This is a genomic window from Thermosyntropha sp. (genome assembly GCF_017656155.1).
Lineage (GTDB): Bacteria > Bacillota > Syntrophomonadia > Syntrophomonadales > Syntrophomonadaceae > Thermosyntropha.
The window spans coordinates 1-57,671 of record NZ_JACDOH010000004.1 but is presented as its reverse complement, the minus strand read 5'-3'; the positions used below and the strand labels follow the sequence as shown (position 1 = coordinate 57,671).

The following is a 57,671-nucleotide window of genomic DNA, read 5'->3' as shown; positions in this document are numbered from 1 at the left end:
AGCCCAATCTGCTCCGTTGGTGAGATCGGTTGCGGGATCTTGATCGGCATGAGGACATTCAGACCAGGCAACTATATCGCCCCGCTTTTTTATAGTATAAACATGGTTCTTGCGCCCCTGCATAATATTCATCACAATTGAAATATTTCCGTCTAAATCTACCCTTTCTATATCTTCCGTATCGGAATTAAAGATAATAATGTTGCCTTTTCTATCTGTTCCAAGTAAAGTAGCCTCAGGGCGGTCAAAGGCTTTAGCCGTAAGTTCACCCTGTTTTGCAATGATATCAGCATTATTGCCTGTAGGAATCTCGTCATTGATTTTGTAATTCTTCTTCGTTACTAATTCAATACTTTTCGGTTGGATTTCAGCATTATTGCTGACAGAAGAATTGCTGGATATGGATTCCTGATTTTTATTTTGGATACAAGAAGTTAAGGTTAACATAGTTAATGTCAAAACAACTAACAAAAGTATTCTTTTTTTCATTTAATTTACATCTCCTTCATTTATTTGCCATACAACCCAGTTGTATATTAAATCCTCTGGCTTTGTACGACGACAAGGCCAGAGGTAACCAGCTTAAATCTCAAAACCTAAAAAATCAGGCCCCTATCATTACACAAGACAGCTATACAATAAAAAGTAACTTCCATGTGCCTATCGCCCAAATTATGTTTTTGATTATTTGAATCATAGTAATAACAAATTCTTTTTGAAGGATCATAGCTATTAAACCCTTCTCCTGCAACATAATGATAAATGTGATTATTTTTCATAGTTTCATATCCTTGTAAGTGATATTTGCTACCTTTTATTTGATGAACATCATATATGACTCCATAACCACCTAGGAGCGTAGATATTGCGCTATTAGTAAATTTAACCGGCCAATCGGGTGCAGTGTAACCCGGTCCCATGAGCAAAACATATCTGAACCGATTGCCGTTCCTGCCATTATATTGATTAAGCGCTGGTGCAACATTGCCTAAAAGTGTGCCGTTTGTAGTAGTTTTCATCTTATTTGCCAATTCTGACTGGGTAACACTTATTCCCCTCCCGCGTAAAACAGCATAACCTGATGCTGGAGCACACCAATAATCTTTTTCTTGAACTTTACCTGGTAACCATAGATTCATTGCTTGATAATCACCAGGATTTGTTTTAATTGATACATTGCTATTAGAAGTCTTGTCTATAATATTAGTAGAGATAAAATTACTAACAGAGGTTCCCGCAAAGTATTTATCAATAAATTTTTGAACAATTTCAAGATCGTTTTTTGTTATTGATTTCGGACTAATAAGAGATTTGTCTCTTATTTTCATTACTTTTTGTGCCATATCCGATTTTTCTTTGGCTGCTTTTTTTTCATCAGATGATATATTTCCGATACCACTGTTTGTTGCATTATAATCCTGAATTATAGGCGCTACGATACTATGTTTGGGATCCTCTAAATTATCGATATTATCAGCAAACACTATTCCGGGTAAAATTATTAAACACATAAGAGTACTTAAAGCAGTGTAGATTATTCTTTTAAATTCCTATTCATTTTTATTCCTCCTATTTCAATATTTTGATTACTATCTGCTTTTATTTCTTGATAACGCAGTTTTTTATTTTACAAAAGACAACCATTTTCCATGAATAGCCTAATATGCTTATTCATGGAACAATATAACATTTTATCAGCCGAGCAGATTTTATATTCACCTGAATACGAAGGGACATTATATCTGCTCTTCAAAATAATATATGCGTTTAGCCCGGGGGATACCACACTCCTTTCACATCAGTTTGACACAAATTCTGATTCTTCTTTTGCCAACACCTCCATCTATCTTTTTTCCTGCAGCTGATCTGATATTTGAATACGGGTATGCCGGGATACTGTATTAGTCAGCTTTCGATGCTGGTTAAGTTTTTTGCTTTTCTTTACTCAAATTCATCAGAGGTCATATTTGAGTATTTATTTTATTACACCTTGGCTCGGGACAAATCCTATTATTTGCTGGTTTTTGCCCGCTTTAGCCTAGTGGGGACAGCTGATCGGCTTAACTGCTGTATCTATAAATTGCTATTGATACCATAATACGCCAAGAAAATAATAAGTCAATATTAATGGAATAAATGGAAGGGTTTTGAACTTAAACGGTATTTTTTAGGGTGCAGCCTTTAAAAAGAGAGTTTGCGTAAATTTAACCTGGTGGACAGGGAAAGTGAATTTTGTGTCAGCTGAGGGGAAGGGAGGATAGAAATTGGCATTTTTACTGTATGAGCGGGGTTTTGCTTTTTGTCGGCTGAGATATCAGGAATGATTAAGGATAATTCTGCCGATCTTCAAGCGAGAAATGAAACGCTTAAATTTTGGGGAATTATAAGGAATGCCCCATAAAAGTGCTGAGGAGAGAATGTGTATAAACCGAGCTGACTGGGGTAAGCAGAAGGATAATAGTTAAAATTGTATTGTAAAAGGAATGTGGATTATGCAGAACCTTTTGTGGTCTTTCCAAGAAGGTTTAGAAAAAGGCAAGAAAAACTGTTCACGCGGTGTGTTCCCATGGTTTTTTTGCCTCTTTTAAGGCAACCCCTAATCTCTACATTTCCGTTAGGGTTCTTATAGGCTCTTATTATTATTTTATTGCTGTAATCGCCAATTTCTTATAACCATTTTTCGTGAAATTAGTAAACATTACCTAATATTAGGGGATAGCCATATTATAATAGGTATTGTCTTTATGATACTTACGATTTTAAACCTTCAAAAAATTTTTCTACTATAAAAATTCCCCAGGCATATATGAATACTAAAACTCCTGAAATCTGCATGGGATGCAATTCATTTTGCCAAATCATCTCGCTGATAATAGGGCTGATCCAAAGAATCAATCCTATTATTAAAAGATCTCGTATACGCAAATATTGTTTTGAAGATGATGATAAATATAAATAATAAGCTAGTGCTATTACTCCAATAATTATTTTAATGAGTTCAAAACTGATCATTATATATCACCTTTTAATATGATATTTGTAAGTACTCAAAATCGAGTAGTGTAAAATATATTGTGCTTTTAAAGGTCAGTAACCAGTTGAGATCTACAAATTAATGGTGTCTGTATTATTTATATAAATATATGTTTTTTATCATGGGGAATAGTAACACAAATAATATTAATATGAATATTAAATTATTTGTAATTTGAGGATAAACATCTTTTAAAAAATGCCTTGCCCCCAAAAATCCTATGATAACCAAAGCTAAGAAGAATAAACCTGCTGTAATAACTTTACGTGGTCCTATGGAATAATAAGGTTGCATCCCCAAAAATATCAATGGACTATTCATAATTTTTTGGGTATATGCTATTTCTCCTATAACAATGCCAAAAACAAAGATGAGAATGAATAAACAGCCTAAGATTTTATTTCTCATTGTTAGCCCCCCACAAATACCACTGCATTTTGGTCCGCTTAATCTGCAAAAAACAAGATATCACCTCTAGGAATCAAACATCTATAGTTCTTGGGCGGCAAACTTCCTTAACTCATCATAATTGTATAGTCCCCTGACCAGATCGGAGAAAAAGCATTTAAGTGATAAAATGAAAACATAAAAACAGGGAGGAATTCCTGATAACATTCGCACCTGAACATAAAAAATAAGCAAACAGGTTCATTAAATCCATCATCTAAAAATCAAAAAAAGGAAACAAGAAGTCCGGCCTTCTCCATCCACGTATCGCAAAAACATATCTGGAAAATTCGGCATCTTCAAAGGAAATAAAAATAAATCTGAAGTCTATGCTGCTCCCATTACAGACAGCTTCTTATAATACTCCTAACTTAATCATTAATTGGTAATGGAATAGAACATTTCCCTTGTTTATAGGCTTCATATAATACATCTATTTCCTCCTGGTGCTTAATATAAAATTCTGAATTTGTTTCTAAGAGCAAGACTCCGTTTTCATCGTAAATTTTAACCGGTATTTGGCTCTGATCCTGTTCTATAAATTCAGAGTTAAGACGTTCATTTTCATATTGTTTAAATTTTTCTTTTTTTTCTTTAGATATAGGAGTACCTTTATAATTGTAATCTCCACCAGCCACGAAAGCAGCACAAATAAATAGCATCAACATGCAGAATATGATAATATTACTAACTTTTTTTGATAACTTCACGTTTATACCTCCCTGAACATATGAGGTTAAGTTTCTTTTTAAGGTTTTTGGTTCTCGATGCTCAATTTCAGCAGGAGTTACACTTAAGTATTTATACGCCTTGGTTCGGGACAAATCCTATTATTTGCTGATTTTTGCCCGCTTTAGCCTAGTGGGGACAGCTGATCGGCTTAACTGCTGTATCTATAAATTGCTATTGATACCATAATACGCCAAGAAAATAATAAGTCAATATTAATGGAATAAATGGCAGGATTTTGAACTTAAACGGTATTTTTTAGGGTGCAGCTTGTAAAAAAAGAGTTTGCGTAAATTTAACCTGGTGGACAGGGAAAGTGAGATTTGTGTCAGCTGAGGGGAAGGGAAGATAAGATAAGAATGCTGACATGACTGTTCCCAAAAGACAGGGGGAGAGAGGGCCTCTACCTCGGCTTGTCTCTTGGAAACATATGGATTGACAATTGCGGTCGATGGTAGTAGAATTGTGAAGGATGAATTTTTTGAATTATTATAATAAATAAAAGTAATAATTAGTCGCCTGTGACAGGCTAAAATTAGGTGCACTATTTCGAAAAAATGATGAGAGGAGAGAAAGAATGAAAAAAGGTAAGAGGTTGGGTTTTGTGTTATGTTTGATTTTGATGTTTGCTCTGCTTGTAAGCGGATGTGGGCAGCAAGGAGGGAAGGATGCGGCCTCCCGGGCGGAGCAGGTACCTGTTATTAACATGGGATACATATTCACTACCCATCATGCTCCTTTTATTGTGGCCATGGCCAAAGGGGAGGATTTTAAAGAGATGGGAACTTATCTTAAGGAAGTGGTTCCCAAAGAAAAATATGAGCTTATAGAGGATGGAAAGAAAGTAGCAGATGTAAATGTAGTAGTTACCAAGAGTGGGTCGGAGACTGCCACCTTGTTTGCTCAGGGTAATCTGGATATAGCTCTGAGTTCAGTTACTGCTTTTATGACAGGGATAGATAAGGGAACTGAGGTTAAGGTTATAAGTCCTCTTCAAGCTGAAGGGATAGCAGTGGTGTTTCCTCAAAAGAGTAACATAAAGGACTGGGATGCTTTTGCTGGTTATTTAGCTGAGTCCCCAAATCCCGTAAAAATAGGTTATCATTCCCCAACTAGTGCACCTAAAATTGTATTTGAGGCTGCTCTTAAAAGTCAGGGCTTGAAGGTTACAGAAGATCCTAATGACAGTACGGCTGATGTTTTGTTGGTGGATTTGAAAGGGACTTCTAATTTTATTCCGGCTATGAACAGCAAACAGGTTGATGGGGTAGTGGCTCCTGCACCTTTCCCCAATGTCGCAGAAGTTCAAGGGGTGGGCAAAATTGCATTCCAGATTGCAGATATGCCTCCTGAAGGACGCTGGGTTAATGTTCCCTGCTGTGTAATGGGGGCTCGGGATGAGGTAATGGCTGATAATCCTGCCGTAGTAAAGGCTATGGTTAAACTTATGAGTAATGTTTCCAAATGGTGTAATGATAATGCGAAAGAAGCGGCTGATATTACTGCCGAGTGGATAGGAGTCCCGCCGGAAGCGGCTGAAAATTCTGTGATTGTTTACAGTACAGATCCTAATGCTGATTGGATGCGGGGAATTGAAACTTTCTTAGATAGCCTGAATCAAATGGGAAAATTGAACGGTGAACTGAAGGATAAAAAATTGGAAGAAGTTAAAGATATATTGTTTGATTTCAGTTTTCTCAGATAAACAGGAATAAAATTTAAGTTTTTTTGAGGTTCCTGCCAACTGCTTTATGCTGATGGCATGGAGCCTTTGTTTTGTGTTCAACAAAAGGATTGGGGTTAATAGTGCCCGCATTCTTTTGCAAAAAGAGCTTTTGCGGATTTGGCAGACGAATCGCAAAACTATAGTTTTTGTAACCCACAGTGTTGATGAAGCTATATATTTGGCAGATAAAATTGTGGTAATGAGTACACGGCCGGCACGTATAAAAAAGGTAATTGAAGTGGATATGCCGCGTCCCCGCAGCCGTGCCCATCCGCTTTACGGTGAGCTTTCCACCTGCATACTTGACATGCTGGAAGAAGAAGTGTTAAGACAGAGTTAGACAATTTGTTCTGGAGGTTTTGTGATGAAGAGTGAACCCGTATTATCATGTACTGAATGTAAAGGGAATAATTGTTACCGGCGTGACGGTAAATATCCAGATTTCTGTCTTACTGTAAATCTGTCGGAAGAAGAGATAAAAAAGGTAAGGCAGATCTATGCAGATGAAGAGAACCGGAGAATAATGCAGACAGCTGCTTTTATTGAAGGGAAATATTATGGGCAACTTACCCGGGTTGAAGAAACTATTAAATTTGCTAGGAAAATGGGAATGAATAAAATAGGTATAGCCGCATGCATAGGTTTAATCAATGAAGCAAGGATTTTTGCACGCATTGTAAGGGCTAAAGGACTTAATCCCTACTGTGTAGTTTGTAAAGTAGGAAGTGTTGATAAATGTGATTTTGGTTTACAAGAGGAGATGAAATTAAAGCCATATCAATTTGAGGCTGCCTGTAATCCGATTTTACAAGCAGAAGCCCTGAACCGTGAAAATACTGAATTAAATGTAGTTATAGGTCTTTGTGTAGGGCATGATATTTTATTTAATAAATATTCTAAAGCTCCTGTAACCACTCTTATAACTAAGGATAGAGTGCTCGCCCATAATCCGACAGCAGCTCTTTACACGGTAAATTCTTATTATAAGAAATTACTTGAGGAAGATAAATGAAATATTGAACAAGGATCCTTATATAGATGTCCTTAAGAGTTTTTACAGAGGGAATTTTGTAGAACTGTGCACTTTCCAGAAGAAGTTTATTCAGACAGATTTGAATAAGAGAAATTGTTTTTTTATTGTTTAATTTCTGCCAGAATTTATAGGTGTTTGTGATCAGAAAATAAAAAAAAGTCAGGTATGATACTTGAATTATCAGAAACTTCTTGCATATAATAAGTTTGTTATAGGAGGTGTTGATATAATGAAAGCATTGTTAGTTTATGCTCATCCCAATCCTTTAAGTTTTAATGCTGCTATTGCTGCCACAGTAAAAGAAGAGCTTGAGAAAAAAGGTATTGAAGTAAAGGTAAAAGACCTTTATGCTATGAATTTTAATCCGGTGCTTTCTAAAGCCGATCTTGAAGGTACACATACCGGTAATGTTCCAGCTGATATTAAAGCTGAACAGGAAGATGTAAGAAATGCTGATATTATAGTTATGGTAGCCCCTATTTGGTGGTATTCGGTTCCTGCGATTATGAAAGGTTATATGGATCGGGTGTTTAGCATAGGCTTTGCTTATGAATATACTGAGTCTGGTCCTAGAGGTTTGTTGAATGGGAAAAAAGGGCTTATTATTACTACTGCAGGAGCTGATGAAAAAACTGCCAAAGAAACCGGATTGGATAAAGTCGTAGATATGGGAATAGCTCAGGCTCTCTTTGGTTTTTGCGGTTTTTCTGAATATAAGAGCAAGATTTTTTATGCGGTTCCTATGGTAAGTGATGAGGAACGTAGAAATATGCTCAGTGAGGTCAGAAATCTTATTCAAAATTTTGCTTGAGTTTGAAGATAAAAAGATTAAAAATGCCCTTCTTGAGCTGGTTGCTTGAGAAGGGCATTTTTTATGGATAAAACAATTATATAAAGTAACCTTTTGTTTACTGATTGCTTATTATAAATTGTCAGAGAATATTAAGTTTAGACTGACAGGGGGTTCCTTTGTATGCGGCTTTCAGATTTGAAAGTAGGGCAGAAGGGTATTATCGATCTTGTTGATCTGGATGGTTCTATTAAAAGAAGGCTTTTAGATTTAGGTTTTGTGCCGGGGACTGAGATTAAGAGTGTGCGTAAAAGTCCGGCAGGTAGTCCCATAGTTTTCGAATTAAGGGATACATTAATTGCCCTGCGCAAGAAGGAGGCTTATCAGATATTTGTTGAAACTAAATAAAATATAAAGTATGGTGGAGGTTTAAGGATGAATTTTGAAGAGTTAGTTAAGGTGAGAAAAAAGTTTAATGTTGAAATATCTTCACCTGATGAGGTGGTGGTGGCCTTAGCCGGTAACCCTAATACAGGGAAGAGCACCATATTCAATAATTTGACTGGAATGAAGCAGCATACTGGTAATTGGCCAGGTAAAACAGTAGTTCAGGCTCAGGGTGAGTTTATTTTTGAAGGCCGCAGATATAAACTTATAGATTTACCGGGGACTTATTCTCTTTTTGCTAATTCTTCCGATGAACAGGTAGCGCGGGACTTTATTTGTTTTGGTTGTCCTGATGTGACGGTGGTGGTAACAGATGGAACCTGTTTAGAGAGGAATCTCAATTTAGTTTTACAGATATTAGAAATAACGGATAAGGTTATTGTTTGTGTAAATCTCATCGATGAAGCAAAGAGAAAATCACTGTATGTTGATACCAGAAGGTTATCCTGTGAGCTGGGAGTTCCGGTGTTAGCAACGGCAGCCAGGGCTAAAAAAGGGCTTGATGAACTTAAAATCCTGATAAAGGATATGGTGGAGGGTAGAATTAAAACTTTTCCCTGTTTAGTCAGATATGATACTGAAATAGAATTATTAGTAGAAAAAATACAATCTCAGCTTATGCAGCTTCCTGTAAGTAGATTTATAAATCCCCGTTGGGTTGCTTTGCGCATTATAGATGGAGATAAAGGTTTATGGGAAGGGATAAACCAATACTGGACTGAAGAAAGCAGTGTGATCTTATGAATGCAAATAATATTTTTGTTAAGACTGATTTATCAAATTTAAGCCAGGAATTGCAAAAAAATCATAAAGATTACAGCGAAACTATTCTTAAGAGTATTTACTGTCAGGCAGAAAGTATAGCTCAAAAGGTAGTAATAAAAGGAGATAATAAGGTTGATATTGATACTATTATAGATGATATAGTAACTTCCAGGTATTTGGGAATTCCTATTATGCTAGCATTGCTCGGGCTGGTATTTTTTATTACCATTATTGGGGCTAATTATCCCTCAGAATTGTTGGCAGCGGCTTTTTTTGCTATTGAAGAGAAGATTACGCAGCTTTTTGTTGCAGCAGGCTGGTCTGACTTTATACAAGGTTTTTTTGTATCAGGGGTTTACCATTCGGTGGCCTGGGTAGTTTCAGTTATGCTGCCTCCTATGGCTATATTCTTTCCTTTGTTTACTTTGCTTGAAGATGCCGGATATCTGCCGAGGGTAGCTTTTAATCTGGATAGTATTTTCCAGAAAGCAGGGACTTGTGGAAAACAGGCTCTTACCATGTGTATGGGGTTTGGATGCAATGCAGCAGGAGTAACTTCATGCCGTATTATTGATTCTCCCCGTGAACGCTTGATAGCTATATTAACGAATAATTTTGTGCCTTGCAATGGAAGATTTCCTCTAGTTATTGCATTATCTATGATTTTTTTTGGTGGAACAGCGGCTTATAAGGGGATTATAGCTGCAGGGATAGTTGCAGGCCTAGTTTTGATTGGTGTTTTAATGACTTTGTTTATATCTTACGTTTTATCAAAGACTTTGTTGAAGGGTATTCCATCGAATTTTGTTTTGGAACTTCCCCCTTATCGTCGGCCTCTTATAGGGCAGGTAATAGTAAGATCGATATTCGACAGAACAATATTTGTTTTAATGCGTGCTATAATTGTAGCTGCTCCGGCTGGAGGGATAATATGGATTATGGCTAATACTGTGGTAGGAGACTGCAGCCTTTTACAGTATATGACGAGTTTTTTAGAGCCGATTGGCAGGCTCATAGGGCTTGATGGGGTTATTTTAACTGCTTTTATTTTAGGGCTGCCGGCTAACGAAATAGTGCTGCCTTTGATGATAATGGGTTATCTTTCTACGGGAGTTATGATCGAGGTTGAAAGTTTAGAAAGTTTGCGCTCTATTTTGATAGAACAGTGTGGCTGGACCTGGATTACGGCGCTATGTGTTATGCTTTTTTCTCTTTTGCATTATCCTTGTGCAACTACATTACTTACGATTAAGCGGGAAACTAACAGCTTAAAATGGAGCTTTTTAGCATTTATAATTCCTCTTCTTGTTGCTGGGGCGGTGTGTTTTATAGGAGCCCAAACATTAAGATGGCTGGTTTAGCGCGGCTAAACCTCATATTATGTTTAACCGCGCTAAATTTTCCTGTGGGATGTAGCGGCTTACACAGATATTATCTTCCTCAAGATAGGCGATTTCTGGATAGTCTTTCGCAGTATGCCCGGATGGGGAACGGGAAAATTTGTCAGCAATGCGAATTTGCCCTGGTGCCATTTGGAGGGCAAAGATAATACTGTTTTTATCCCCATAAAAGCCGGCATGTACTATACCTTCTAACTTGCCAAGAACAATTATATCATGGGCAGCTATTATTTCGGCACTTTCATGCACATTGCCCCATACTATTACTGAACCTTCAGAACGAATTTTTTGCCCGCTCCGAACATTGCGGTATACTATGACATCATTGCCTGAAGATTTTTCAGGGGTAAATATTGTATTATTAAGTATCACGCCGTATTCAAGGCATAGCTTTTGTATTTCAGCTATTTGCTGATGGGAAAGATTTTCTAAACCTTCCCCGCGGAAAATGACTTTAGAACCGGCAAAGAGATTAGGATTAGCTGAAAATTTTTGACGTAGAAAATCTATGTATTCATTAAAGCTGCCTTTGCTGAAGGTGAATACCAGATTCCCATTTATTCCTTTTATGCTTATCATAGCCTGCCATTTACCTGCCTTTTAGCGGAATATTGATGTCGAGTGCCGACTGCCTTCCTTCATGAATGATGGTTACTTCAGGCGTGCCAGCAATTTCGACATGTTTGGCGATAACCTGGATGATCTCTTCTTTTAAGGTTTCCATGAGCTGATTTGAAGTTCCGGCTCTATCATGAGCCAAAACAATGCGCAGCCTTTCATTAGCCTGTGCCCGGCTTGAATTGTTTTCTCGGGAATAAATTTTTTTAAGGAATTCTATCATTGCTAGATCCCCCTTTTATTTTCCAGCGAAAAGAGTTTTTATTTTTGACCAGAATGACGGATTTTCCTCAAAATCCTGTATATCAACTTTTTCACCGGTGATGCGCCGGGCAATATTATTAAAAGCAGTGGCTGCCGCTGAACGTTCGTTTAAAATTATAGGTTCGCCTTTATTGGTTGAAATTACTACATTTTTGTCTTCCGGAACTACTCCTAAAAGGTCAATACATAGGTGTTCGAGTAAATCGTCAATGCTTAGCATATTGCCGGTTTTGACCATATCTATGCGGAGACGGTTAATTATAAGTTTTATATCCTTAAACTGGGCGGATTCGAGCATGCCGATTATCCGATCTGCATCTCGGACGGCGGATACTTCAGGATTAGTTACAACTATGGCTTTATCAGCAGCAGCAATAGCATTTCTGAATCCTTGTTCAATTCCCGCAGGGCAGTCTATAAAGATATAATCAAAATCTTTGCGCATTTCGTCACATATTTTTTTTACCTGTTCAGGGGTTATATCATCTTTATTACGGGTCTGGGCTGCAGGAAGCATATAAAGATGACCAAAACGTTTATCTTTTACCAAGGCCTGTTTTAAAGTGCATTCCCCTTCAATGACTTGAACGATGTCATATATTACACGATTCTCCAGTCCTAATATTAAGTCAAGTTTTTTAAGGCCAATATCAAGATCCATAACTGCTACTTTATGTCCCATACGGGCAAGTGCACAGCTTACATTGGCTACAGTGGTAGTTTTGCCTACTCCACCTTTACCTGAAGTGACTACTATAACCTGACTATTATTTTCATTGTTGTTCATATTAGATGGCCCTCCCTGAAGACATTGATAATAAATGAAATAAAGATTCTACATATATATTAATTTTAAATGATATTTTTCTCAGAATAAACTGCTATTTATGGAAAATGAATGAACCGGGACGAAGAAAATAAAAAATGTGCAGAAAACTACATGAGCCCTTTACGGGCTCATGTGGAGAGGGAATGTGATGGAATTTATATTTATACTTGGGGGGTGAAGGTATCTTTATTATTACATGTAAAATGATTTTTTGCAATACTCTAAAGATTATAAAAATTTATTTAGAGATATTTAATAAATTTATGACCATACGGGTTAAAGTTTTCCGCGGTTTAGAAGGGGATTTAGACTTTGAAAATATTCTGGGAAAATTTTCGTCAATTCCTTTAACTATTTCATCAACAGCTTTAGCAAATTCCTTATCTCTTTCCTGCATCATGTTTCCCTCCTTTCGATGTCATTAAATTATAATAATGTGAACGAAATATTTTTGCTAATAAATATTCTTGATAGTATGCATTATTTTAGATTAACAGGTTTTCATTTCCTTTTTCCAGGGTAAGAGCCATTTCTTCAAATGCTTTGCTGATGTTTCCTTTTGGATAAAGTTTAGCAAGCCGCCTGTACAGTCCAATAATACTCATGCGTGCTTTCATACAGGTTGCAAAAACATCTTCGACGTTTTTGGTGTTGAAATATTTGCTTGCATCAGGAGAAGGGTTGTTTGCAAAACTGTTTTCAATTTCCTGCATCCAGTTGAAAAAGTTTTCTAAGTTTCTGGTTATTAAAAGTTTAGTTTCCGCGATCTGTTCTTTTGAAATATCCAAGGGGATGATAGTTCCTCCCGATTGATAAAAACGGGTGATTTCACAGTTAAGCGCAAATTTAAAATCGGATGAAAAAGTTTTTATTTCTTTTTCTTCCTGGGCAGCAAAGAGATTTAAAATTTCACGTCCCTTTTCGCTTTTGCATTGTGAAGATAAAATAGTTAAAATATGCAGGAATAAGCTTGACATAGTGATTCCTAGTGTATATGCTTCGCTGGCTGTTGTTGGAACTTTGAATTTGATCTTTTCTGTCTCTTTTGTTATTTGGTTTTGAATAAAGAGGGCAGTAGCAGCCATAATTGTAACCTCCTTAAAAGTTTTGCCTTTTAAAAGACAATTAATCCTTCTAATGTGATTGTAATATCTTTCACAAATAAATACAAGCCTTTTTGTCCTTTTTTTCACAAAATCAAATTTTATGGACTTCACTGAAAATATTTATGATCCTGGATAAATAGTCGTAAAATTAAAACAAAACAAATAATTCTTTGCAATTATATATTTGACGCTTTTAATACAATGTGACATAATATTTAATAAAATAATATACGTGCTGGAGGGAATGTGGATGTTTTTACTTAACCCGAAAAAATACCATAGGCCTTTTAAAGATGAAAAAACAAACGATATTTTTCAAAAGACCATCGATTTTTTTGAAAACAAGGGGTTGGCTAGTATAAAGGAAGATGACCAGGATATAAGATGGTATGATGATTATATTAATATGCTGAAAGAAACTCAGGCTTATGCAACCCTTTTGACCCCTGCTGGATATGGCGATCCCGATGCCCGGTTTGATATGTACCGGATTGCCCAGTATAATGAACTGCTTGGTTTTTACGGTTTGTCTTATCAATATTGTTATCAGGTAAGTATATTGGGATTAGGCCCTATTTGGATGGGAGATAATGAGGAAGTTAAAAAGAAAACCGGACAGCTTCTTAAAGAAGGCGGTATTTTTGCTTTCGGGCTTTCAGAAAAGGAACACGGAGCAGATTTATATGCCAATGAGATGAAGCTTTATCCCAGAGGAGATGGAACTTATCTGGCAAGAGGGGACAAATACTACATAGGAAATGGAAATAAAGCTGCTTTAGTGTCAACTTTCGGTCGTTATGCTGATACCAATGATTTTGTATTTTTTGTAGTTGAAACAACTCATCCCAATTATGAATGTGTGAAAAAAATCAACACTTCAGGAAATCGCCCTGCTTATGTTGCTGCATATTCATTGCATGATTATCCTATAACTCGGAGTGAGATTTTATCCAGCGGGCAAAGGGCATGGGATTCAGCTCTCAATACCATCAATGTAGGGAAATTCCAGCTTGGCTTTTGTTCTGTCGGTATTTGCACCCATGCACTTTATGAAGCTATAAATCATGCCTATAACCGTTGGCTCTATGGACACCGGGTAACTGATTTCCCGCATATCAAGAAACTCTTTACCGAGTCTTTTGTACGCCTTGTGGCTATGCGTCTCTTTGCTATGCGGGCAATTGACTATTTCCGTTCTGCCAATGATAATGACCGGCGCTATCTCTTATACAACCCGATTCAGAAGATGAAAGTTACTACCGAAGGCATGAAGATTATTGATATGCTTTTGGATGCTATTGCAGCAAAAGGTTTTGAACAGGATACCTATTTTGAAATGGCTGTAAGAGATATTGGCATGATTCCGAGATTAGAAGGAACTACTCATGTTAATATGGGATTGGTAGTTCGGTTTATGGGAAATTACCTGTTCAATAATATAGACCTGCCGGAAATTCCGCTGAGAGATGATATAGCAAATGATGACTATATTTTGAATCAGAAGGCAGGAAGCCTTAAAGCAGTTAAGTTCCCGGATTATAAGCGGCCTTATGCCGGAATATCTACTCCGAATATCGAAGTATTTAAAGACCAGATTGAGCTTTTGCGCGCATTTCTGTCTGATACTCCTCCTGACAAAGAACAGGCAGATAACAAGGATTATATGCTGGCTTTGGGAGAAATATTCACCATGATTCCTTATGCACAGCTTATTCTTGAAAATGCCAAGATTTACAATATACCACAGGAAATCGTAGATGAAATTTTCAACTTTATTGTTAGGGATACTTCGCAGTATGCTTTACAGATGGTATCAAATCATCGCAACAGTGAAGCGCAAATAGCTAATCTCATGAAAATTATCAAACTGCCGGTAAACAGCGATAATACAGACAAGGTATGGAATGACCATGTTTTGTCATTAGTAGGAGCCTATGAAATGAATCCGTAAAAAAATTTGATAAAAGCGAGGGATTGTTCCCCCGCTTTATTTTTTGTGTCAGGTTAAAACAGAGTAGATTGAGTTATTATTTGATGGTTAAAATTGGTTTTTTCTTCAAAAAGTTCAGGGGTTGCCCTGATATTTACCGTTTTAGAATGCCATTCAGCAAGCCTTTTTAATGTCCTCAGACTTTCGGCATGGCCGGCTTTAGCTTTTTTAAGAGCCCTTCTTAAGGTTTGGTAAGAGTTTTCAATATCTTTTTCATTTACCGGAAAAGGAAAGCCGTCTTTGCCTCCATGGGCGAAGGAATAGCGCACGGGGTCTTCAAAACTAGGTTTTGCTCCATAAGCTACTTCAGCTACTAGGCACAGTGCTCTGAGGGTTCTGGGACCGACTCCTTTAATGGAAAGAAGCTTTTCAAAATCTTCAGGTCTGTTTTCATAGAGTGCCCTTAATGATTTGTCAAGGTATTTTGTATTAGGGATAGTGTGATGTGGAGGCATTTTTAAATGGGATATAAGGTTAAGTTCGTGCAATATTTTTTCAGGTTTTAACTCAGCTATTTGAATGCTTAAACTGCGCAAATCTGAGTTTTTATGTGAAACTAGGTTTAAAGTTTCTCCTTTTTTATCACAACATATAGCAGTATGAGGTTCTTCGGTAAAGCTATTTAAATTAAGACTCAACCAGTGATACCTGCGTGCCTGTTTTAGCCTTTCATTCATGCCCTGCTGAATTACTGCCCATTCTCCGCTTGCAGTGAACACAAAAAAATGATGATATATTTGATAGCCGTCCTGAACTGCGGCATTATCAACTTTGGCTGCCATTTTGCTGGCATAAATAAGAGAGGATGGAGAGGTTTGCAAAGGAATTTTATCGGCTATTTGTTCTATTTCTTTAGGGGTATTGAGGGCAGTTTTTCCTTTGCCGCCGGCAAAGAAAATACCGGTGTTTAAAGAGGATAAACCTTCCTTGATAGCTCCACAAACAGTAGTAGTAAGTCCAGAAGAATGCCAGTCGAAGCCTGCTACACATCCTAAGGATTGAAACCAGTAGGGGTCTGATAAACGGCGCAGAACCTCTGAGCTTCCGCTTTCTTCTAATATTACTTCAATTATAGCTGTACTAAGCTTTTTCATATGTTCAAAAAGCCAGGATGGGCATTTGCCGCTATGCAGGGGCAAATCAGCTGAACCTGTTTTCATCCGATAAATCCTCCAATGTTAGATATGATTTCATTATACTATAAAGAGGCTTTTAAGAACATATGTTTGTTGATTTTTTACTTAAAAAGGTCTTTCCAATAATCGCGGTCGCTGAATATGAATACACCAATGATTGCTGCCAAAATTCCTCCTCCTAATAGAAGAAGCAGTATGATAAGGGCAGTAGTTTCGGCATCGGTCATGATATCACCTCTATCAAACACTACTAAATATAATAACATGCTGGTTACGTAAAAAGGATATAAAGGGAAAATAAAAAACTTATCTGAAAATTTAATCAGTAACCGATTGAGTCTTTCCGTCTTAAGATAAGAGGGGAGGGGTAAAAAATGCGCATGGTTAATTCTGATATTAAGGGAATATATAGAACCACTTTGAGTGATAAGCCTTGGATACCTCCGGGGGTAGCACTTATTGCTGCGCAAAGGATGTGGCCGGTAACTAGAGGAGAGAAAACGGTGGTTGCTGTTATAGACACAGGAATTGATTATACTCATCCTGATTTAAAGTCGAATGTAGTCGGAGGTATGAGTTTTGTCCCTAGGGAAAAAGATTATATGGATGAAAATGGACATGGAACTCATGTAGCCGGGACTATTGCAGCTAATGGCAAAATTTTGGGTGTAGCCCCCGAAACTAAAATTTTGGCGATAAAGGTATTGAATAAGTATGGAGCAGGCAGTCTAAATGCTGTGGTTCAAGGTTTGACCTGGGCCCGTAAGTGGAAGGGCCAGAAAGGGGAAAAGGTAAATGTAATTAATATGAGTTTAGGCAGTATGTTGCCTTATGCCGCTTTGCACAAGGAGATAATAAAAGCAGTAAATGATGGGATTACCATAGTTTGTGCTGCAGGAAACGAAGGCGATAGTAAGCCTGATACGATAGAAATATCTTATCCGGCTTTTTATTCAGAAACTTTAGCGGTAGGTGCAGTAGATTTATATTCCGGCATAGCATCTTTCAGCAATTCGAATCCTCGTGTCGATATTGTGGCTCCGGGTATTGATACCTATTCTACTTATCCAAAGGGAAGATATGTAAAATTGTCAGGCACCTCTATGGCTGCACCTCATATTGCAGGGGCTGTGGCTCTGATTTATTCCAGGTATATGCTGCGTTTTGAACATTATCCTGTTCCTCAATATATCAAGGAACTTTTGCACTATCAGGCGATAGATTTAGGTGAGGCGGGTTTTGATTTTTCTTACGGTTATGGATTGTTCAGTTTCAATATTGATGGAGGAAAAGCTGTGAGGATAAAAATAGGAGAAAAAAAGTATTTTATTAATAAAAAACAGTATGAATTTGAAATGGCTCCTTTTATGAAAGGAGAAAAACCGGTGGCTTTGATAGAAGAAATAGCCCGTTTGCTTTCGGCAGAAACTGTTTTTATTTCTTCTGATAATTCTGGAGAAGGACATAAGGGAGAGGTCGAAATTTGGGTTTAAATAATTTTTTTAATAAAAAAATGTTGAGGGAAAAAAGGGAAAACCTTCCTGTATACAGAATATATATATTATTATAGAGCCAGTTTGTTAGGAGCGAGAGGGGGATGATAGGATGGGCAAAAGGTTACACATTTTTGCGGTTTCTGATTCGGTGGGTGAAACGGCTGAAAAGATTGCAGTGGCTTCGTCGCTTCAATTCCCTATGGAGAGGAGTATAACCAGGTTTTCCAGGGTAATTAAAGAAGAGCAGGTATTAAAAATAATCGAGGAGGCAGAAAAAGAAGATGCAATAATTGTGTTTACAATTGTTAAGCCGAGTTTGGCTAGGTATCTGGAAGAAAAAGCCCGTGAAAAAAATATATATGCGATAAATGTTATGGATCCTATACTGCAGGCAATCGAGGAAAAAACAGGAGTTCAGCCTATATATGTTACAGGACTCAGACATAAAATGGATGAACAATATTTTAACCGCATGCAGGCGATAGAGTTTGCAATAGAACATGATAATGGTCAAAATTTAGATACGATAAAAGAAGCTGATCTTATTATATTAGGCCTTCCACAGACTTCAAAAACTCCGCTTTCCATGCATTTAGCCAATTTAGGTATAAAGGTAGCTAACTATCCCATAACCCTGAACACAGAAATACCAGAGGAAATTATTGAACTTAAAGGTAAGGTTCCCATGGTAGGGCTTACTATTGATATGGAAAACTTAATTAAACTGCGTCGTGAAAGAATGAGAAGTTTTAAAATTCCTGAAGATATAGAAAGTCTGGATGAAATGGTAGCAGAAGAGCTTGATAACGCTTACCGAATTTATTCTAAGCTTAAATGCCTGGTAATTGATGTTACATCTGATGATATAGAAGAAATCGGAAATACTATAACCCATAAATTTAATCTGCCCTTGCGGGTGACCCACCATCGTTTTTAATGAAGGATGAGTGAGAATTTATGGATATAATAAACAGGATGGCTTATATTTATAATATTTATATTAGAAATAAAGACCATCCTGTTTTTTTAATAAATAAGTGCCTTTTTGAGGCTTTGGATAAAAAAATCTACTATTATTGGATCAAATTGTATTCCGGAACATCTTTTCAGTTCGCATATGGCTTCTTCAATAGATAGAGGCTTTTTATAAGAGCGATTGCCAGTCATAGCTTCGAAACTGTCTGCTACTGCCAGCATACGGGAGAAAACCGGTATCTCTTCTCCTTTTAAACCATCCGGGTAGCCATTCCCATCATATCTTTCATGATGATGTTTTATTATAAGAGCAATATCTTGGTAAGGGCCTAAACTGTTTATTAGTTCTGCGCTGTATCCAGGATGTTTTTTTATTATCTCCCATTCTTCAGGAGTTAAGAAAGTTTTTTTAGATATAATTTCTTTATCTATTAAAAGTTTTCCAGTATCGTGCAGTAGGCTGGCAAAATAAAGCTTTTCACGATCTTTTGGTGATAAAGATAATGTATTAGCCAATATTGAGCAATAAAAAGTGGTTTTAATTACATGTGAAAAGGTACAAATATCTATCATCTCAATTATTTTGAGTAGGGTTTTAGTAATAATTAAAAGTTCACTTTCCTGGGTTGTTTGTTTAAGAAAATTCCAGATATTTTCGATACTTGCCTGCATGTTGCTTCCTCCTTTCTCTACTACATTCTATTGATAACCCGCGAAAAATGTTTTCCTTAATATGGCAATTATGTAATAAAAAACTCAGGACTTTTTCAGTAATTTGACGATTTTTTTGGCAAGGGAAATAGAAAAAAAGGACGAATATGTTTGCTGGTGGAGAAAGGAGAGTATAAAAGTGGACATAAATTATGATTTTGAGATTAGTGTTTCTAAAATAATAGAAAGCTGGAAAAGAAGCGATGAATATAGAAAATGGCGTCTTCTGGAATTTTTAGGTGTGCCGGTTGTGATATATGATCGAAAGGGAAAAATTCTGGATGTTAATATAAGAGGGGCTTTATTGTTAGGATATAAACGAAATGAGTTATTAGGACAAAATTTTTTTGATATTGTTGTTGCAGAAGAAAGTCTGGAAGAAGAGGTTTGTCTTAAAACAGATGAAATTGTTTATTTAAAAAGTAAAAATGGAAGTTATCTTCCCTTTTTTATGGAATTGTTCAAACATGAGGATATTTGTATTTCTTTTTTGATTGAAGCAGAAGGTTATCCGGATGCTAAAAAAGCTTTGCTGATTTTAGAACAAAGATACAAAAGTATTTTGGAGCATGCATTAGAGGGTATTTGCATTATAGGAAAGGAAGGTTTTTTAGCAACCAATGAAGTTTTTTGTCAGATTTTTGGTTATGATAAGGATGAAGTGTTAAGACTAAGTCCTCTGGATTTTGTGAGAGAGGAAGAAAGAAAAAAGCTGGAGTATTATCTGGAGGTTTTATTTGATCATCAGCTTCTGGTAAGAGAAAAGATAAAACATCATTTTCTGCGTAAAGATAGGATGCCGATTTACTGTGAAGTAAGTTATTTTTCTACGATGTATGAAGGAGAGTTTGCAGTGCAGCTGCATATTCGCAATGTAGAAGAAATGGAGCATTATAAACAGATGATGTGCAGGTTTGAATCTGGATATATGTTTCTTCTGGAAAATTCTCCGGAACCGATAAATATAATTTATGAGAATAATATCATATTTGCTAACAGGAAGTTCTGCAGTATAACCGGATATACACTGGATGAATTAAAAAAATTAAAAAAATGGGAATGGATAGCACCGGAATACAGACGCAGTTTTGCGGTAGTAGCAGATAAGTGTAAGAATGTTGAACAGGAGATAATCAGTTTTACGGCTGATGTAGTTACGAAGAATGGGACAAGAATACCTGCTGTTTTAAAATTAGTGTCCCTTTTTTATAATGACAAACCGGCAGTTATGGTATCATTGAAGGATTTAGACATTGAAGAAAGTTCGGGAGAGAGTTATGAAGAAAAGAGACTTAAGAACGACCTGGTCAAAAGGATATTTAGAATAATTGCCGAAAGCAAATGTGCTGATGAAGCTTTTTTTGATATTATAAAATGCTTTGCTGAAGAAATTCCGGATTACAGCTTTGAAATTTATATATACAATGATGATATAGTTAATATTTATACAATTAGACAGAGAAAAAACTGGTTTTCGACTATACATGATAAAAAGGTTTGCGATATTATTGAGGGTTTAGAAGAAAGACAATTTGTTGAATATTACCTAAGTGGAAAGATTAACAGAGATGACCGGCATTTGTGGGAGGCTGGATATGATTATGCAGTAAAGATGCCCCTTAAAGGTGTAAACGGGAAAATAGGTTTGTTTAAATGGGCATATAAGAAAGATAAAATTAATGTAAACAACTGGATTATAGCCGAAATAGTATCAGAAATATCTATTGCCATAGAAACCTTGCTATACCGGGAAAAAATGGCGGAGATTATGCGAAGGGAAGCTGAAAAAGAGCAAAATGAACTTTTTCAGCGTTTTGCTATTATTGGTGATATAGCGCAGAGCATTGCCCATGAAGTGCGTAATCCTATGACTACTGTCCGCGGGTTGGCTCAGATGCTGGCAGTTGATGATCCGAAAAATAAAGATTTTTATAATATGATGATAGAAGAGGTAGATAAGGCTGATAATATAATACATGCTTTCCTGCGCCTGTCCCGTGATATCATAACAGAAAAAAAAGAGACTGATATAAATCACCTTTTGGATAAGGCTTTAATCGTAATGCGCAGGGAACTTATGATGCGGGGAGTAAATCTGGTGAGAAAAGGCAGTGGTGATGTATGTAAGGTTTATGTTGACATAGATCAAATAGAACAGGTTTTGATAAATATCCTGCGCAATGCCTTGGAGGCTTCTGATTCAGGAAGTACGATAACCGTAGAAACAGGGAGAGAACAAAACTTTATTTATATAATTTTTACCGATGAGGGACGTGGAATAGACGAAGATAATTTAAAAAGGGTAATAGAGCCTTTTTTTACTACCAAAGATGTTAATACAGGTCTTGGCCTGTCAATAAGCTATAAGATTATAAAAGAACACGGGGGAGAGATAATATTGGACAGCAAGCTAAATCAGGGAACCAGGGTAAAGATTTGTTTGCCCTGTGCAGGTTAATTTTTTAAGATGGTGTGCAACAAGGTTGATAGATTGTATTAGATATCAACCTTGTTTTTATTTTGGGAGATTTTGAGCAAGATGACTGGATAAAATGTCAAAAAAAATAAGACCAGAGAATGAAATTTTGCTAAAATTAAAATAGGGATGAAAGCTGTTATTGTGGATGGGGAGATTGATATATGAAAAGAAAAATTTCACTTAACGATTTAAATATAAATGAAAGTTTGGCTCAGGATATTTTTGATGAAAATGGCAGACTCTTATTGAAGAGTGGAACAGTATTAATTGCTGAATTGAAACAGGGGCTTTTAAATAAAGGCATAGAATTTGTCTATATCGAAACAGAAGGGAGAGCTTCTACCAGTACTTCTCCGGTTTCCAATGAAAATTTGGAAAAAATGAAAGAAAAAGCCAACAATTTTGCTGAATTTTCCAAATTATATAATACCCTTTTGTTTGAAGTTAGGAGAACGGCTTTAAGAGGAAAATATAATAAACCGATGCAGGGAAATTTAAAGGATGATATAATGCTGTTAACCCGTTATTTAATGAATGATGATAAAACAGCGTTGAACCATTATTTGCAGATTAAACGAAACAGAATAGAGTACACTTATGAAAATCATGCCCTGAATACAGCTATTTTAAATATTCTGCTCGGTATCTGGCTTAGGCTTAACAATCATCAAACATGGGAAGCAGGCTTAACCGGATGTTTACATGATATAGGAGAAACCAGGCTACCGGAAGGAATGCTTCAGAAAAAAGGCCCCCTTGATGCAGAAGAATGGGCGCTGGTAAAAACTCACCCTATTTTGGGTGCTAAAACCCTGCTTAAAACCGAGTGGATGCCTTCCCGGGTTATAATAGGAGTTTTGATGCATCATGAGCGTTTAGATGGAACAGGCTACCCCCAGGGAGTTTTAGGAAGTGATATACCCCTTTATGCCCGTATGACAGCGGTTTCCAGCATATTTAATGCTATGACTACTGATCGTCCTTATGCAGCAGCAGTAGATTTTTCTGTTGCTTTAAATGAATTGCGAAATCGTTCTTTCGGTCAGCTTGATGCCAAAATAACACGGGTTTTGTATGATAAAATCCATGAGGCTTTAAGCAGATAAAATATTTTGAAAGGGTAAAGTATAATATCTTCTTGAATTTATTCATTTTTTAATGTAGAATAATTCTTGCATTGATTTTAAATTAATATTTTTGTGTCGGGATGTGGCTCAGCTTGGTAGAGCGTCTGGTTCGGGACCAGAAGGTCGCAGGTTCAAATCCTGTCATCCCGACCATTTATTTTTATGTCCGGGCTGAGCTGGAAAGTCTTAATCAAGTTTTAGCATGGGCATCAGATGATTTTAAAGAAGGAACTAGAGCTTTTGCTGAAAAACATAGATCACAGTTTACAAGTAAGGTGCTGTGAAGAAAATAGTGTCGTGTATTGCTAAAACCACCTGTCCTCAAAATACTGGACAGGTGGTTTTAGCATTTGCGGGAAATATATCTACAGGACATTGTCTTCCAGAATATCGGTTACTTCTGGAAAGGGTTTTATGGTGCGCTCTAACACGCCCTGAACATAGCTTATGGCAATACCATAGTTAGTGATAGGTATGTTATGAGCTCTGGCTTTTTCTATTCGGTTCAGATAAGCGCGGCGGGTTATAGTACAGCCGCCGCACTGGATGATAAGTTTATAATCTTCAAGATTTTCCGGAAAATTAGGACCGGCAGCCGTATCGAAATGCAATTCTTTGCCTGTATAACGTGTAAGCCAGCGCGGTATTTTTACCCTGCCTATATCATCAGCCAGGGCGTGATGGGTACATGCCTCAGCAATGAGCACTTTATCTCCGTGGTCAAGTTTCTCGATTGCTTTAGCTCCTAAGACCATAGTGTCCAGATCCCCTTTAAAGCGGGAGAAGAGGATGGAGAAGGTGGTAAGGGGTATGCTGTCTGGAACATCTCCTGCTACTTTAAGCACCACCTGAGAATCGGTTATTACCAAGCGTGTCTGGTAATTTATTTTTTCCAGGGTGCTGGCCAATTCTCGCTCTTTTACTACTAGAGCGGCAGCATCATTGTCAATTATATCCCGTATGGTTTGCACCTGGGGCAGGATAAGTCGACCTTTGGGAGCTCCCAGATCTATGGGAACTACTAAAACCACCAGATCCCCACCTTTAATTATGTCCCCTATCAAAGCAGGTTCCTCTAGTTTACTCATATTTTTAAGCTGTCTTAGTTTTTCTTTCAGTGCATCTATACCTTCTTTTTTCAAGGCGGAGGTAAGTACGTATTCGATATTTTTGGCTTTAAGGGTTTTTTCTAATTCTGTGTGAAGGTTTAAGTCTTTTTTGTTGATAATTGCTATTACCGGTTTGCCTTTTTGGGTGAGAAGTTTCAGGATTTTTTCTTCATATTCTGTCCATTTTCCATCACCGATTATGATAAGGCCTACATCAGCATCATCTATAACCTGTTCAGTCTTTTTTATGCGCATTTGCCCCAGTTCTCCTGTATCATCTATCCCTGCCGTATCAATTACCAGACAGGGACCTAAAGGGCTTATTTCCACCGCTTTGTCTACCGGGTCAGTAGTAGTTCCGGCGATATCAGAGACTATAGCCAGGTCAAAGCCTACCAGTGCGTTTATAAGAGAAGATTTGCCTGCATTACGCCGGCCAAGAAAAGCTATGCAGGTGCGCATACCTTTAGTTGTTTGGTTAAGATCGTTCATATATCAACCTCTCCTAATCTAAGCAAATTGTAAGGATTTAATAATTCTTCCAGCTTTTCCGGAGGCATGAAATTAAGAATCTGGTTAGCCTGAACCAGGTCTAACTGGTTTTTTTGCATATAGTTCCATATTTCTTCGATTCTGGTGCATCCCAGATAAGGCAGCAGGACAGTAAGTAAAGCCTGACTGGAATACAGGTTTTGTCTGATTCTTTCCGGGTTGGCTTTTATGTCACGGATACAGTAATCTACCGCTCTTAAATCAGTTTTTTGCAGTAGTTCTAATGACTCTAGCATAGTATAAGTTATAAGCGGTAAGAACGGGTTTAGTTCTAAATGTCCCTGGGAAGTAGCGTAAGATATGGTAGTGTCGTTTCCCAAAACCTTTAGCCCGCTTTGCACCATAAGTTCGGGTATAACCGGATTTATTTTACCAGGCATAATTGAGGAGCCACGTATTAATGGTTTTAACGTGATTTCCCGACATAGGCTCGAAGATAAAAATCTAAGGTCATTGCCGATTTTAATGAGGTTTACTGCATGAGAACGCATGATTCCGCTTACTTCAGAGTATACGTCAGCATTGGAAGTTGCTTCTACCATATTTTCAGCCCTGGCGATACCAAGGCCGGTTATTTTTCTCAGCTGTTCACTTACTTTAAATATGTAGCGGCGGGGGGCAGTGATTCCGGTTCCTACTGCTGTTCCTCCCAGGTTGATAACTTTTATGCGCTCAAAGGATTTGAATATGCGCCACCTGTCACGGGCAATTGCTTCAGCAAAAGCGCTGAATTCCATACCAAGGGAGATGGGAACAGCATCCTGATATTGAGTACGTCCTGCTTTTACCAGGCTGACAAATTCTTTTTCTTTTTCTTGCAGTGAGCTTTGCAGTTTTTCTACTGCCGCTTCCAGTTCTTTTAATGCATAGATAATGGCCAGCCGAGAAGCAGTAGGGAATACATCATTGGTGGATTGGAATTTATTTACATCATCAATAGGATGAATAATGTCATAGCGGCCCTTTTCATAACCTAATATTTCTAAAGCTTTGTTAGCTAAAACTTCATTTATGTTAAAATTGGTCGCGGTTCCTGCTCCTCCCTGCAGGGGATCAACGATGATATATTGATCCAATTGGCCGGATTCCAATATTTGAGTAGCCTGCAGGAGGGCATCAGCCTTGTTTTCTTCCATATATCCTAAGTCTTTGATGGTTTGGAGGGCAGCCTGTTTTACCTGGGCTATGCTTTTGATGAAAACCCTCTGCCACCGGTAGCCGGAAACATCATAGATTTTGCTGGCGCGGACTGTAGCAAGACCGTAATAAGCATCCTCGGGAACTGATTCTTCACCGAGGTAATCTTTTTCTATACGCACCTTTTAACACCTCACTGTATTGGTGATTGCTGGTTTATTTAGGAATGTAGGTTAAGTTATGACGTTTATACCAGTGGGGCGGATCTCCCCATTTCCATAAAACTATTTCAAAGCCGGCTTTTTGTATCTGATTGAATAAATCATTAAATGGAGTATATTTTTTGCCTGTGTACAGACTGTAATCTTCACGTCTTTCTTCCGGAGTTAAAACAGGCATGACTATATTGGCGCCTGCTTTAAGTCCCATTTTTAAACCTTCCGGATGAATAGTCTGCAAGGCAGTAGAAGCTACTATATTAATATCAGGCATTAATATCCGGGCTAAGCTTATCATTTTAACAGTTGAAATGTAAGGGTCTATTTTTATCTTGCTTTCCTGAGCTAACGGGGTATCAGGATGGGGAATATAAGGCCCCATCCCCAACATGTCAATATCAAAGTCTAAAAAAAATTTAAGGTCACATGCCAAGTTTTCATAACTTTGATGTGGAAGCCCGATCATGACACCGGTTCCTACCTGGTATCCTATTTCTTTAAGGGCATAAAGACATTCGAGCCTTTTTTGAAAGCTTTGCTCCGGAGGATGCATCCGAGCAAAGAGATCGGGGTTTGAAGTTTCAATGCGCAGAAGGTAACGGTGGGCTCCGGCGTCATAAAGTTTTTTATACTGGGAAAAGGTCAATTCCCCGATACTTAAAGTAATTCCTAACCCAGGATCGTTATTTTGGGAGGTAGTTTTTTTTATTTCATATATCACATCGGCTAGAAAATCAACCTCTGATTCAGTTGGTATTTCTCCTGACTGCAGGGCAATGGAATGAAATCCGTTTTTATAAGCGGTATTGGCAAGAAGAAGTATTTCGTCTTTAGAAAGATGATAGCGGTTTACTTTTCGGTTGCTTCTGCGCAGACCGCAGTAAAAACAGTCTTTTGAGCAGATATTGGAAAACTCAATAAGACCTCTTGCATAAACAACATTGCCGATATTTTTTTCTCTAACTCTCCCAGCCTTGTTTATAAGGTAAATCAGGTCATTCGCGTCTTTGCTTTCTAAAAAATAAAGGATTTCTTTTTCAGACATATTTGGCATTCAAAAAAGCCTCCTTGAGCCCGTTTAAAAGCTCTTCTTTTTGCTCAGGGGTAAGGATTTCAGGATTATCAAGCAAAATTCCAACAGATTTTGTGAGTTGATGTTTTTCCATGGCAAGGCTTAAGCCGGTTTGATCGCCTCTTATAAAAGACCAGCGGTTGCCGTAAATTTTAGCCCACCTTATCAAAAGATCCGGATAAATTTGCTTTATGATTTCATGACATTTTTCTATAAGGTCTTCTTCATCTTTAACTTTTTCTTCTGGTATTAAATCAATCAGGTTTAACATCATTTGCACCTTCTTTACAGGAAAAGATCTCTTTCTCCGTTTTCAATTCGCTTAAGCATTTCCCGGACGGTATTCTTAAGAGATTCGCTTGGCAGGGCTTCCAGTTCTTTTTCTATTAATTTTTCACCGACCATTTTAGTTTCCTCACTTGCATAGTCTAATAGGTATTCTTTAAAGGTTAGAATAGCGTTGGGCATACACAGATGATGGACTTTCCCTTTTTTGGCAATATCCATAAAGTAATCGCCAGTTCGGCCGCAGCGGTAACCGGCGGTGCAGAAGGAGGTTATTCGCCCGTTTTCTGCCATTTCACGAATGACTTCATCTAAACCCCGGGTATCTCCTAATATAAACTGCTGCCGGTCATGATCGACGGTATCTGTGCTGTATGCGCCGATTCCTATGTTGGATCCGGCATCTATCTGGGTTACTCCTACCGGTATAACATCCCTTCGGACTTCGGCCCTTTCGCGAGCAGTTAAAATCATGCCGGTATAGGGGACAGAAAGCCTGATTACAGTTACTAATTTCTTAAAGGTTTTATCATCTACCAGGTATTTGCTTTGTCTGGTAAATGGAGTATTAGAAGCAGGTTCCAAACGGGGGAATGATATGGTATGAGGACCTACCCCCCCAAACCTTTTTTCTAAGTCTATGGTATGCATCAGAAGTCCCATAACTTCAAACTTGGGATCGTAAAGGCCGAAAAGTGCACCTATACCTACATCATCTACACCTGCATCCATAGCACGGTGCAGGGCATAAAGCCTCCATCCGTAATTGGCTTTTATGCCGCGGGGATGAAGTTTCCTGTAAGTTTCATGATGGTAGGTTTCCTGGAAAACCTGGAAGGTTCCTATACCTACATCACGCAGTATTTCTAAATCTTCTATGGACATAGGGGCTGCGTTAACATTGCAGCGGCGAATTTCGCCTCTGCCTTCTTTAGTGTTGTAAACCGTATTCAAGGTTTTGGCTATAAAATGAACATCGGATAATGGATGTTCGCCAAATACTACAATGAGGCGCTTATGGCCTTTGGAAATTAGAGCTTTTACTTCTGCTTCTACTTCTTCCATAGTAAGCTGTTTGCGAACTGTTTTCTCATTTTCCGTGCGGAAGCCGCAATATACACAGCTGTTTACACAGTAGTTGCTGACATAAAGGGGGGCAAAGAATACTATTCTTCGTCCATATACTTTTTCCTTTATTTTACCACCAGCTTCGAACATTTCTTCCCATAATTCTTCGTCTTCACAGTTGAGAAGGGCTGCAGTTTCTTCAGGTTCCAACCGATTTAGTTCCAGTGATTTAGATATTATTTCTCTTATTCTTGATTTGTCTGGATTTTTATTGGCCATAAGGGTTTCATATATAAAGTGGTCATCGATAAAATCGCGTCCATTTTCCAAATATTTTTCAATTTGTTCCGGTTTTATTACACTTTCAATCCACTTATCGATCTCATTTTTGGTAAGCATTATACAACCTCCTTTTTTTGCTTTAAAGGGGTTCTTAAAAGAAAATCCGCCTGCCCTGATAAGGAAGGCGGAAGCTTGAAAAGGCTTTTATCTATTTAAGCCCCCCTTTAACGCAGCTTTGACCTTGTTATCAGGGATGATAGATTTCGATTTTACAGTTTTATTTATTTTTGGTTAAAGCGGTTTTAACTGTAACATGAGGAATATTACCCAGCTTTCCTGTCATAGCTCCAATTTCATCAGTATTTCCGTCTACAATCAGCGATATAACCGACACCTCTTTTTCTTTATAAGGAACGCCCATACGGCCTATTATTATATGTGCATGTTCGCCTAGTATCCTGTTTACTTCTGCAGCAGAATTACGGTTTTCTATGACTATTCCTACCACTCCTAAGCGGGTTTTCTGCATTTTAAAAACCCCTTTCTTAAATGAAGGCCGTTTACTCTGAGAGGACAGAGTAAACGGCCGAAACTTTTCTGTCCCCCCTCTAAATCAGCTTAACGCCTTTTTATCAGGAAGAATGATATTGTTTAATGAGTTGGATAATTTTTAAAGATATTTTTTGTTTTTCGGATGATAATGAGTATGCAGGAGCTCATGCGATTTATGTCCTAACGGCTCATGCAGGAACTCATCATAAAGGATTTTTACTTCGGAATTTTCATGTGATTTTCTGATTTCACAGCTTTCGTCTTCAGCATAGATAGCATCTATGCGAACTTGGCGCTGAGCATTGGATTTAGTTATAGGCTGTCCACCGCCGCCGATACATCCACCGGGACAGGCCATTATTTCGATGAAGTGGTATGGAGATTTGCCTTCTCTTACCTGATCCATGAGTTTTCTTGCATTGCTTAAACCGTGAGCAACTGCAACTTTCACCACTGTGCCTTTAAGATCAACTTCAGCTTCTTTAATGCCTTCCATACCGCGAACAGCAGTAAAGTTTACATCTTTGAGCTCTTCTTTAGTTACTACTTCATATACAGTACGGAGGGCTGCTTCCATAACACCGCCGGTAGCCCCAAATATAACTCCGGCACCGGTGTATTTGCCCATCCAGGAATCAAAGGGAGCTCCTTCGAGCTTGGTAAAGTCTATACCGCTCATTCTAAAGAGGCGTCCGATTTCACGGGTGGTCAGAACCAAATCTACATCACGGTATCCGCTGTCCTGCATTTCCGGTCTAGTTGCTTCGTATTTCTTAGCAGTACAGGGCATTATTGAAACAGAATAGATTTTAGCCGGGTCAATACCCATTTTTTCTGCCCAGTAAGTCTTTACAAGGGCTCCAAACATCTGCTGAGGAGACTTACAGGTAGAAAGATGATCTAAAAGATCAGGGTAATAAGTTTCGCAGAAGTTAATCCATCCCGGGCTGCATGAGGTGAACATCGGCAGAACTCCGCCTTCGTTCAAGCGCTTTAACAGTTCGTTGCCTTCTTCAATTATGGTAAGGTCAGCTGTAAAGTTGGTGTGTAAAACATAATCAAAGCCTACTTGGCGTAATCCAGCAACAAATACATCCATCGGCATTTCACCCGGTTTCATGCCGACTTCTTCAGCAATAGCCAAACGAACTGCCGGAGCTATTTGGGTTACTACTATCTTATCAGGATCAGCTATGGCTGCTAACAGTTCGTCTAACTGTTCATTTTCAGTTATAGCTCCTACCGGGCAAGCATGGATACACTGACCGCACATTGCACATGGGCTGTCCATTAAGCTTTTGCCCATAGTAGGAACAACCATAGCTTCGTGACCACGGTCTTCTAAGCCTAAAGCGTATACCGACTGGGTTACGCTGCACGCTTCGATACAGCGGCGGCAAAGTATACATTTGTCCGGATCCCGGACTATTGCAGGAGTAGAAGTATCTTTAGCTAGACCGCGGACTTTATGTTCAAACGGAATATCACGGATGAAATATTCTTCAGCTAATGTCTGCAGTTCGCAATTTCCGTTCCTTGGACAGTTAAGACAATCTTGAGGATGATTGGAAAGTATGAGTTCTAATATAGTTCTTCTGGCTTCAATAACCTTGGGGGTTCTGGTTTTAACCACCATTCCTTCGGTAACCGGTGTTGAACAGGCTGCCTGCAGAAGTCTATTTCCTTCAACTTCACATACACATACCCTACAGTTTGCTTTCACAGACTGATCGGGATGATAACAAAGAGTAGGAATTTTAATACCGACTTCTTTAGCTGCCTGCAGGATGGTTGAGCCTTCAGGAACGGAGACTTTAATTCCGTCTATAGTAAGATTAACCATTCATTTCACTCCTTTTTGCTCTTCTTTCCTACACTAATTTAGCATTATAGTCGGCTTTAAAATGCTGAATAGTGGTAAGTACTGGTGCGGGGGCAGCCTGACCCAGCCCACACAGGCATGAATATGACATAACCCGACCAAGTCTGGAGAGAGTTTCAATGTCTTTAGCTGAGCCTTTGCCGCTGTTGAGCTTGCTCATTATTTCATGCATTCTGGCCGTGCCTTCCCGGCAGGGAGCACATTTACCGCAGGATTCGTGTTCAAAGAATTTGGCGATTCTGGTTACTACATCAACAATGTTGCGGGTTTCATCAAGTACAAAGACAGCGCCTGAACCTAAAGTAGCTCCAATAGCTGCCATATTGTCGAAGGCGACGGGAGTGTCTAAAAGTTCTTCAGGGATGAACGCTCCAGAAGTTCCGCCTATTTGAACAGCTTTGAACTTCTTGCCTCCCGGAATGCCTCCGCCGTATTTGTAAATGAGTTCGCGAATAGTGGTATTGGTAGGGACTTCGAAGAAAGTTTTGTTGTTTATGTCGCCGGTTAAAGTGAAGACTTTAGTTCCAGGATAAGAAGGCACCCCTATAGAAGCATACCAGTCAGCACCTTTTTCAACTATAACCGGAATATTGGCAAAGGTTTCGACATTGTTTACTATGGTGGGCTTGCCCCATAATCCTTCGGAAGGAGGATAAGGCGGTTTAAAGCGCGGTTCGCCTCTGTGTCCTTCAATAGATTCAATAAGGGCAGTTTCTTCACCGCATACATAAGCACCGGCTCCGCTTCTTACCTGGAGATCGAAGCCGTCAAGGAAACCTTTTTCTTTTGCCTGTTTGATGGCAGTATTTAGGACATCAACCAGATGCGGATATTCGCCGCGGCAATAAATATAACCTTTAGTAGCTCCGATAGCATAGGCGCAAATAGCCATGCCTTCAATTAAGGTGTGCGGGTCATTTTCCATTATAAGGCGGTCTTTATATGTCCCCGGTTCACCTTCATCAGCGTTGCATACTACATATTTTTGATCAGCCTGTGCCTGATAGGCGAAAGACCATTTTTGACCACAGTTAAATCCAGCTCCTCCACGTCCTCTCAGCTTGGATTTCTTTACTTCTTCAATTAATGCTTCTCTATCCATACTACGGGCTTTTTCCAAAGCTTTATACCCGCCCTGGGCTATATAATCTTCAATTTTAAGCGGGTCAATTTTGCCGTAGTTGCGCAGAACGATGCGCATTTCCTCGGCCATATTTTGCCCTCCTTTCAGGTATTGGAATCATATCGTATTTAATAAGAAACAGGTTTTATTTGTATTCTGCTAAGATTTTCGGTACTTTTGCCGGGCTGACATTGAGATAAGGTTTACCGTTGATGGTGATTACTGGAGTAGCTTGGCACTGTCCGACACACTCGGTGAATTCAAGGGCAAAAAGACCGTCAGGTGTGCTTTCTCCCATGCAGATGCCTAATTCCCTCTCCAGTGCTGCTACTACTTCGGCAGCTCCAGCAACGTGACAGGGTGCACTTTCACAAATACGAATGACATTTTTCCCCCTGGGCTTTACTGAGAACATGGAATAGAATGTTGCTACACCATAGGCTTCAGATACAGGAATGTTAAATACCTTGGCAGCTTCAAAGATGGCTTCTTCAGGCAGGTAGCTTAATTCTTTTTGAACGGCATGATATGCTTCGATTATGCCCCCCGGTACATCAGCATAGCTGGCTATGATTTCCTTGTAGCCCTTCATCTACTTTCCCCCCTCGTTGAATTTATTCAGATTTTAAAAAACAGCTGCTAACCTACGCTATGCATACAGTAATACAAAATACAAAATTTGTAAAACCTGTTGGTTAGCAACCACATGGATTATATTAAAATTATAAACCATAATCTTTTTATTTTAAATAAATATATTTGTTTTATATTATTTTTAAAATTCGATTTTTTCAAAGAAAAATAACTGAATTTTCAAAAAATAATCTTTTTCAGTATGAAATAAGACTGGCAGTTAAAACTAGTAGCACAATGGATAAATTAGCGAATATGAGGAGGAGAGAAGATGCCTTTTGACTTAGAAAATGCTTTTTATGCAGAAGAAGATATACCCGAAAAATTTAGATTGAAAAAGTTTGCTTTAAATCGGCAGTATTTATTAAATGGCGAAATTTTAACTTATGATAAAGGAACTGAGGTTTATTCACCGCTCAGAATAAAAGAAAGATCAAAGATAAAATTGGTAATGGTAGGCGAATATCCGGAACTTTCTAGAAAGGAGGCTTTAGATTCGCTTAAAGCTGCTTTAGATTCATATAAGGGGGGAACCGGAGAATGGGCGAAGATGCGGGTTGGAGACCGGATAAGCTGTGTTCAGGATTTTATAAGCAAAATAAAAAATATCCGTGAAGAATTTGCCCTTTTAGAGATGTGGGAGATAGCCAAGCCTTATCCTTCTTGTTTAGATGAATTCGATCGGACAGTTAGATATATAGAAGATACTATAACCAGTTTACAAAACCTCGATAAGAAGAGCAGTGGAATAATAAGTGTAGAAAACTTTGTAGCACAGGTGAGAAGAACACCTTTAGGTATTGTGCTTTGTATGGGCCCTTTCAATTATCCTCTTAATGAAACCTTTGCTATGCTTATTCCTGCTCTTATTATGGGCAACTCGGTGATTGTAAAGCCACCGCGTTATGGAGCACTTTGCTTAAGCCTTTTTATGCCTGCTTTTGCCTGTTCTTTTCCTAAAGGAACTATCAATTTTATAAATGGTGACGGAGAAGGGATTATAGGGCCTATAATAAAATCGGGAGAGGTAAATGCTTTAGGGTTTATTGGCTCAACTCAGGTTGCAAAATTATTGATAAACCAGCATCCACATGGCAACAGGCTTAGAACTATATTAGGATTGGAAGCAAAAAATCCTGCTTTTATTTTAAGTGATGCCGATCTTGAAAAAGCAAGCAAAGAATGTGTTAAAGGAGCTTTAGAGTTTAATGGACAGAGATGTACTGCTTTAAAACATATATGGGTTGATGAAAAAATAACGGAAAAGTTTTTACAGATTTTTTGTAATGAAGTTGATAGCTTGAAATGCGGTATGCCCTGGGAAGAAGGAGTAACTGTAACCCCCTTGCCGGAAAAGAATAAAGTAGAATGGCTAGGAGAGCTGGTAGAAGATGCAGTAACCAAAGGAGCTAGGATTATTAATAAAAATGGAGGTAAAAGTTCCGGCAATCTTTATTATCCTACTGTGCTTTATCCGGTTACCAGCGATATGAAGATATATCATGTTGAACAATTTGGCCCCGTAATACCTGTTTCCTCATTTGCGGATATAGATGAACTTAAGGATTATCTTTTTACATCTGATTATGGACAGCAGGCGAGTATATTCAGCACCAGCGCAGCAAAAGCTATACCGCTCTTAGATATTCTCGTACATCAGGTATCACGGGTAAATTTAAACAGCCAGTGCCGCCGCGGACCGGATGAATTTCCTTTTACCGGACGCAAAGATTCAGCTGAAGGTACTTTGTCAGTATATGATGCTTTGAGGGCTTTTTCAATAAGGTCATTAGCAGTTGCCAATGAGGATGGGAGGGCTTTGTTTTTTGATGCCTTGAAAGAAAATACTTCTGATTTTTTATGGATTTGATAAGGTTTATTAAACTTTTTGCGGTAACTTTTTTCAGATTATTTTGTTATAATAACTTAGATATTGATTATTCTCCGGCAAGGTAAATCTTGGCCGGATATATTTTTGTTAAGGTGAGAGAATATGAGTATTTTGATGGTTCTTCTGATGGGAATGACAGCAGGTATTTTAGGGGCTATTTTAGGGATTGGCGGAGGAGTTGTAATGCTTCCTGCTTCCGAAATTTTACTTGGGCTTTCTTCTCCTGTAGCGGTAGGAACTACTCTTTTTGCGGTTATTTTTACTTCTGTATCAGGTGCTTTTGGCCATTACCGTAAGGGAAATGTAGAAGTAAAAAGCGGGCTTCTGGTAGCATTGGGTGGAATTACCGGGGTGTGTGCAGGTTCTTATATATTCAAGCAATATCTGACGACTAATGTTGAACTATTAAAAGTTCTTTTAGGGATTATTTTTTTAATTATGGCAGCGAAAATGGCATGGGAGGTTTATGCTGGCTGGCAAAAAGGAGAGAAAGCAGATGAAACTAAAGAAAAGAAGATCCCTTTTTATTATTTGATTTTACTGGGCATTTTTACTGGAACCCTTACCGGACTTTTAGGGTTGGGGGGAGGCTTTATTATGGTGCCGGCTATGATGTGGATGCTTAATTTAAAGCCGGCAAAGGCAGCAGGAACTACTCTTCTGGCTATGCTTCCTATTGCGTTATTTGGAGGGATGATAAAACTCTTGCAGGGTTTTGTTGATTTTGAAACTGGATTTTTAATGGGATTGGGAACGGTTATTGGTGCCCAGATAGGGGTAAAAATATCAAATGTTATAAGGCCGGAACTTTTTAAAGTCTGTTTCACGATTATCTTTATTTTACTCGCTTTTGATTATTTACAGTCTTTTGTGCATATGCTTTTGTAGGATTTTATCTAAATAATTAATTTTTTATTGATCAGGAACGATATATATATTATGAGGTGATTATTGCTGTGACTTTTTGGGGTTGGCTTAAAAGAAATATATATTACAATAATAATTTATGGATATTGCTCTGGTGTTTAATTCTGGTTAATATCATGGCTTTCCTTGCTTTAGCCGGGATTTTTTCGCTTTTTTTATTGGTTATATTTTTAATTTTAGGAATTGCCGGCATATTGTTTATAAAGTCTCTGGCTTATTTTGAAGAAGAACAGGATTTAAAGGAAGTGAATAATCATATAATAATAAATAGGCTTATGCAGGAGATAAAACCGTTATGTGAAGAGATTTTTGAAAAAGAAATAAAAGCAGCAGTTGAACCGCTGTCAGAAGAAATATGTGAAGATTTTGAAGAAGATTTGGGGCAGCTTTGGGCAACCGGCCAGGATTTTGCCAATGAAGTAGATAAGATTATCGGAGAGATAGATCCAGTTTTAAAAATAGTAAGAACTACCACCGATGAAAGATATAAGTTGGTTGAAAGGCTTAAAGAGGATATCGAGCTTATTTATAATATAACTAAAGAATTAAGATATATGCGGGAAAAGAGCAGCGATGACCTTTCCCGGGTTATAGATAATAGAAAAAACGGATTAAAAAGTGCGTTAAACGCTGAAAAAGAAATTTTTTATGAATATATACACAAATTATTGCTTGAGCAATTGAAGGACTATAGGGAAGAACAGGATATAGCCCAATATTTTGATGTTTATAAACTAGCTGATCAGTTTACAGGCGTACTTAAGAAATCTCTAGAGAATCGCTTAAATATATTTAGAGACGAGATAGCTAAAGATTTAGAAAATTATTCGGCCGATATAGTAGGGAAAATGCAAAAGTATACTTTAAAGATAATGAATGTATTTGATGAAATGGAGGAAAATTTAAATAAGCTGGTGGAAAACGGTAAAAATGAAAGTGTTTTAGTATTAAGAAGATTAAATGAGGAAGTGCTGCAGGTATCTTTTTTGCGGGAGAAAGCTGGAGAAATAATGCTTACTTTATCATGGCATGATATTTTATTGGAAAGAAGATGGCAGAAGCAGAAGGAAGATTTGGAAGCTCTAAAATATAAGGTATTAAATGAAATAGACGAAGAATTATTAGAAGGTGTAAAACAGATTATAGAACAGGAAATACCAGGAATTTCTTATTTTATCAATAATCCTAAGCAGGCCTTATGGTATAAGATGCTTTTAGAAGCAGAGCTTATTTATCAGGTTTTTAAAGAGAAAAAGCTTAATGATGTTATATCTGATGGGGTTTATTCTCTGCTTTTTTTTGTTCTGGTTTTAGAAGATTTAGTAAGGCAAAGCATCCGGTTTAGCGAAGAAGGCTTACGCATAAAAAGAAGTTTGAAAAAAGCAGCTAAAGATGGAGAACACCGGGAACTTTTTAATAATATAAAAGAATTGCTAAAAATAGATAAATCTGAATTAGAAGTTTATCTGGAAGATGTTTATCCCCGCTTATTTTATGCCTTTTGTAATAATCCTTATGTAAGAATAATTCCAGATAATTTAAACCTGGCTGCCTGGTTTTTATTTATTTTTATGATCGGCGGAGAGGTTAAAGATGATGAAATTTATCTTTTAACTGGTCTTTTGCTTATAGGACATAAACTTAGGAACAGTTATCTTGACCCTCTAAAAAGTGAACCGTTAAGTCTAAAAAAAGAATATGAGCTTGATTTTATGCGATATCTTTGTTATCGTGCAGTAGGAATTATCGTTAATAAAGAGATAAATGGTGTGGTCAGTGTAAGTTTTAAAAATATGTAAAGACACAGGGGGAGATCCTGTGTCTATTAAGTTTTATTTAATTTCCAAGTTTTTTGTCCGTTAAGGTATTAAGATTTTTAAAATCTTCTTCTAAATATTCGCTTGAGCTGGCATTTTGCAAAAAGTAGATGGTATTTTCAATACGGGTTTGGCTGGCTCTTATTTCCTGCCAGTATTTTTCTTCTTCGAACAGGTTCATGCAGTCCTGCAGATTGTCAGCCCGGCCAGTTTCCAGATAATGTTTGAATGTTTCTAAGGTTTTGACTTCCTGATAATCAGAATGAACAAATGATTTTTCAATGATAGTATTGTAAATATCTAAAGCCCTGGAAGCATTTTTGGCTCTAAGTTCTGCTTCCTGCACTTCGTTCAGACATTTTTTTAAAAATTCATGTTTAAAGTTTTCCCAGTTTTTAAGGACTTCTTTATATCTATCGCAGGATTTTTCGTATTCCCGGTAGCGTATATAGTAAATTTTCCGTTCCTTATGGTATATTTCAGAATTTTTAGCTTTATTTTTTTTGCTGAAATTGAAAAAGATGATATTATCTTTACTTTGAGCTGTATCTTCCGGCTTATGAGGCTTGGGTGGCAGATTGTCCGGTTCAGGAGGCATCAGGTCCTCCTGTTCTAATATAGAAGAACGATTCTCCATGAATTTATTAAGATAATTTATGTGCCGGTTTAATATTTCGATTTCTTTAAGACTGGTTATACACATGTTTATATCTTTTAAAAGTTCTTCTTTGTTTTTACAAGATTTTTTGCTGTTTTTACGGGCTTTATAGTAGGTGTATACCTCTTTTTCAATATCTGGGCTTTGGTGCAGCCTTTCTAGAATGTCTAAATCTTCAGCCGTAATTACTTCAGATGCTTTGCTTTTGGTAAAGTAAAAGCAGGTATTGGTCGTGGGATAATAATACGGACCTATGATTTCGAGATATTCGTTGTCTAAAAATGCTTCTACATCTTCTATTATTTTAAGCTCTTCTTCAAAAAAGGAAATCCATTCTTTTTGCGGGGATTCTGAAGGGTTTTCTTCAGTCAGGCTGATGTAATATTGTACTGGTATTTTAAGGCTTGAATTATAATAATAGAATAATACTTTATCTGGAGAATAACGGTCTAAGACCGAGAAATCAAGGGAATCAGGATTTTCCTTGTTTAAAAAAGTAAAAAACATCTTTCATCCTCCTTAATCCTGCTGTAAATACTACATACAATAACAACTATTTTCTATATTTTCCTTAAAATCCCTTTTTATAAAATTAATTTTTTGAAATTTTTTATAAAAAAGGAGGAATTTTTATGCATGGTGATTTGCCCTGGTTTGTTAAAGATTTGAAGGAGAAAGATCCGGAGTTTTTTGATTATTTAAAGCAAGTAATAGAATGTGCCATGACGCCTTCCGCATTGGATGAGAAGACAAAGTATCTTATTGTTTTGGCTTTAGATGTAAGCAAAGGAGCTGCTGAAGGAGTAAAGATCTTATCTAAGAAGGCACGCGAGCATGGAGTTACGGAACAGGAAATAAGAGAAGTTGTAAGATTGGCTTATTTTGTAAGCGGGATGGATGTTATAAAAACATCTTTATCAGCCTTTGAATAAATTTATTTCTTAAATTTGCCAGCAAAATAGCCATTACTTGAGGGAAATATAAGAATAAACCAGATTAAAAATTATAAGGACAGGGGTGATGGCTATTAACAAAAAGAATAGTAAGAAGACCAAAATTTTAACGGAGAAAGATCGGCTTAAGGTGGAGATAGCAAAAGAATTAGGTTTATGGGAGCAGATTGAAAGAGAAGGCTGGGATTCGCTCAGTAATGCGGCCTGTGGAAGAATTGGAGGAATTATGAGCAAGCGGCTGCGACAGACAAGAAAAGAAAAAGCTTAACTTATAAAAGAGAACCCTTTGAGGGGTTTTTTTTTTAATTAACAAGGTGCTTTTTTGCGGTATAATAAATTAATATAAAATTTAAAGACATTTTTTGGGGAGAGAATGGTTATGGGCTCAGATTTTGTGCATCTACATAATCATACAGAATACAGCCTTTTAGATGGTGCATGCCGGATTAAAGAACTGGTAAAAAAGGCTGCAGAAATGGAGATGCCAGCGATAGCTATTACTGACCATGGAGTCCTTTATGGAGTAATTGATTTTTATAAAGAAGCTAAAAAGCATGGAATTAAGCCAATAATCGGCTGTGAAGTTTATGTAGCTTTGCGCAGCCGTTTTGATAAAGAACCGCGGATAGATGATGATCAATATCATTTAGTTTTGCTGTGTGAAAATGAAATTGGATATCAAAACTTAACTGAAATGGTAAGCAAAGCTTACATAGAGGGATTTTACTATAAACCCCGGGTAGACAGGGAGCTCTTAGAAAAATACAGCAAAGGGCTTATAGCTTTATCGGGATGTGTGGCGGGAGAAATTCCGCGCCTTCTTTTGAGGGGAAAATATGATGAGGCTTTAGAAACGGCGAAATATTATGATGAGGTTTTTGGACATGGCAATTTTTATTTAGAACTGCAGGATCACGGACTTGAAGAAGAAAAGAAGGTATGCCAACAGTTGAAAAAAATAAGCGAGGCTACGGGAATACCTATGGTGGCTACGAATGATGTGCATTATATTAATCAGAACGATGCTGCAGTTCATGATGTTTTACTTTGCATTCAAACCGGATCAAGTATCGATGACGAGAGGCGCCTTAGATTTCCAGGATCTCAGTTTTATCTGAAGTCGGCGGAAGAAATGGAGGGGTTATTTGAACTTTATAAAGGAGCAACCCGCAACACCTTAGAAATTGCGGAAAGATGTAACCTCGATTTTAAGTTTGGGCAGTTTCATTTGCCCCATTTTGATATTCCGGATGGATGGACAGATGAGTCTTATCTGACTGAACTGGTATGGAAAAAGTTTAAAGAAAAATATCCCTGCCCGTCTAAGGAACTGGAGGATAGACTCCGCTACGAACTGGAAATAATAAATAAAATGGGATTTGCTGCTTATTTTTTGATTGTACAGGACTTGGTTAATTGGTCTAAAGCTAATAAAATCCCGGTGGGACCGGGAAGAGGTTCGGCAGCAGGTAGTTTGGTTTCTTATGTTTTGGGCATTACTACGATAGATCCGATTAAATACGGTTTACTTTTCGAGAGGTTTTTGAATCCAGAAAGGATAAGCATGCCGGATATTGATATTGATTTTTGCTTTGAAAAACGGGATAAGGTTATTGAATATATAATAAGCAAATATGGAGCAGATAAGGTGGCGCAGATTATTACTTTCGGAACTATGGCGGCAAGGGCGGCAGTTAGAGATGTGGGTCGGGCGCTGAATGTTCCTTATACAGAAGTCGATAAGATTGCTAAAATGATTCCCGCTGAGTTAGGGGTAACTATAGATAGGGCTTTAGAAATCTCACCTGAACTGGTAAACGCTTATACCAGTGACTATACAACCCGTAGAATAATAGATATTTCCCGCGCACTTGAAGGTATGCCCCGTCATGCCTCTATACATGCAGCAGGGGTGGTTATTGGACGGGAAAAGCTTACTTCTATACTTCCACTGCAGAAAACGGCGGAAGGGCATATAGTAACCCAGTTTGCTAAGGAAGCCGTAGAAGAAATTGGTCTTTTGAAAATGGATATATTAGGTTTAAGAACCCTTACGGTTATAGATCGGGCGATAAATATAATTGAAAAGGTGCGGGGGATAAAGCTGGATATAGAAAATATTTCTTTAGATGACCCGAAAGTTTATGAACTTTTATCCCGAGGAGATACTATAGGTGTATTCCAGCTGGAAAGCGATGGCTTGAGGCGCATACTATCTGAGATGAAGCCTAACCGATTTGAAGATATAATTGCAGTTATAGCTTTGTACCGCCCCGGACCTTTAGGAAGCGGTATGGTGGAGGATTTTATAAACCGCAAACATGAGAAAGCTGCTGTTGAATATCTGCATCCTTTGCTTGAACCTATTTTAAAAGAGACTTACGGGGTTATCCTTTATCAGGAACAGGTGATGCAGGTAGCAATAAATCTCGCTAATTTCACTCCCGGTGAAGCAGATGTTTTAAGACGGGCGATGGGCAAGAAAAAGCCGGAAGAGCTGAAGGCGCAACGGGATAAGTTTATAAAAGGTGCACTTGAAAATGGTATAAACGAAGAGATAGCCGGACGGCTTTTTGACATTATGGAAAGTTTTGCTGGTTACGGCTTTAACAAGAGCCATTCTGCAGCTTATGCTATGATTTCTTATCAGACTGCTTATCTTAAAGCCCATTATCCATTAGAATACATGTGTGCTTTTTTAAGCAGTGTTATTGATAACCAGGATAAAGTAGTTTTTTATCTAAAAGAATGTCAAAGGCTGGGCATAAAGGTTTTGCCTCCGGATATTAATGAAAGTTTTGAAAATTTTACCGTGGTAAATGATGGGATAAGGTTTGGGCTTGGGGCGATAAAAAATGTTGGAATTAATGCAGTTAAAAATATTGTGGAGACGCGAAAGGAGAGAAGATTTACTTCTTTTTTCGATTTTTGTTTACGGGTAGATTTAGGGATTATAAATAAGAGGATGCTGGAAAATCTTATTGCTGCCGGTTGTTTTGATTCTTTAGGGATTACCCGTCAAGGTGCTCTGAAGGTTATGGAAGAGTATATGGATTTAGCGGTTAAGATAAGGCAAAGTGAAGACAGCAGCCAGATGTCACTTTTTGGTGAGGCCAAAGTCATGCTTGAAGAACCTCCTGTTCCCGACATAAAGGAATTTCCGATAGAGGAATTATTACAAAAAGAAAAGGGGGTTCTAGGATTTTATGTTTCGTGTAATCCTCTGGAAAAATACCGGTCCGCTTTACCGCTGATCACCACTCACAGCTTAAGCGAATTGGCTGTTTCCGATGAGGAAGTTTATGCCAGAGTTGCGGGAATGGTTACTGATTTAAAAAAGAGGGTAAGCCGCAAGGGGGAAAGCTATGCCCGGTTTTTTTTAGAGGATTTAAGTGGAAGGCTTGAAATGTTTCTTTTTCCTTCATCTTACCGGGAAAATATAGCTAACATAAAGTATGATATGCCAGTGATAGTAGAAGGTTTTTACAGTGCACAGGATGATGAACCTAAACTGGCGGTAAGAAGGATAAAAAGTATCCCCAGGGAAATCAGAGAGCTTCATATCCGCCTTCCTGAAGTTAAAAAAGCGGAAGGAGAAGAGGAAAGGGATATTAAAAATAAACTTTTAACCTTGTTTTCACAGCACAGAGGAAAGGTTAAGATTATTTTATATCGTCAGGGATTAAGGCCTTTAATGTTAGATGATAAGTATAATGTTGAGGCCAATATAAAGCTAAAGCAGGAACTGGAGAGCATATGTGGAAAGGGGAATATATGGTTTAATTGAAGAACATAAGGAGGGGATTTTATGGAACATAATTGTGTCAATTGTGCGGAGGCAGACTACATTGTTGTTAAAGCCTTGGAAAACGGAGTTACGATTATTGGACTCACCAGAGGAAAAGATACCAAGTTTCATCATACGGAAAAGTTGGACAAAGGAGAGATTATGGTTTTGCAGTTTACTGAACATACTTCTGCTATGAAAATAAGGGGACAGGCAGAAATTTATACCCGCTATGGATTGATTATGAGTGAAAGCAGTCAACCAGGAAAGAACCTTTGAAGATAAGGATAAAAGGGAAGTTTATATAAAAGGGGCAGGTTTTGAATGAGTGGGAAGAGATGTAATTTGGGGGCAGATGAGGGAATTTGAAAGATAGAGTTGATATTTTACATTAAGTATTATGAGGTGAAAAGATGAGAAAAACTAAAATAATATGTACTATTGGTCCTGCTAGTGAAAAAATGGAAATACTTGAACAGATGTTTGCTGCAGGGATGAATATTGCCCGGCTTAACTTTTCCCACGGCACTTATGAAGAACATCAAAGAAGGATTGACAACTTACGCAGGTTAACAGAGGGGAAAAAAGAACCTCTGGCAATAATGCTTGATACAAGAGGGCCGGAAATAAGGACTGGAAAGCTAGAAAAAGGTAAAGTTAAATTGGAAAGCGGGCAAAGATTTATTTTGACTACTCGGGATATTATTGGGAATCAGAACGAAGTTCATGTAAATTATCCGCATTTACCTGAGGAAGTTGAAAAAGGAACCTTAATATTATTATCTGACGGCCTTATAACCCTTATGGTGGAGGATATTAAAGGAACAGAAATAATCTGCCAGGTAGTTGATGGAGGGGAACTGGGAGAGAAAAAGGGAGTAAATATTCCGGGAGTGTCTATTAACCTGCCTTTTATAAGCGAAAAGGATAGAGAAGATATACTTTTTGGTATTAAAAATAATGTGGATTATATTGCGGCTTCTTTTGTTAGAACAGCTGATGATGTCCTGCAGATAAGGCGTATACTGGAGAGTAAGAGTGCTGATATTGATATAATTGCTAAAATAGAAAGCCAGGAAGCGGTTAATAACCTGGATGATATAATCAGGGTAGCAGATGGGATCATGGTAGCCCGAGGCGATTTAGGAGTAGAGATACCGGCAGAAGAAGTTCCTCTGGTTCAGAAGAGAATAGTTGAAAAGTGTAATCAAGCCGGGAAAATGGTTATTATAGCTACCCAGATGCTTGAGTCCATGATAAATAATCCGCGTCCAACCCGGGCGGAGGTATCTGATGTGGCCAACGCTATATTTGAGGGTGCTGATGCCGTAATGCTTTCTGGAGAGACAGCGGCTGGCAAATATCCGGTTATTGTAGTAGAGACTATGGCCAAAATTGCGAAAAAAGCTGAAGAGGATTTGCCATATGAAGATATTTTGCGAAAAAAAGGTTTGAATCGCACTAAATCGGTTACGGATGCTATAAGTTATGCTACCTGTGCGACTGCTTCTAATCTTGATGCTTCAGCTATAATTACGGCTACCCGCAGCGGACACACAGCAAAAATTGCAGCTAAATACAGACCTCAGGCGCCGATTATTGCGGCTACTCCTGATATGCAGACTTTTAACAAATTAGCATTGGTATGGGGAGTATATCCAGTTTTGATTAATGAAACCGAAGGAAGCGATGCTCTTTTTCAGGAATCTATCAGCAGGGCGTTGGAGTATGGATATGTTAAACATGGGGATTTAGTAGTCCTGACGGCAGGAGCTAAAACCAGTGTTTCAGGAGGGACTAATCTCTTGAAAGTGCACATAGTCGGAGAAATTTTACTAGAAGGAATGGGTATAGGAGAAACTGTAAACGGCAAGGTTAAAATTGTTGTTTATCCGAAGGATGTGGCTAAAATTGAGCCGGGAGACATAGTTGTTACAACCGGTGCAGATGAAATGTTGGCTCCGTTTTTAGATAGGATTTCAGGTTTGATTGCCGAAGAAGGAGGACTTACTTCCAATGCAGCCATTATGGGGCTTAATTATAATCTGCCGGTTATTGTGGGAGCTCATAATGCTACCCGTATTTTAAAGGATAATATGATGATAACTATGGATACGCCCAGAGGCAAGGTTTACCGCGGTTTAGCTAAGGTTAAATAGAAATATAAAAGGGGATACCTTTAGGTAGCCCCTTTTTTTACGTTTTAAAGTTTTATGGCTTAAGCATTTAAACAGTGCAGACCGAATTTATTAAAAGAGTGGTTTAAGCTTAAGGCCATACAACTTTCCTAGTTAATAAATATTATCTGCCTTTGAATTCAGCTTTTCTGTTTTCTAAGAAAGCTGACATGCCTTCTTTCTGATCTTCAGAAGAGAAGAGAATAGACCAGCCTAACTGTTCTAAACGGCTTCCGGTCTTAATGTCGGTATTCATTGACATATTTACAGCATTTTTGGCTTCTCTAATGGCTAAAGGTGATTTCTTGCACAGCTTTTTAGCAAATTTAATAGCAGTGTCCATAACTTCAGCTGCAGGAACTACCATGTTAACAAGGCCTATCTTTTCTGCAGTAGCGGCATCAAAGAAATCTCCAGTGTATATATACTGTTTGGCTATGCAGATGGATGCGGAACGCGGAAATCTTTGAGTTCCTCCAGCTCCAGGGAATATACCAAGGTTGATTTCCGGAAGCCCTAAAGTAGCATTATCTGCTACGATACGGATGTCAGATGCCAAAACCATTTCTAATCCACCGCCTAATGCTAGGCCGTTTACTGCAGCAATTACTGGTTTGTGGTTATCTTCAATAGCAAAGATAGTTCTGTGCACTTTATCCAGGAAGTCTCTGGCCTGGAAAGCATTATAATCTTTAACTGCCTTCAGGTCAGCACCGGCGGCAAATGCGTTTTCATTACCGGTTAGTATTATTACTTTGACTTCGGGATCATCGTTAGCCCCGGTTAAAATTTCATAAGCTTCGTCTAAAACTTTAACATTCACAGCATTGAATGCTTTGGGGCGGTTGAGCTGTATTATACATATGCCAGGATCTTCCATTCTGACAAGAATCGTTTCATATTGTTTTTCGCGATATGACATAATTAACCTCCTTCTAATTCCCCCGCTTAAAAGCTATTTCTTCTGGCTGTAGTCATAGAAGCCGCGACCAGTCTTTCTGCCGAGCCATCCAGCACGGACATATTGTTTGATAATTGGAGCAGGACGGTATTTGGGATCTCCGGTTTCTCTGAAGAGAACATTGCCGACTTCTAAGGCTATATCCAATCCAACCATGTCAGCCAGTGTGAACGGACCCATCGGCCAGCCAGCACCTAACTTCATAGCTTTGTCAATGTCTTCAATTGTAGCTAAACCTTCCATAAGGATGAAAGCAGCTTCATTCATTCCAGGGATGAGTATTCTGTTAACAACAAAGCCAGGACCTTCTTTTACTTTTATAGGTTTTTTGCCGATTTCTTTGGAAAGAGCTATTATAGTTTCAACAGTTTCTTCAGAGGTCTGCAGAGCAGGGATAACTTCGATTAAAGCCATAACCATAGCAGGGTTGAAGAAGTGCATACCGGCTACTTTTTCCGGTCTAGCATAAGTAGCGGCTATTTCGGTGATAGACAGTGAAGAAGTATTGGTTGCTACTACCACTTCAGGTTTAACTATATCAGAAAGCTTCTTGTAGACTTCTTTTTTTATGTCTATGTTTTCAACTACAGATTCGACGACGAAGTCTACATTAGCCATATCTTCTAGATTAACGGTTCCAGTGATATTGCCTAATACAAAGTCTTTAGCACCAGCAGGAGCTTGTCCTTTTTCTTCGGCTTTAGCCAGCCCTTTGCTGATTTTTGCAATACAGCCGTCAACTATTTCCTGTTTGATATCATATAAAACTACCTTCTTGCCTGCACCAGCAAATGCCCAGGCGATACCCATTCCCATAGTTCCGGCACCTAATACGCCAACTTTTTCAATAGCCATCATATAACCCCCTCAAAATTTTTTAAAATAAATGTAAGTTCAAATAATAGCAGGCTACTAAGCTGCTTGTTTTTTTACACCACCCCCCTAGGCTGGATCTGGAAAAACCATTATGACCAATTATCATACCCTTTAAAAAAGAGTATGATAAAAAGCTTCTGAGATTGTCCGTTTATATTTTATTAATAGATATTAACAAATTATTCCTTTATAAGGGTATATACAATGGGGAAAAATGAAAGGGTTATTCATTCCACTCTCCACAAAATAATAATACCATATTTATCAAAGAAAAGGTTATATGATTTTGATGATTTTTATGAAAAAGAAAAAAAAGAAATATTCAAAAAAAATCGCGGCTCTTCTAGCCGCGATGGGTAGCTTTAATCTGTTCGAAGGTTCGATTGATTTGCACTTGATTTATTATTAATTCTAAGGTTAGGGAATCTAAGATTCCGGTAGGAGGAAGATTATGTTTTTCTTGGAAATCCTTCAAGAATTGGCTGTATTCATCTTCATCTGACATACCGAGTTCTTTAAGCATAGATATAACCTGTGCTTTTTCTTCTTCGGTTAGAGGTAACTGTTTTCCGGTATCGGAGATATAGATGTAACGAAAGGATTTACGGCTGGGTGTGTTTATGAGCTCGCTGGTATCAGCAGTATTAGTTTGATTTTGTGTGTTTTTTTCAATTTTTTCCTGTATATTTTCTTCTTGTTTCTTGTTTATGTTTGAGGACAAATTTTGGCTTTGCTTAAGCTGGCTGTTTTTTATTATGACATCGGCATTGGCTGCCATACTTAGGGTGGTTCCGCTTATAATAGCTGCGGCTAATATCAGGGAAAAAAACAGTACATATTCTTTCCGCATTGCCATTTTCTCCTTTTTAATTTAATGAAAGTTATCATCCATAATCAAATTTTAAAATGTTGAGAATAATTTGACAATATCAATATTTATTAGCTGGTAATAAAAAAAGCAGTTATAAACTGCTTTATAATCCCTATGGTGCCAGAGGTGGGATTCGAACCCACACGCCAAAGGCACACGATTTTGAGTCGCGCTCGTCTGCCAATTCCGACACTCTGGCCCTTACTATTTACTTAAGACGCAAATATTATTATAATGACCAATGAATCTGTTGTCAAGATATATAAAATGAGAATAAAATATGGTGAGAAACATTTTATATTGCTTATGCTGTTGTCCATAAAATATCGCCAAGATTTTATCCATGCATTACATTATGAGGAATTAAGTTCAAAAAGGATTTTAGTTTGTTTTGCCGAATCCTATGGGGAAGGAGATAGGTAAGGCTATTTATAAGTGAGATTACACTGAAGGGGAATAATGCTATGCACTCAGACGAGCAGTTAGTTAAAAAGAGCTTGCAGGGAGATGTTGAAGCCTTTGATGAATTGGTTTTGAGATATCAGAATAAGGTATATGCTTTAGCTTATAGATATATGGGAAATGAAGAAGATGCCTATGATATGACTCAGGAAGCATTTTTGAAAGCGTTCAGGTCTTTAAGAACTTTTAAAGGCAATTCAAGTTTCAGCACCTGGCTTTACCGGCTGGTTACAAATGTCTGTTTAGATGAGTTGAGACGGCGAAAGCGCCGCATTGTCCCTTTATCTTTAGATGAACCTTTAGCTACTAGAGATGGTGATGAAGTAGAAAAGGAAATAGTTGATCCTAATCCTACGGCTGATATATTGTACGAGAGTAAGGAGTTTGCCGAATACATATTGTCTTTTTTACATCAGATGAAACCGGAACATAAGGCGGTTATAGTTTTGCGTGATATGATGGAGTTGAGTTATGAAGAAATTGCACAGATATTAAATTGTTCAGTGGGGACTGTTAAGTCGCGCATAAGCCGGGCTAGAAATATTTTGCGAAAGAAAATAGAAGAGAAGGAACTTTTATTTTAGATTCCTCGTCTAAAAAAACGAGGAGGAAATTGACATGAGATGTGAACAGATAAGGGATTTATTATCACCTTATATGGATGATATGACAAATGAAAAAGAAAATAGGCTTGTAGAATCTCATCTTGTCGGATGTCAAAGTTGCCGTGAAGAATTAGAAAGGATGAGGGTTATAGCTTCATGCCTTAATAAGCTGGAAGTTCCGCCTTGTCCCGAGGAATTGGCTCATGATGTGCGCAGGAGGCTTTTGGAAGAAAAAAGCAAGGTTTTTTCTTTGCGGGAGGCTCACCGGCCTAAAAGACGGGGCTGGATTGCAGCTGTTGTTGCTGGATTTGCCCTTATGATAGGTATGTATGCCAGCAGTGTTTTGCCTTTAGGTAATATAGTTGTTTCATGGCAGGATAAGAAGGCTGAAGAGGATAAAAAAGTAGCCGTGATTGATAAGGAACCTTTCGACCGGATAATAAAAGCTACCGGATTTTATGAAAATGATGATGCAAAATTTGTTGCTGATGCAGATAAAAATAAAGCAAATAATATAAGTCATGTAGAAAAAACTGAACCTTCAGATGTTGGCCAGTCTGACAGTTCTATGAGTTCGAGCGGAAATAAAAAACTTGATGTTAAGTCAGATGATGAAAACATTGATGTTAGATCACATGACAGCACACCTAAATTAGCAGAGCAGACAGCAGCCCGAATTAAAGTAGATGATTTAAATAAGTCGGTGGGTGATGTTATTAAAATTGCTCAGGCCAGCGGAGCTGAATATAAAATAAGCAGCGGCAATATGCAGGCTATGTCCGGGAATGCAGTTAGAGAAATAGAAATTACAGTCGAAAAAAATGAAGCTGAAGTGGTTTTACAGCAGTTGAGTTATATTGGAGAAGTAAAAGAAACTTCCAGGAGCCAGGTGGAATTAACCCAGGAATATAATAAGATAGAGGCTGAGATTGCAGCAGTTACTGAAGAGTTAAACCAGGCTAGGGACGAAGAGAATGAAGCAAAAACGGCTGAACTTGAAGAAAAACTTAAAGAATTGAATGCAGCAAAAAATGAGCTCGAAAGTCAGATGAATAAGGTTACTTTGAAAGTTTATCTGGTGGAGGAAGTTACACATTAATTAAAAAAAGGAATATGGATATTAAAAACACAAGGAGATAAAAAGTCTCCTTGTGTTTTTATGTTTCTGCTTTTTTGTTATTTTTTAGCCTAAAGGAGAAAAAGAGAGGTTATAATAAACAAGAATAAGCCTATTGGGAGTGAGTAGTAATGAGTCATCGGAAACTTATGCTTATTGATGGAAACAGTCTGCTTTTTAAGGCTTTTTATGCCCTGCCTCTTCTAAGTAACCGAGAAGGAATTTTTACCAATGCAGTTTATGGTTTTTTATCTATGTTTAATAAAGTTATAGAAAATGAAAAACCTACTCATGTCGTAGTAGCTTTTGATAAAGATAAAAAAACTTTCCGAAAAGAAATATATGAGGGCTATAAGGCAAACCGGATTTCTGTACCGGAAGAGCTTGCTGTCCAGTTTCAGCTTATACGCGAGGTCTTGGACGCCCTTAACATAACTTATATAGAAAAAGAAGGTTATGAAGCAGATGATATAATAGGGACATTGAGTAAAAAGGCAGAAGAAGCCGGCATATGGACAATTATTGTAACAGGTGATGGAGACGCCCTCCAATTGGTTTCTGAAAAGGTAAAAGTTTTGATGAGTAAAAAAGGAATAAGTGATATTGTAGTATATGATGTAGATGAAGTAATGAAAAAATGGGAAGTTCCCCCGGAAAAGCTTGTTGAAATTAAGGCTTTAATGGGGGATTCATCTGACAATATTCCCGGGATTGCTGGAATTGGCCCTAAAACGGCGGTGAAACTGATTAAGGAATACGGAACTCTTGAAAATCTGTATGAACATTTGGATGAAATAAAAGGCAGGAAAATATCGGAAAATTTAAAAAAACAAAAGGAAATCGCCTTTTTAAGTCGCACATTGGCTACCATTAAGCGAAATCTGGATATAGAATGTGATTGGGAGAGATTTGAACGAAGGGAGCCTGATTTAAAAAGGCTTATTCCTTTATACCAGCATTTGGGATTTAACAGTTTTTTGAAGGAGTTTAGGCCGGAAGAGGGTGAAAGTACAGAGAAAAATTTGGAAAAGGGGCTTTGTAAAGATGTTATCTATATAGATAGTGAAGGCGATGTGGCAAAATTATGGAAAAAGGTTCAAAAGGCAAAAGAAATAGCGTTAGAGTTGGAAGCTGATTATCATCACCCTATGTGGGCCAATCTTAAAAAGGTGTTTTTGGCGGTTTCTGAGGAAGTTTACTGTCTTGATTTAAAGGAAGATGAAAAAAGATTACAGTGGTTAAAGCCGCTCCTGGAAGAAAAAGAAATGAAAAAGATTGTGCATAATGCTAAATTTATGCAGGTTCTTTTGGCACGCTACGGCATAGAGCTGCAAGGTATAAAAGGGGATACGCTTCTTTTGGCTTATGTGAATGATCCGTCTTTGGAAGCTGATGATATATGTATTCTTTTTCGCAAATTTTTGAATAAAGAGGTTCAAAAAGATGATTTCCCTTTGTTAACCTTTATGTTGCCTGAGCTTTACCATGCTATTTATGAAGATACTCCTTCCGAACTTATAACCCTTTTAGATAATGTTGAAATGCCTATGTCAGATATTCTTGCCCGAATGGAACTCATGGGAATAAAGGTAGATGCCGAAGTTTTAAAGGGTTTGGCGGAAGATTTTGCGGTCCGGATCAGGCAGTATGAAGATAAGATTTTTGAACTGGCAGGAAAAGAGTTTAATGTTAATTCACCCAAACAGTTAGGACAGGTATTATTTGAAGATTTAGGCTTAAGGGTAGTTAAAAAGACTAAAACCGGGTATGCCACAGGGAGTGAAGTCTTGGAAGAACTGTACGATGAACATGAAATAATTCCATATATATTAGGCTACCGCCAGCTTGCTAAACTTAAATCTACCTATACTGATGCCCTTATCAACCTTATTCATCCGGTAACGGGTCGGGTACATACCATTTTTAAACAGGCCCAGACGCTAACGGGCAGGTTATCAAGTGTGGAGCCTAATCTTCAGAATATACCGGTGAAAATGGAGGAAGGAAGAAGGATAAGGAAGGCCTTTGTAGCTAAAGACAGCGAATATGTACTGGTATCGGCTGATTATTCTCAGATAGATTTGCGTTCTTTGGCTCATATCAGTGGAGATGAGGTTCTTATTGATACTTTTGCCCGGGGGATAGATATACATAAACGGACAGCAAGTGAGATCTTTGGTGTTCCTCTAGATAAGGTTGATGAAGATCTGCGCCGCCGGGCCAAAGCGGTTAATTTTGGCATTATTTATGGAATAAGCGATTTTGGATTGGCCAGGGACACGGGGGTAAGCAGGAAAGAGGCCAAGAGGTATATAGAAAGCTACCTTAACAGCTATCCAGGGGTAAAAAAATATATGCAGGATATAGTTGAATACGGCAAAAAATACGGGTATGTGGAGACTATCTTAAAACGAAGGAGATATCTTCCTGAACTTAACTCTAGAAATAAAATGCTGCAGTCTTTTGCCCGGCGTATGGCATTAAATACCCCGATACAGGGAACTTCTGCTGATATTATAAAACTGGCGATGATAAAAGTTGATGAAGAATTTAAAAAGAAGAAACTTAATGGCAGGCTGCTTTTGCAGGTGCATGATGATCTGATTTTAGAGGTTCCTCGCTCTGAACTGGAAGAAACGGTTGAGGTTTTGCGTTTTTGTATGGAAAATGCCATAGAGCTTAAAGTTCCTCTGGAAGTATCGATTAAGTTTGGGTCTAACTGGTATGAAATGGAGCCATGGAAAGAATAAATGACAGGAACAGGAGGTAAAAACTTGCCAGAACTGCCAGAATTAGAGACTATAAAAAATTCTCTGAAGAGTTTGATTACAGGGGCTGAGATTAAGCATATAGAAATAAAACGGGAAGATGTTGTAAGGCTTAATCATTATAATCCGGAAGAAGCCTTGGAAAGGAAAATAGTTGAAGTTGGCCGGCGGGGGAAATTTTTGATTTTAAAACTGGAGGATAATTACAATATAATTTTGCATCTGGGCATGAGCGGACGCTTTTTTATCGTGGAAGAGGGGGTAGGACTTGATGAACCGCATATTCACGGGACATTTTATTTAGATAACGGCAAAAAGCTTATTTTTAAAGATCCGCGCCGTTTTGGGGGCATATGGTTTGCCAAAGATCTAGATAATTTTTTTGTTCGGATGGGAAAAGAGCCTTTGACTGAAGAATTTACTCCGGAATATTTGAAGAAAATTTTTAAAAACCGCAAAACGGCAGTTAAGAATTTGCTGCTCGATCAAAGCCTTATTGCCGGTATAGGGAATATATATGCGGATGAAGCCTTGTTTGCAGCCGGCATAAGACCAGATAGAAAAGCTTATTCTTTTAAAGACAGGGAATTGGAGGTTTTATGTGAAGCAGTAAAAGAAGTTTTAAAACGTGGAATAGAGGAAAGAGGAACTACTTTCAGGGATTATAGAGATGGATATGGCAGAGAAGGGAACTTCCAGAATTTCCTTAATGTTTATGGGCGGGAAGGAATGCCTTGCAGACGGTGTGGAACCGGAATAGTAAGGAAAAAGATAGGGGGACGTAGCAGTTTCTTCTGCCCCAATTGCCAGGATTGATATTATCACACTTTATTACTTCTATCCATATAGTAGATATAAAGTTGTTAATGGATAGGAGTGGCTGAAAGTGGAGTTATTAAAGATTTTGTTATTTGCTTTGGCGGTTAGTGCAGATGGATTTATGGTGGGGATTGCTTACGGTCTTAAAAGAATAAGTTTACCATGGTTTTCCCTTATTATCATCTCTGCTGCTTCAGCTTTGGCTGTTACCTTTTCTATGTTGTGCGGACAGGGATTGGCTTTTTTCCTTTCACCAGTCCTTGCGCGCGGAAGCGGGGCAGTAATGCTTATTCTGGTGGGCATATATTTTTTTATCTGTGCCTGTCGTGAAAAAATATCAACTTTGCCGGAAGAAAAGAAAACTATAGTTAGTTTTAATATAAAATCACTAGGAATAATTGTGCAGATATTAAAAGAACCGGATAAAGCTGACTTTGATGCTTCAGGAGTAATAAGCAGCAAAGAAGCTTTTTTTCTGGGGATCGCTTTGGCTATGGATGCTTTTGGGGCTGGTTTAGGGGCAGCTATGACGGGATTTAATATTTTATTTACTGCTACATTGGTAGGTATGTTAAAATTTATTTTAATAAAGACAGGTTTTTTTGTTGGAGGTCTGGTAAAAAGCCAGAAGTATAAGTATTTGTCAGCTTTAGCTTCGGGATTTATTTTTATAACTATTGGAATGAGCGAATTTTTTTAAAAAGATGGTGATAATATGCGGATAATAGGCTTGACCGGAGGTATTGCCAGCGGTAAGAGCACAGTTGCTAAAACCCTAGCTGAACTTGGGGCTTATGTTATCGATGCCGATAAAGTTGCACATATGATTATAGAACCTTATAAGCCTGCTTGGTATGACATTGTCGAGGAATTTGGAGAAGAGGTTCTGAATGAAGATAAGACTATAAATCGGGAAAAGTTAGGGGAAATAGTATTTAATGATCCGGAACTTTTACAAAGGTTAAATAGTATTACCCATCCACGAATTATGGAGTTTTTCAAAAAGGAATTGCAGAGACTTAAGGTTGAAAAGCCTGATGCGGTTATAGTATTTGAGGTGCCGCTTTTGTATGAAACCCATATGGATCGTATATGTGATGAGGTATGGGTGGTATGGGTAGACCGTGAAACTCAGATAGAAAGACTCTGCAAACGGGATAATATAAGTGAGGAAGATGCTTTAAAGCGAATTGAAGCTCAGATGTCGTTAGATGAAAAAGCAAGAAGGGCAAAGGTAGTTATAGATAATCGCAAAGATATAAAGGAAACAATAGCTAATGCGGTTAAATATTTCAATGAAATAAGCTAAATTCGCCAATATATTATTTAAAGTAACAGTATATATATCTATTTTACTGGAGGTTTTATATATTGAGAAAGAAAAAGTCTATTAATCTTTCTATTTTGATTTGGGTTTTTATTCTGATTTTTATGGCGGTAGTTTTGACCTTTCCCAAATGGATTACCGTTTTTTATCCTAAGCCCCATAGTGAACTGGTATTTGCCGAAGCTTATAAGAATGATATAGATCCCTACCTGGTTTTTGCTATAATCAGAACAGAGAGTAAATACCAAACTTCAGCGGTTTCTTCTGCTGGAGCAAAAGGACTTATGCAGATTATGCCGGATACTGCTTCCTGGATAGCGAGTAAAAAGGGGATAGAGAATTTCACTGTAGATTCTTTACACGATCCTGAAGTAAATATAAGCTTAGGTTGTTGGTATCTTGCCGATCTTTATCGGGAATATGATGGAAATGTCCCTTTAGTTATAGCCGCCTACAATGCAGGAAGGGGTAATGTTAGAGAGTGGGTGAACCAGGGCATATGGGATGGGGATATTGAGGAAATTGATAAGATACCTTTTCCTGAAACCAGAGAGTATTTAAGTAATGTTCTAAAGTCTTATGAAGCGTATAAAGCTATATATGAAGAGTAAAGGAAACCGGGGATTATCCCGGATATTTTTTTAAACATACAAGGAATATATTTACTCAATAGTTAATATATTGTTATAAGGTTTGTTGTAATGGGGGGGTATCTGTGTATCTTACATTTCGTCGTGCAGCAGTGATTACTTCATGGATTGGACTGGCCATATTAATAGTGGGGATTATATATGCCCAAAATAAGATAATATCAGTATCGAGTCTGGATTCGCGTCCTTTTAATATTGCAGTTGTAGGTGAATTAGAACAATTATCTCCTTTTAATCTTGAAAAACAGGAAGAAAAACTTATTGCATCTGCCATGTATGAAGGTTTGGTGGACTATGACGAGAACAGCCGGAGTGTAAAACCTAATCTGGCAGTAAATTGGAAATATTCATCTGATGGTAAAAGTTTGATTTTGAGCTTAAAGCCTAATGTTCGATTTCATAATGGCAAATTGTTTACAGCTTATGATGTAAAAAAGTCTTGGGAAAAAAATTTTACAGAGACTAAGCAGATGTCGGATCTGAGCCTGTTTTTGACAATTGTTGGCAGCAGGGAAAGGTTGGAAGGAAAAGCCGCAGAGATAAAGGGGATTGAAGTTTTGAACAAATACACGGTTAAGGTAAACTTTAAAGAACCTAATGCAGCATTTATTTATATGCTTACCAATCCAATTTTCTGGATATATGATGTAGATGATAAAGTTGCGGTTTTTCCGGGAACCGGACCTTTTATATTTAAGGAATATAAGGATGAGACTATAATTTTAGTGAAAAACGAAAAGTATCATCGGGGAAAACCATGTATTTCCGCAATAAATGTAAAATTGTTCAATGATCCATATACAGCTTTAAATGAGTATAAGGCTGGAAAAATTGATTATCTTGGGCAGGTGCCGTTAAAAGAGGTAAAAAATTTTAAGTCCAGCGATGAGTATAAAAATCTTTATATTGAAAAAAATCTTTCCGAGATTTATGTTTATGGATTCAATCTGCATAAAGAGCCTTTTGCCGGAAATTATCAGCTTAGAAGAGCACTAAATTATGCGATAGATCGGGAAGCTATAATACAAAATGTTTTTGGTGGATTGTCCAAGCCTCTGAAAGGGATTATTCCTTCCGGGATATCCGGATATAAGAGTGATATGCTGGGATACTCATATGATCCGGAAAAAGCTAAAAAACTTTTAGAAGAAGCCGGATATCCGATGGGACAGGGGCTTAAACCCCTGGTGCTTAGCTATAACCAGGACGAAGGACATCGGGTAGTGGCCCAGACCATTGCCCAGCAGTTGGGGATGCTGGGTATTGAAGTTCAGCTTCAGCCTTTAGAGTGGGAATATTTTAAAAAACAGCTGGAAAAAATGGATTTGACCTTTTTCCGTTTAGGGTGGTCCGCAGACTATCCAGACGCCGACAGTTTTTTATACAGTTTGTTTCACGGTAAAATGATGGGAATTACTAACTATTCAGGATATTACAATCCCCAGGTAGATAAACTGCTTGATGCTTCGAGGGCAGAAACCCGAAGTTATCAGGAAAGGATAAAACTGCTTAAAAGAGCTGAAGAAATAATAACTGATGATGCAGCTTGCCTGTTTTTGTTTCAAAAAAGAGTTTTTGCACTTAAAGGAAGAGATGTAAATAATCTTACCCTTGATTCTATGGGTATGATAAACTGGGAGGAAGTTGAGCTTTTAAAGCCTTCGGTTGGTGAGAAAACTTAAATTTGAAATATAGGTGTTGACACAAAATATGAGCTATTGTATAATAATCTCCGCTGGAGTAATTAAATTTTTATATGTGTCGGAGTGGTGGAATGGGCAGACACGTACGTTTGAGGGGCGTATCCGTTAAGGGTGCGGGTTCAAGTCCCGCCTCCGACACCATGATTGGAATTTAAAATCAGGGTAGAAAGTGCCCTGATTTTTTGTTTTTTGTGGGTTTTTATAAAAATACCATAAAGAAAGAAGAAAAAATAGGTTCTACAATAAATGTTGGGGTAGGAGGAAAATAAAAAGCATTGGGTCGAATA

54 protein-coding genes and 3 tRNA genes (1 of these 57 running past the window's edge) are annotated in these 57,671 nt (G+C 37.9%); 30 read left to right on the top strand and 27 right to left on the bottom strand.

Features of this window, described 5'->3' with window-relative positions:
• From H0Z36_RS05180 to H0Z36_RS05160, 5 genes are all read right to left on the bottom strand, one after another.
• Positions 1-459, bottom strand: the 5' end (the start) of a protein-coding gene (locus tag H0Z36_RS05180; protein WP_296864187.1) for a hypothetical protein. It extends 801 nt beyond the left edge of the window; 459 of the gene's 1,260 nt are visible here — the first part of the coding sequence; its start codon is at positions 457-459; the stop codon falls past the left edge of the window.
• A gap of 137 nt (positions 460-596) precedes the next feature.
• Positions 597-1,484: a C39 family peptidase gene (locus H0Z36_RS05175; RefSeq protein ID WP_296864186.1), complete on the bottom strand. Its 888-nt coding sequence runs from the start codon at positions 1,482-1,484 to the stop codon at positions 597-599.
• A gap of 1,267 nt (positions 1,485-2,751) precedes the next feature.
• Positions 2,752-3,012 (bottom strand): hypothetical protein, encoded by a 261-nt coding sequence (locus tag H0Z36_RS05170; protein ID WP_296864185.1) that lies wholly within the window; start codon positions 3,010-3,012, stop codon positions 2,752-2,754.
• A gap of 115 nt (positions 3,013-3,127) precedes the next feature.
• Positions 3,128-3,442, bottom strand: a complete 315-nt coding sequence (locus tag H0Z36_RS05165; RefSeq protein ID WP_296864184.1) for a hypothetical protein — start codon at positions 3,440-3,442, stop codon at positions 3,128-3,130.
• Positions 3,443-3,852: 410 nt separating this feature from the next.
• Positions 3,853-4,191 carry a hypothetical protein gene (locus H0Z36_RS05160; RefSeq protein ID WP_296864183.1) on the bottom strand — a complete coding sequence of 113 codons (339 nt, stop codon included), beginning with the start codon at positions 4,189-4,191 and terminating at the stop codon, positions 3,853-3,855.
• Between the two features lie 596 nt (positions 4,192-4,787).
• Here H0Z36_RS05160 and H0Z36_RS05155 point away from each other — a divergent pair.
• The 7 genes from H0Z36_RS05155 (at position 4,788) to H0Z36_RS05125 (ending at position 10,332) form a co-directional block, all read left to right on the top strand.
• Positions 4,788-5,915, top strand: coding sequence for an ABC transporter substrate-binding protein (locus H0Z36_RS05155; protein WP_296864182.1), 1,128 nt, complete (start codon positions 4,788-4,790; stop codon positions 5,913-5,915).
• Positions 5,916-5,988: 73 nt separating this feature from the next.
• Positions 5,989-6,276, top strand: coding sequence for a hypothetical protein (locus H0Z36_RS05150; RefSeq protein WP_296864181.1), 288 nt, complete (start codon positions 5,989-5,991; stop codon positions 6,274-6,276).
• A 24-nt stretch (positions 6,277-6,300) separates the two neighbouring features.
• Positions 6,301-6,948 carry a DUF1847 domain-containing protein gene (locus H0Z36_RS05145; protein ID WP_296864180.1) on the top strand — a complete coding sequence of 216 codons (648 nt, stop codon included), beginning with the start codon at positions 6,301-6,303 and terminating at the stop codon, positions 6,946-6,948.
• A 250-nt stretch (positions 6,949-7,198) separates the two neighbouring features.
• On the top strand, positions 7,199-7,780 hold the full coding sequence (locus H0Z36_RS05140) for an NAD(P)H-dependent oxidoreductase (RefSeq protein ID WP_296864179.1): 582 nt from the start codon (positions 7,199-7,201) through the stop codon (positions 7,778-7,780).
• A gap of 162 nt (positions 7,781-7,942) precedes the next feature.
• Positions 7,943-8,167: a FeoA family protein gene (locus tag H0Z36_RS05135; protein WP_296864178.1), complete on the top strand. Its 225-nt coding sequence runs from the start codon at positions 7,943-7,945 to the stop codon at positions 8,165-8,167.
• Positions 8,168-8,194: 27 nt separating this feature from the next.
• The gene (locus tag H0Z36_RS05130) at positions 8,195-8,950 is read left to right on the top strand and encodes a FeoB small GTPase domain-containing protein (protein ID WP_296864177.1); all 756 of its coding nucleotides are present in this window, start codon (positions 8,195-8,197) and stop codon (positions 8,948-8,950) included.
• Positions 8,947-10,332 carry a nucleoside recognition domain-containing protein gene (locus tag H0Z36_RS05125; protein ID WP_296864176.1) on the top strand — a complete coding sequence of 462 codons (1,386 nt, stop codon included), beginning with the start codon at positions 8,947-8,949 and terminating at the stop codon, positions 10,330-10,332. Before H0Z36_RS05130 ends, H0Z36_RS05125 begins: the two co-directional genes overlap by 4 nt.
• A gap of 12 nt (positions 10,333-10,344) precedes the next feature.
• On the opposite strand, the gene H0Z36_RS05120 is transcribed toward H0Z36_RS05125, so the two are convergent.
• From H0Z36_RS05120 to H0Z36_RS05100, 5 genes are all read right to left on the bottom strand, one after another.
• A complete protein-coding gene (locus H0Z36_RS05120; protein ID WP_296864175.1) occupies positions 10,345-10,950 on the bottom strand; it encodes a septum site-determining protein MinC in 606 nt (201 codons plus the stop codon).
• Between the two features lie 10 nt (positions 10,951-10,960).
• On the bottom strand, positions 10,961-11,212 hold the full coding sequence (minE, locus tag H0Z36_RS05115) for a cell division topological specificity factor MinE (protein WP_296864174.1): 252 nt from the start codon (positions 11,210-11,212) through the stop codon (positions 10,961-10,963).
• Positions 11,213-11,227: 15 nt separating this feature from the next.
• Complete coding sequence (gene minD, locus H0Z36_RS05110) at positions 11,228-12,040, bottom strand: septum site-determining protein MinD (RefSeq protein WP_296864173.1); 813 nt, start codon at positions 12,038-12,040, stop codon at positions 11,228-11,230.
• A 280-nt stretch (positions 12,041-12,320) separates the two neighbouring features.
• The gene (locus tag H0Z36_RS05105) at positions 12,321-12,482 is read right to left on the bottom strand and encodes a hypothetical protein (RefSeq protein WP_296864172.1); all 162 of its coding nucleotides are present in this window, start codon (positions 12,480-12,482) and stop codon (positions 12,321-12,323) included.
• A gap of 85 nt (positions 12,483-12,567) precedes the next feature.
• Positions 12,568-13,167, bottom strand: coding sequence for a hypothetical protein (locus H0Z36_RS05100; RefSeq protein ID WP_296864171.1), 600 nt, complete (start codon positions 13,165-13,167; stop codon positions 12,568-12,570).
• Positions 13,168-13,438: 271 nt separating this feature from the next.
• On the opposite strand from H0Z36_RS05100, the gene H0Z36_RS05095 reads away from it, so the two are divergent.
• A complete protein-coding gene (locus H0Z36_RS05095) occupies positions 13,439-15,139 on the top strand; it encodes an acyl-CoA dehydrogenase (RefSeq protein WP_296864170.1) in 1,701 nt (566 codons plus the stop codon).
• Between the two features lie 53 nt (positions 15,140-15,192).
• On the opposite strand, the gene H0Z36_RS05090 is transcribed toward H0Z36_RS05095, so the two are convergent.
• Together H0Z36_RS05090 and H0Z36_RS05085 are read right to left on the bottom strand one after the other, a co-directional pair.
• On the bottom strand, positions 15,193-16,338 hold the full coding sequence (locus tag H0Z36_RS05090) for a DUF763 domain-containing protein (protein ID WP_296864169.1): 1,146 nt from the start codon (positions 16,336-16,338) through the stop codon (positions 15,193-15,195).
• Between the two features lie 77 nt (positions 16,339-16,415).
• Positions 16,416-16,562, bottom strand: coding sequence for a hypothetical protein (locus tag H0Z36_RS05085; protein ID WP_296864168.1), 147 nt, complete (start codon positions 16,560-16,562; stop codon positions 16,416-16,418).
• Between the two features lie 126 nt (positions 16,563-16,688).
• Between H0Z36_RS05085 and H0Z36_RS05080 the strand changes: the two genes are divergently transcribed.
• Positions 16,689-17,807 (top strand): S8 family peptidase, encoded by a 1,119-nt coding sequence (locus tag H0Z36_RS05080; RefSeq protein ID WP_296864167.1) that lies wholly within the window; start codon positions 16,689-16,691, stop codon positions 17,805-17,807.
• Between the two features lie 112 nt (positions 17,808-17,919).
• The gene (locus H0Z36_RS05075; protein ID WP_296864166.1) at positions 17,920-18,747 is read left to right on the top strand and encodes a pyruvate, water dikinase regulatory protein; all 828 of its coding nucleotides are present in this window, start codon (positions 17,920-17,922) and stop codon (positions 18,745-18,747) included.
• Between the two features lie 89 nt (positions 18,748-18,836).
• Here the strand turns inward: H0Z36_RS05075 and H0Z36_RS05070 are convergent, their stop codons facing one another.
• Complete coding sequence (locus tag H0Z36_RS05070; RefSeq protein ID WP_296864165.1) at positions 18,837-19,457, bottom strand: HD-GYP domain-containing protein; 621 nt, start codon at positions 19,455-19,457, stop codon at positions 18,837-18,839.
• Positions 19,458-19,572: 115 nt separating this feature from the next.
• Here H0Z36_RS05070 and H0Z36_RS05065 point away from each other — a divergent pair, with 115 nt between their 5' ends.
• From H0Z36_RS05065 to H0Z36_RS05055, 3 genes are all read left to right on the top strand, one after another.
• The gene (locus H0Z36_RS05065) at positions 19,573-21,954 is read left to right on the top strand and encodes a PAS domain S-box protein (RefSeq protein ID WP_296864164.1); all 2,382 of its coding nucleotides are present in this window, start codon (positions 19,573-19,575) and stop codon (positions 21,952-21,954) included.
• Between the two features lie 182 nt (positions 21,955-22,136).
• Positions 22,137-23,081, top strand: a complete 945-nt coding sequence (locus H0Z36_RS05060) for an HD domain-containing phosphohydrolase (protein ID WP_296864163.1) — start codon at positions 22,137-22,139, stop codon at positions 23,079-23,081.
• Between the two features lie 97 nt (positions 23,082-23,178).
• Positions 23,179-23,255: transfer RNA gene (locus tag H0Z36_RS05055), tRNA-Pro, on the top strand.
• Between the two features lie 212 nt (positions 23,256-23,467).
• Here the strand turns inward: H0Z36_RS05055 and hydF are convergent.
• The 9 genes from hydF to nuoE all read right to left on the bottom strand — a co-directional run bounded on the left by hydF (position 23,468) and on the right by nuoE (position 32,974).
• Positions 23,468-24,703: a [FeFe] hydrogenase H-cluster maturation GTPase HydF gene (gene hydF, locus H0Z36_RS05050; RefSeq protein WP_296864162.1), complete on the bottom strand. Its 1,236-nt coding sequence runs from the start codon at positions 24,701-24,703 to the stop codon at positions 23,468-23,470.
• Positions 24,700-26,082 (bottom strand): aspartate ammonia-lyase, encoded by a 1,383-nt coding sequence (locus H0Z36_RS05045; protein ID WP_296864161.1) that lies wholly within the window; start codon positions 26,080-26,082, stop codon positions 24,700-24,702. The genes hydF and H0Z36_RS05045 overlap by 4 nt, the downstream gene beginning before the upstream one ends.
• Positions 26,083-26,116: 34 nt before the next feature.
• Entirely contained in the window at positions 26,117-27,172 is a 1,056-nt protein-coding gene (hydE, locus tag H0Z36_RS05040) for a [FeFe] hydrogenase H-cluster radical SAM maturase HydE (protein ID WP_296864160.1), read from the bottom strand.
• On the bottom strand, positions 27,156-27,464 hold the full coding sequence (locus H0Z36_RS05035; protein ID WP_296864159.1) for a hypothetical protein: 309 nt from the start codon (positions 27,462-27,464) through the stop codon (positions 27,156-27,158). The genes hydE and H0Z36_RS05035 overlap by 17 nt, the downstream gene beginning before the upstream one ends.
• A gap of 11 nt (positions 27,465-27,475) precedes the next feature.
• The gene (gene hydG / locus H0Z36_RS05030; protein WP_296864158.1) at positions 27,476-28,942 is read right to left on the bottom strand and encodes a [FeFe] hydrogenase H-cluster radical SAM maturase HydG; all 1,467 of its coding nucleotides are present in this window, start codon (positions 28,940-28,942) and stop codon (positions 27,476-27,478) included.
• Positions 28,943-29,102: 160 nt separating this feature from the next.
• Positions 29,103-29,354: a TM1266 family iron-only hydrogenase system putative regulator gene (locus H0Z36_RS05025; protein WP_296864157.1), complete on the bottom strand. Its 252-nt coding sequence runs from the start codon at positions 29,352-29,354 to the stop codon at positions 29,103-29,105.
• A 141-nt stretch (positions 29,355-29,495) separates the two neighbouring features.
• Positions 29,496-31,220, bottom strand: a complete 1,725-nt coding sequence (locus H0Z36_RS05020; RefSeq protein ID WP_296864156.1) for an NADH-dependent [FeFe] hydrogenase, group A6 — start codon at positions 31,218-31,220, stop codon at positions 29,496-29,498.
• Positions 31,221-31,248: 28 nt separating this feature from the next.
• Positions 31,249-32,472: an NADH-quinone oxidoreductase subunit NuoF gene (gene nuoF, locus H0Z36_RS05015; RefSeq protein WP_296864155.1), complete on the bottom strand. Its 1,224-nt coding sequence runs from the start codon at positions 32,470-32,472 to the stop codon at positions 31,249-31,251.
• Between the two features lie 55 nt (positions 32,473-32,527).
• A complete protein-coding gene (gene nuoE / locus H0Z36_RS05010) occupies positions 32,528-32,974 on the bottom strand; it encodes an NADH-quinone oxidoreductase subunit NuoE (protein ID WP_296864154.1) in 447 nt (148 codons plus the stop codon).
• Between the two features lie 312 nt (positions 32,975-33,286).
• Between nuoE and H0Z36_RS05005 the strand changes: the two genes are divergently transcribed.
• From H0Z36_RS05005 to H0Z36_RS04995, 3 genes are all read left to right on the top strand, one after another.
• Positions 33,287-34,885 (top strand): aldehyde dehydrogenase family protein, encoded by a 1,599-nt coding sequence (locus H0Z36_RS05005; protein ID WP_296864153.1) that lies wholly within the window; start codon positions 33,287-33,289, stop codon positions 34,883-34,885.
• A 123-nt stretch (positions 34,886-35,008) separates the two neighbouring features.
• A complete protein-coding gene (locus tag H0Z36_RS05000) occupies positions 35,009-35,794 on the top strand; it encodes a sulfite exporter TauE/SafE family protein (RefSeq protein WP_296864152.1) in 786 nt (261 codons plus the stop codon).
• Between the two features lie 68 nt (positions 35,795-35,862).
• Positions 35,863-37,632: a hypothetical protein gene (locus H0Z36_RS04995; RefSeq protein ID WP_296864151.1), complete on the top strand. Its 1,770-nt coding sequence runs from the start codon at positions 35,863-35,865 to the stop codon at positions 37,630-37,632.
• 37 nt (positions 37,633-37,669) lie between these two features.
• Here the strand turns inward: H0Z36_RS04995 and H0Z36_RS04990 are convergent, their stop codons facing one another.
• A complete protein-coding gene (locus tag H0Z36_RS04990) occupies positions 37,670-38,815 on the bottom strand; it encodes a hypothetical protein (protein WP_296864150.1) in 1,146 nt (381 codons plus the stop codon).
• Between the two features lie 125 nt (positions 38,816-38,940).
• Between H0Z36_RS04990 and H0Z36_RS04985 the strand changes: the two genes are divergently transcribed.
• The 5 genes from H0Z36_RS04985 to pyk all read left to right on the top strand — a co-directional run bounded on the left by H0Z36_RS04985 (position 38,941) and on the right by pyk (position 45,207).
• Positions 38,941-39,240, top strand: a complete 300-nt coding sequence (locus H0Z36_RS04985; RefSeq protein WP_296864149.1) for a carboxymuconolactone decarboxylase family protein — start codon at positions 38,941-38,943, stop codon at positions 39,238-39,240.
• Positions 39,241-39,328: 88 nt separating this feature from the next.
• Positions 39,329-39,529: a small, acid-soluble spore protein, alpha/beta type gene (locus tag H0Z36_RS04980; RefSeq protein WP_296864148.1), complete on the top strand. Its 201-nt coding sequence runs from the start codon at positions 39,329-39,331 to the stop codon at positions 39,527-39,529.
• 111 nt (positions 39,530-39,640) lie between these two features.
• The gene (locus H0Z36_RS04975; RefSeq protein ID WP_296864147.1) at positions 39,641-43,048 is read left to right on the top strand and encodes a DNA polymerase III subunit alpha; all 3,408 of its coding nucleotides are present in this window, start codon (positions 39,641-39,643) and stop codon (positions 43,046-43,048) included.
• A gap of 21 nt (positions 43,049-43,069) precedes the next feature.
• Positions 43,070-43,327 (top strand): trp RNA-binding attenuation protein MtrB, encoded by a 258-nt coding sequence (gene mtrB, locus H0Z36_RS04970; protein ID WP_296864146.1) that lies wholly within the window; start codon positions 43,070-43,072, stop codon positions 43,325-43,327.
• Positions 43,328-43,461: 134 nt separating this feature from the next.
• Entirely contained in the window at positions 43,462-45,207 is a 1,746-nt protein-coding gene (gene pyk / locus H0Z36_RS04965) for a pyruvate kinase (RefSeq protein ID WP_296864145.1), read from the top strand.
• A gap of 142 nt (positions 45,208-45,349) precedes the next feature.
• On the opposite strand, the gene H0Z36_RS04960 is transcribed toward pyk, so the two are convergent.
• The 4 genes from H0Z36_RS04960 to H0Z36_RS04945 form a co-directional block, all read right to left on the bottom strand.
• The gene (locus H0Z36_RS04960; protein WP_296864144.1) at positions 45,350-46,147 is read right to left on the bottom strand and encodes an enoyl-CoA hydratase-related protein; all 798 of its coding nucleotides are present in this window, start codon (positions 46,145-46,147) and stop codon (positions 45,350-45,352) included.
• Positions 46,148-46,180: 33 nt separating this feature from the next.
• Positions 46,181-47,035: a 3-hydroxyacyl-CoA dehydrogenase NAD-binding domain-containing protein gene (locus H0Z36_RS04955; protein WP_296864378.1), complete on the bottom strand. Its 855-nt coding sequence runs from the start codon at positions 47,033-47,035 to the stop codon at positions 46,181-46,183.
• A 370-nt stretch (positions 47,036-47,405) separates the two neighbouring features.
• Positions 47,406-47,912, bottom strand: a complete 507-nt coding sequence (locus tag H0Z36_RS04950; RefSeq protein WP_296864143.1) for a peptidoglycan-binding domain-containing protein — start codon at positions 47,910-47,912, stop codon at positions 47,406-47,408.
• Between the two features lie 136 nt (positions 47,913-48,048).
• Positions 48,049-48,132, bottom strand: a tRNA-Leu gene (locus tag H0Z36_RS04945).
• Between the two features lie 265 nt (positions 48,133-48,397).
• Between H0Z36_RS04945 and H0Z36_RS04940 the strand changes: the two genes are divergently transcribed.
• From H0Z36_RS04940 to H0Z36_RS04900, 9 genes are all read left to right on the top strand, one after another.
• Positions 48,398-48,979 carry an RNA polymerase sigma factor gene (locus H0Z36_RS04940; RefSeq protein WP_296864142.1) on the top strand — a complete coding sequence of 194 codons (582 nt, stop codon included), beginning with the start codon at positions 48,398-48,400 and terminating at the stop codon, positions 48,977-48,979.
• Positions 48,980-49,013: 34 nt separating this feature from the next.
• The gene (locus H0Z36_RS04935; protein ID WP_296864141.1) at positions 49,014-50,099 is read left to right on the top strand and encodes a zf-HC2 domain-containing protein; all 1,086 of its coding nucleotides are present in this window, start codon (positions 49,014-49,016) and stop codon (positions 50,097-50,099) included.
• 149 nt (positions 50,100-50,248) lie between these two features.
• Entirely contained in the window at positions 50,249-52,867 is a 2,619-nt protein-coding gene (gene polA, locus H0Z36_RS04930; RefSeq protein ID WP_296864140.1) for a DNA polymerase I, read from the top strand.
• A 24-nt stretch (positions 52,868-52,891) separates the two neighbouring features.
• Positions 52,892-53,701 carry a bifunctional DNA-formamidopyrimidine glycosylase/DNA-(apurinic or apyrimidinic site) lyase gene (gene mutM, locus H0Z36_RS04925; RefSeq protein ID WP_296864139.1) on the top strand — a complete coding sequence of 270 codons (810 nt, stop codon included), beginning with the start codon at positions 52,892-52,894 and terminating at the stop codon, positions 53,699-53,701.
• A 70-nt stretch (positions 53,702-53,771) separates the two neighbouring features.
• Positions 53,772-54,404 (top strand): sporulation membrane protein YtaF, encoded by a 633-nt coding sequence (gene ytaF, locus H0Z36_RS04920; protein ID WP_296864138.1) that lies wholly within the window; start codon positions 53,772-53,774, stop codon positions 54,402-54,404.
• Positions 54,405-54,419: 15 nt separating this feature from the next.
• Entirely contained in the window at positions 54,420-55,013 is a 594-nt protein-coding gene (gene coaE / locus H0Z36_RS04915; RefSeq protein WP_296864137.1) for a dephospho-CoA kinase, read from the top strand.
• Between the two features lie 62 nt (positions 55,014-55,075).
• Complete coding sequence (locus H0Z36_RS04910; protein ID WP_296864136.1) at positions 55,076-55,642, top strand: lytic transglycosylase domain-containing protein; 567 nt, start codon at positions 55,076-55,078, stop codon at positions 55,640-55,642.
• A 104-nt stretch (positions 55,643-55,746) separates the two neighbouring features.
• Positions 55,747-57,363, top strand: a complete 1,617-nt coding sequence (locus H0Z36_RS04905) for an ABC transporter substrate-binding protein (protein WP_296864135.1) — start codon at positions 55,747-55,749, stop codon at positions 57,361-57,363.
• Positions 57,364-57,441: 78 nt separating this feature from the next.
• Positions 57,442-57,525, top strand: a tRNA-Leu gene (locus H0Z36_RS04900).
• Positions 57,526-57,671 lie beyond the last annotated feature (146 nt).

What these genes read in the sequence shown, in the direction of transcription:
- H0Z36_RS04985 (WP_296864149.1), top strand. Translation starts at nt 38,941, where the DNA reads ATGCATGGTGATTTGCCCTGGTTTGTTAAAGATTTGAAGGAGAAAGAT.
- H0Z36_RS05070 (WP_296864165.1), bottom strand. Translation starts at nt 19,457, where the DNA reads ATGCAGGCAAGTATCGAAAATATCTGGAATTTTCTTAAACAAACAACC.
- coaE (WP_296864137.1), top strand. Translation starts at nt 54,420, where the DNA reads ATGCGGATAATAGGCTTGACCGGAGGTATTGCCAGCGGTAAGAGCACA.
- nuoF (WP_296864155.1), bottom strand. Translation starts at nt 32,472, where the DNA reads ATGGCCGAGGAAATGCGCATCGTTCTGCGCAACTACGGCAAAATTGAC.
- H0Z36_RS04975 (WP_296864147.1), top strand. Translation starts at nt 39,641, where the DNA reads ATGGGCTCAGATTTTGTGCATCTACATAATCATACAGAATACAGCCTT.
- H0Z36_RS05170 (WP_296864185.1), bottom strand. Translation starts at nt 3,012, where the DNA reads ATGATCAGTTTTGAACTCATTAAAATAATTATTGGAGTAATAGCACTA.
- H0Z36_RS05155 (WP_296864182.1), top strand. Translation starts at nt 4,788, where the DNA reads ATGAAAAAAGGTAAGAGGTTGGGTTTTGTGTTATGTTTGATTTTGATG.
- nuoE (WP_296864154.1), bottom strand. Translation starts at nt 32,974, where the DNA reads ATGAAGGGCTACAAGGAAATCATAGCCAGCTATGCTGATGTACCGGGG.
- pyk (WP_296864145.1), top strand. Translation starts at nt 43,462, where the DNA reads ATGAGAAAAACTAAAATAATATGTACTATTGGTCCTGCTAGTGAAAAA.
- minD (WP_296864173.1), bottom strand. Translation starts at nt 12,040, where the DNA reads ATGAACAACAATGAAAATAATAGTCAGGTTATAGTAGTCACTTCAGGT.
- H0Z36_RS04990 (WP_296864150.1), bottom strand. Translation starts at nt 38,815, where the DNA reads ATGTTTTTTACTTTTTTAAACAAGGAAAATCCTGATTCCCTTGATTTC.
- H0Z36_RS05105 (WP_296864172.1), bottom strand. Translation starts at nt 12,482, where the DNA reads ATGATGCAGGAAAGAGATAAGGAATTTGCTAAAGCTGTTGATGAAATA.
- H0Z36_RS05145 (WP_296864180.1), top strand. Translation starts at nt 6,301, where the DNA reads ATGAAGAGTGAACCCGTATTATCATGTACTGAATGTAAAGGGAATAAT.
- H0Z36_RS04980 (WP_296864148.1), top strand. Translation starts at nt 39,329, where the DNA reads ATGGCTATTAACAAAAAGAATAGTAAGAAGACCAAAATTTTAACGGAG.
- polA (WP_296864140.1), top strand. Translation starts at nt 50,249, where the DNA reads ATGAGTCATCGGAAACTTATGCTTATTGATGGAAACAGTCTGCTTTTT.
- H0Z36_RS05090 (WP_296864169.1), bottom strand. Translation starts at nt 16,338, where the DNA reads ATGAAAACAGGTTCAGCTGATTTGCCCCTGCATAGCGGCAAATGCCCA.
- H0Z36_RS05135 (WP_296864178.1), top strand. Translation starts at nt 7,943, where the DNA reads ATGCGGCTTTCAGATTTGAAAGTAGGGCAGAAGGGTATTATCGATCTT.
- H0Z36_RS05075 (WP_296864166.1), top strand. Translation starts at nt 17,920, where the DNA reads ATGGGCAAAAGGTTACACATTTTTGCGGTTTCTGATTCGGTGGGTGAA.
- H0Z36_RS05060 (WP_296864163.1), top strand. Translation starts at nt 22,137, where the DNA reads ATGAAAAGAAAAATTTCACTTAACGATTTAAATATAAATGAAAGTTTG.
- H0Z36_RS05130 (WP_296864177.1), top strand. Translation starts at nt 8,195, where the DNA reads ATGAATTTTGAAGAGTTAGTTAAGGTGAGAAAAAAGTTTAATGTTGAA.
- H0Z36_RS05095 (WP_296864170.1), top strand. Translation starts at nt 13,439, where the DNA reads ATGTTTTTACTTAACCCGAAAAAATACCATAGGCCTTTTAAAGATGAA.
- H0Z36_RS05125 (WP_296864176.1), top strand. Translation starts at nt 8,947, where the DNA reads ATGAATGCAAATAATATTTTTGTTAAGACTGATTTATCAAATTTAAGC.
- H0Z36_RS05080 (WP_296864167.1), top strand. Translation starts at nt 16,689, where the DNA reads ATGCGCATGGTTAATTCTGATATTAAGGGAATATATAGAACCACTTTG.
- hydF (WP_296864162.1), bottom strand. Translation starts at nt 24,703, where the DNA reads ATGAACGATCTTAACCAAACAACTAAAGGTATGCGCACCTGCATAGCT.
- hydE (WP_296864160.1), bottom strand. Translation starts at nt 27,172, where the DNA reads ATGCCAAATATGTCTGAAAAAGAAATCCTTTATTTTTTAGAAAGCAAA.
- H0Z36_RS05020 (WP_296864156.1), bottom strand. Translation starts at nt 31,220, where the DNA reads ATGGTTAATCTTACTATAGACGGAATTAAAGTCTCCGTTCCTGAAGGC.
- H0Z36_RS05165 (WP_296864184.1), bottom strand. Translation starts at nt 3,442, where the DNA reads ATGAGAAATAAAATCTTAGGCTGTTTATTCATTCTCATCTTTGTTTTT.
- mtrB (WP_296864146.1), top strand. Translation starts at nt 43,070, where the DNA reads ATGGAACATAATTGTGTCAATTGTGCGGAGGCAGACTACATTGTTGTT.
- H0Z36_RS04935 (WP_296864141.1), top strand. Translation starts at nt 49,014, where the DNA reads ATGAGATGTGAACAGATAAGGGATTTATTATCACCTTATATGGATGAT.
- H0Z36_RS05005 (WP_296864153.1), top strand. Translation starts at nt 33,287, where the DNA reads ATGCCTTTTGACTTAGAAAATGCTTTTTATGCAGAAGAAGATATACCC.
- H0Z36_RS04960 (WP_296864144.1), bottom strand. Translation starts at nt 46,147, where the DNA reads ATGTCATATCGCGAAAAACAATATGAAACGATTCTTGTCAGAATGGAA.
- H0Z36_RS05035 (WP_296864159.1), bottom strand. Translation starts at nt 27,464, where the DNA reads ATGATGTTAAACCTGATTGATTTAATACCAGAAGAAAAAGTTAAAGAT.
- H0Z36_RS05000 (WP_296864152.1), top strand. Translation starts at nt 35,009, where the DNA reads ATGAGTATTTTGATGGTTCTTCTGATGGGAATGACAGCAGGTATTTTA.
- H0Z36_RS05025 (WP_296864157.1), bottom strand. Translation starts at nt 29,354, where the DNA reads ATGCAGAAAACCCGCTTAGGAGTGGTAGGAATAGTCATAGAAAACCGT.
- H0Z36_RS05100 (WP_296864171.1), bottom strand. Translation starts at nt 13,167, where the DNA reads ATGGCTGCTACTGCCCTCTTTATTCAAAACCAAATAACAAAAGAGACA.
- H0Z36_RS04950 (WP_296864143.1), bottom strand. Translation starts at nt 47,912, where the DNA reads ATGCGGAAAGAATATGTACTGTTTTTTTCCCTGATATTAGCCGCAGCT.
- H0Z36_RS05120 (WP_296864175.1), bottom strand. Translation starts at nt 10,950, where the DNA reads ATGATAAGCATAAAAGGAATAAATGGGAATCTGGTATTCACCTTCAGC.
- minE (WP_296864174.1), bottom strand. Translation starts at nt 11,212, where the DNA reads ATGATAGAATTCCTTAAAAAAATTTATTCCCGAGAAAACAATTCAAGC.
- H0Z36_RS05140 (WP_296864179.1), top strand. Translation starts at nt 7,199, where the DNA reads ATGAAAGCATTGTTAGTTTATGCTCATCCCAATCCTTTAAGTTTTAAT.
- H0Z36_RS04940 (WP_296864142.1), top strand. Translation starts at nt 48,398, where the DNA reads ATGCACTCAGACGAGCAGTTAGTTAAAAAGAGCTTGCAGGGAGATGTT.
- hydG (WP_296864158.1), bottom strand. Translation starts at nt 28,942, where the DNA reads ATGCTTACCAAAAATGAGATCGATAAGTGGATTGAAAGTGTAATAAAA.